The sequence below is a fragment of the Sphingomonas sp. Leaf4 genome (assembly GCF_920939515.1).
In the GTDB taxonomy this organism is placed as follows: Bacteria; Pseudomonadota; Alphaproteobacteria; order Sphingomonadales; family Sphingomonadaceae; genus Sphingomonas.
In genome coordinates this window covers 171,021-227,150 of sequence record NZ_CAKLBB010000005.1, presented here as the reverse complement: position 1 = coordinate 227,150, position 56,130 = coordinate 171,021, and the positions used below count along the sequence as shown (strand labels likewise).

Below are 56,130 nucleotides of genomic sequence, written 5' to 3'. Positions count from 1 at the left end.
CTGCGCCATTTCGGCGATCTCGGCCGGGGTGGCGTCCGGCTTCAGGCGGCGCTGTGCGCGCTCGAACTGCTGCTGCCGCCCGAAGAAGCGTCGGAAGAACCCGTCGCCGAATCACCGTAAAGCGCCGCGGCGCGTTCCTCGAACGCACCGATCATCTTGCGCAGCGCCCGGTCGAACACCTGCCCCGCCAGCATCTCGAACACGCGGTTCTTGAACTGGAAGTCGACGCAGAATTCGACCAGCGTACCGCCCTGCCCGTCGGGCTTGAAGCGCCAATCGTTGTTCAGATATTTGAGCGGTCCGTCGAGATAGTCGACGCGAATATGGTCCGGCCGTTCCTTTTGCACCTTCGAGGTGAAGCTTTCGCGCAGGCCCTTGAAGCCGACGATCATGTCGGCGACCATTTCGGTCTCGCTCGACGAACGCACCCGGATCGCGCTGACCCATGGCAGGAACTCGCCATAGCGCGCGACGTCGGCGACCAGATCGAACATCTGCTCGGGGCTGTAGGGCAGATGGCGGGTTTCGGTATGCTTGGGCATCAGACGCGGACAACGCCCAGCTTCGCGTCGCGGTTCGTGCGCATCCGTTCGAAATCGTCGCCGGCGTGATAGCTCGACCGTGTCAGCGGCGAGGAGGCGACCAGCAGGAACCCCTTGGCCCGCGCGATCGCGGCATAGGCGTCGAATGCCTTGGGGGTCACGAAATCGATCACCTTGGCATGGCGCGGCGTCGGCTGGAGATACTGGCCCATCGTCAGGAAATCGATGTCGGCGGAGCGCATGTCGTCCATCACCTGATGCACCTCCAGCCGCTCTTCGCCGAGCCCCAGCATGATGCCCGACTTGGTGAAGATCGACGGGTCAAGCTTCTTGACGCTCTCCAGCAACCGCAGCGAGGCATAATAGCGCGCGCCCGGCCGGATCGTCGGATAGAGGCGCGGCACGGTTTCGAGATTGTGATTGTAGACGTCGGGACGCGCCGCGACGATCGCCTCAACCGCCGCTTCGTGCTTGTTGCGGAAATCGGGGGTGAGAATTTCGATCGTCGTCGTCGGATTCGCGGCGCGGATCGCCTGAATCACCTTCACGAACTGGCTGGCGCCGCCATCGGGCAGGTCGTCGCGATCGACCGAGGTGATGACGATATGGTTCAGCCCCATCGCCGCCGCCGCCTCGGCGACATGCTGCGGCTCCATCGGGTCGACCTTGCGCGGCATGCCGGTCTTGACGTTGCAGAAGGCACAGGCGCGGGTGCAGGTGTCGCCGAGGATCATGACGGTCGCGTGCTTCTTCGACCAGCATTCGCCGATGTTCGGGCAGGCCGCTTCCTCACAGACCGTCGTCAGGCTTTTCGAGCGCATCAGCGCGCGGGTTTCGGCCACGACCTTGCCGGTCGGGGCTTTCACGCGAATCCAGTCGGGCTTGCGTTCACGCTGCGGGCGGGGGAGCGGCGACATTTCGTTCATGGGGCCCAGATAGCGATCCGCGGGGAAACGAACAACCGCCTGCAACGTTCGCGCGCGCCGTGCGTCTGTGGGCGTGAGGGAAAAACTTAACGTATGATGGAGATTCTTTGATGCACTTCAGCGACCTCAAGGAAGGCTATTTCCGCTTCCGGGGCAACGAGTGGCAGCAGGAGCGCGAGCGCTGGAGCGAACTGGCGACCGGCCAGAGTCCCAAGGTGATGGTGATCGCCTGTTCGGACAGCCGCGTCGATCCCGCGACCATCTTCGGCGCGCGGCCGGGCGAGATTTTCGTGGTGCGCAACGTCGCCAATCTGGTGCCGCCGTTCGAAGATGACGGGGGCCGCCATGGCGTGTCAGCCGCGCTCGAATTCGCGGTGACGAAGCTGGAGGTCGAGGAAATCCTCGTCCTTGGCCACGGGGCGTGCGGCGGCGTCAACGCCTGTCTGACGCAGGCGCTGGCCAATACCAAACCCGGCGAGGGCGGGTTCGTCGCCCACTGGATCGACCTGCTGGACGGAGCGCGCGAGAAGGTGGTCGCCGAACACGGCACCGGTCCTGAGGGGCAGAAGGCGCTGGAACAGGAAGGCGTCAAGGTGTCGCTGACAAACCTGATGACCTTCCCGTTCGTCCGCGAGCGGGTTGAGGCCGGTACGCTCAAGCTGCACGGCGCGGTGTTCGCGATCGACGACGGGCGGCTGCGCGTGCTCGAAGGCGAGAAGTTCGAGAACGCCTGACCGGGCTGCGCCGGGCAGGAAGCTCCCGCCCGGCGCACCTCAACCGGATCAGCCCTCCTTCGGGCCGTCCGCCGTCACGCGGATATTCAGTTCGCGAAGCTGCTTCGGGGTCGCATAGTTCGGCGCACCCATCATCAGATCCTCCGCCTTCTGCGTCATCGGGAAGGTGATGACCTCGCGGATGTTCGGCTCGTCGGCCAGCAGCATCACGATACGGTCGACGCCGGGAGCCGAGCCGCCGTGCGGCGGTGCCCCGAACTTGAAGGCGTTAATCATGCCCGCGAAGTTCGTGTCGACGTCCGCCTGCGTATAGCCGGCGATCTCGAACGCCTTGTACATGATTTCCGGGCGATGGTTGCGGATCGCGCCCGACGACAATTCCACGCCGTTGCAGACGATGTCGTACTGATAGGCGAGAATATCGAGCGGGTTCATCGTCTCCAGCGCTTCCATCTCGCCCTGCGGCATCGAGAAGGGGTTATGACTGAAGTCGACCTTCTTTGCGTCCTCGTCATATTCGAACATCGGGAAATCGACGATCCAGCAGAATTCGAAGCGCTTGTCGTCGATCAGGCCCAGCGTCTCGGCGACGCGAGTGCGGGCAAGCCCGGCGAGCTTGGCCGCCTGCGCTTCCTTGCCGGCGGCAAAGAACACGCCGTCGTCGGGACCGAGGCCCAGCGCCTCGGCGATCTTGGCCATGCCCTCGTCGCCATGGTTCTTGGCGATCGGGCCGCCCCACACGCCATCCTTGCGGGTCGCATAGCCCAGACCGGCGAAGCCTTCGGATTGTGCCCAGGCGTTCATGTCGTCGAAGAACTTGCGGCTCTTGTCGGCGGTCTTCGGGGCCGGGATCGCGCGAACCACGTCGCCGCCTTCCACGATCGAGGCGAAGCGGCCGAAGCCCGAACCGACGAACAGGTCCGACACGTCGGTGATGATGAGCGGGTTGCGCAGGTCGGGCTTGTCGTTGCCGTATTTCAGCATCGATTCGCGGTAGGGGATGCGCTGGAACGGCAACGGCGACACGGTACGGCCCTTGCCTTGCCAGTTGGCATATTCCTCGAACACACCATGCAATACCGGTTCGATCGCGGCGAACACGTCTTCCTGCGTGACGAAGCTCATCTCGAAATCGAGCTGGTAGAATTCACCCGGCGAGCGATCGGCACGGGCATCCTCGTCGCGAAAACAGGGCGCGATCTGGAAATAGCGGTCGAAACCCGCGACCATCAGCAACTGCTTGAACATCTGCGGTGCCTGCGGCAGCGCATAGAACTTGCCCGGATGGACGCGGCTGGGGACCAGATAGTCGCGCGCGCCCTCGGGGCTGCTCGCGGTCAGGATCGGAGTCTGGAATTCGGTGAAACCCTGATCGATCATCCGGCGGCGCAGCGACGCGATGACGTTCGAGCGCAGCAGGATGTTCGCGTGCAGCCGCTCGCGACGCAGGTCGAGGAAGCGATAGCGCAGGCGGATGTCCTCGGGGTATTCGGCCTCGCCCGCCACCGGCATCGGCAGTTCCTGCGCGGCCGATTGCAGCGTGGCGGCGCGGGCGTAGATTTCGATCGCGCCGGTCGCGAGGTTGGGATTCTTCGTCGCGTCCGAGCGCGCCTTGACCGTGCCATCGATCGTCAGCACCGATTCGGTCCGCGCGGAATCGAGCAGCGCGAGTGCCGGGCTGTCGCTGTCAGCCACGATCTGGGTAATGCCATAATGGTCGCGCAGATCGATGAACAGCACGCCGCCATGGTCGCGCTTGCGATGGACCCAGCCCGACAGGCGGACGGTATCGCCCTCGTTCGCGTCCGTAAGCTGGCCGCAGTTATGGGTGCGATAGGCGTGCATGATCGGGAACCTTTGCAATTGGCCTTGCCCCGCGCGTGCGGGGAAGCATCCGATCCGGGATGCGGCGGTAGGATTGATACATGGTCTATCCCCGCGCAGGCGGGGGAGCTCGGTTGTTGCGCGCTTCCCCTTCCAACCCCCTTTTGTCAAGGCGCGCGAGGCTGCTATGCGGGCGGGATGCATATCCATCCGTTGATCGAGGACAGCGCGACCCTCGCCACCCTCTGCGCCCGCCTCGCCCAGTCCGATTTCGTGGCGGTCGACACCGAATTCATGCGCGAGAACAGCTATTGGCCCGAACTCTGCCTGATCCAGATCGCCAATGCGGAAGAAGCCGCCGCGATCGATCCGATGGCGCCGGGGATCGACCTGAAACCGCTGCTCGACCTGATGACCGACAATGACGAGGTGCTGAAGGTCTTCCACGCCGGCGGACAGGACATCGAGATCGTCTATAACCTGACCGGTAAGACCCCCTTTCCGATGTTCGACACGCAGGTGGCGGCGATGGCGCTGGGTCAGGGCGAGCAGGTCGGCTATTCCAACCTCGTTGATGCCTATCTGGGCATCGTCGTCGACAAGGGTGCGCGGTTCACCGACTGGTCGCGGCGGCCGCTCGACGACCGGCAGATCGACTATGCGATCGCCGATGTGACGCATCTTTCGGTGATCTTTCCCAAGATGCTCGCCAAGCTCCGGCGGACGGGTCGCGGGTTATGGCTGGACGAGGAGATGGAGCGGATCGGCAATCCGGCCAATTACTTCAACGATCCCGAAACGGTGTGGCAACGCATCCGCGTCAACAGCCGCAAGCCCGACGTACTCGGCCGGTTGAAGGCGCTGGGCAAGTGGCGCGAACTGGAAGCTCAGGGCAAGGACCTGCCGCGCGGGCGGATCGTCAAGGACGAGACGGTCGCCGATCTGGCGGCCAATCCGCCGCGCAAGCAGGCCGATCTGGCCAAGGTGCGCGGCCTGTCGGCGGCATGGGCGCACAACGACATCGGTGCCAGGATGATGACCGCGCTGGCCGACGCGAAGCCGCTGACCGCCGATGAAATGCCCGGCCGCGACGAGCGCAAGCCGGCGCTGGGCAAGGAAGGCGCGCTGGTTGCCGACTTGTTGAAACTGCTGCTGAAAATCCGGGCGAACGAGATCAAGGTCGCCGCGCGGTTGCTGGCGCGATCGGACGATCTGGAAGCGCTGGCCGCCGGGCAACGCGAAGGGCTGGCGATTCTCGACGGGTGGCGGTTCGAGCAGTTCGGGCGCGACGCGCTGGCGCTGGTCGAGGGTCAGCTCGGGTTCACGGTGCTGGGCGGAAAGTTGAAGATGACACGAGCGGAGGTCGTCGAATGAAGCGGGTTGCCCTGATCGGATTGATGCTGGTGGGTTGTGCGCCAAGTGCCCCGGATGCGCCGCCCCCGCCGCCACGGCGCGTCGCGCCGCCCCAGGTCGTGATGCCGCCGGTGATCCCGCCTCCGCCCGGCGACGAGTCGGCCGAGGTCCAGCCGATGACGCCGTGCCGGATCGCGGCAGCCGCCGGCCTGATCGGCAAACCCCTGACCCCCGCGGTGCAGGCCGAGGCACAGGCAAAGGTCGGCGCGCGGAGCGTGCGAGTGATCGGGCCGGACCATAACGCCATCACCATGGACTATCGCCCCGACCGGCTGAACATCGAGCTTGACCCGAGCCGCAAGATCCTGCGGCTTCGCTGCGGATGATGGCAAAGTTTACAAAGTTTACACTATGGCGCGTTTTGACCGGTTTGCGGGGTGGCCGCTTCTCGTCGTTCCCGCGCAGGCGGGAACCCATACACGCAACGGACGCAACGCTATCACCAGCATCGGCGTGTATCGATCCCCGCCTTCGCAGGGATGACGTTGGGGTTCGGGGGTAAATTCCCTCTGCAAAAACGGAATGTCGATCCGCGCAGGGTAAACTCCCGCCCCTTCCGGGACGGAAATTACAGGGGGCGGACGAGTCAAAGACCGTCCCGACCTTCGCATAGAAGCTGCCCTGTAGGACAGTCAGCGCGTGACCAGCGCCGCTTCCACGCCGAGCGCAGTCGCGAGCGCCTTGTGCCGCTTCTGCACTGCTTCGCCATACAGCGAGGCATCCGCCCCGGTGACGAGCAGTTCGATGCCGCCGGCCCCGCGCCGCAGGGCGGTGCGCTTGAGCGGGGCGGCCACCCCGCCGCTCAGCCGTTGGCCCAGCCGCATCGCAAGGCCCCAGCGGCGCGCGATCGCCAGCGCGTCGGGCGGGGCAAGGCGGCCGAGCGGTTCGGGCGTGTCGCTGCCGCCGCCAAGGCAACAATGCAGCGCCTGCGCGACGATCGCACGGCCGGCGGCGTCGACCGCGACCCAGTTGCCGTGCAACGCGATCTCGACACCGCGTTCGGCACGAAATTCGGGGTTGGCATGCCAGCCCACATCGGCGAGCAGACAGGCGGTATGACGCAGCCGGACCATCGCCGGATCGTCCTGCGGGAACAGCGGCGCGATCCAGCGGTGCAGCAGGTCGCCATGTTCGGCGAAACGGCCCTGCCGCGCGCCTTCGTCATGCGCGGCGACCAGCAGCGGGTCGGTCGCGCGGACCTTGGCGGGCAGCGCGGCATAGAGCAGCCCTTCGCGCAGGCCATAGGCGGAAATGACGGTGGTGGCGCAGCCGAGGTGGCGCACCGCATAGGCGAGCACGGCGGCGGCATGGTCCAGCGTCGGCACCCGCCCGCCCGACAGGTTCGGCACCAGCTTCAGATCGGCGCGCGGCGTCTCGGCGAGCAGCTTGCGCAAGCCGGCGATGCGGGCGGGCGACAACGCATAGCCATGCGCGATCGGCAGCGGATAGCCGGTCAGGTGCATGTCGAGCCGGGCAAGCGCGCGCCACGATCCGCCGACGAGATAGAGCGGCAGCCCCTGCCCCTGCCCGGTCCAGCCGGCCGCCGCGATCATCCGGGCGACGGTACGGTCGAGTTCACCCGCCCCCTTCGCGCGGATCGCGCCGAGACGCAGCACCCCCAGCGGGAAGGAAACACGCTCGCCGAGCTGACCGTCCTTCACCCGGACCAGTTCGAGGCTGCCGCCGCCGAGATCGCCGACGATGCCGTCGGCCTGCGGAATGGCGGAGAGGACACCGTGGCCGGCGGCCTGCGCCTCTTCCTCGCCCGACAGGATTTCGACGGTGAGGCCGGCGGCGTGCGCCAGCGCGATCAGCTCCGCGCCATTGGCGGCATCGCGCACGGCGGCGGTGGCGACGGTGCGGACGCGCGGCACCGCCATCTCGCGCGTCAGCCATGCGAAACGCTCCAGCGCGGCGCGCGCCGCCGCCATCGCGTCGGCATCGATCGCGCCGGTGCCGGCGAGCGCGCGGCCCAGCCCGGCCAATACCTTTTCGTTGAACAGGATCGCCGGGATACGCTCCGGCCCGCCATAGACGACCAGCCGGATCGAGTTCGAACCGATGTCGACGATTGCGCTGTGCGCGATCGAGGTCGGCGTGCTTCCCGGCCAGCCCAACCCCATCAGAGCGTGCCGCCGCGTGCCGCGCGCCATGCGCGGAGCGACAGTTTCTGCGGGCTCATCGCCGCCCCGCTCTCGATCGCGGCGCCGCGGCCCGACAGCGAGGGATTGGTCATGAAGTAACGATGGAGGTTGAACGGCCGGTCGCCCTTCGCCACGCGGCGATAGCTGCCGTCGGCGCGCAATTCCCAAGTCTGTTCGGTGTCGAGCAGGTTGGCGACCATCACCTGATCGAGCACCTGGTCGTGGACGGTCGGGTTGGTGATCGGCAACAGATATTCGACGCGGCGATCGAAGTTGCGCGGCATCCAGTCTGCCGAGGAAACATAGACCAGCGCATCGTCGTTGGGCAGCGCCTGCCCCCCGCCGAAGCAATAGATACGGCTGTGTTCGAGAAAGCGGCCGACGACCGACTTGACGCGGATATTCTCCGACATGCCTGGAACCCCGGGGCGCAGGCAGCAGATGCCGCGCACGATCAGGTCGATCTGCACCCCCGCCGCCGATGCTTCGTAGAGCTTGTCAATCAGCGCGGGGTCGACCAGCGAATTCATCTTGAGCCAGATCGACCCCTGCCCGCCGGCCCGCGCGGTCTGGATCTCGCCCTCGATCAGCGCTTCCAGCCGGTCGCGCAGGTCGCGCGGGGAAATGGCGAGCTGTTGCAGCGCCTGCGGTTCGACATAGCCAGTGATGTAGTTGAACACCTGCGCGGCATCGCGCCCGATCGCCGGATCGGCGGTGAAGAAGCTGAGGTCGGTATAGATGCGCGCGGTGATCGGATGATAGTTGCCGGTGCCGAAATGGCAATAGGTGCGATAACCCTGTTCCTCGCGCCGGACGACCATCGAGATCTTGGCGTGGGTCTTCCATTCGATGAAGCCATAGACGACCTGCACCCCGGCGCGTTCGAGGACCGAGGCGAGGTTGAGATTCTGCTCCTCGTCGAAGCGCGCCTTCAGTTCGACCACCGCCGTCACCGACTTGCCCGCTTCGGCGGCGGCGACCAGCGCGGCAACGATCGCCGATTGCTTGCCGGCGCGGTACAGCGTCTGCTTGATCGCGACGACATCGGGGTCGGCCGCCGCCTGTTTGATGAAGGCGATGACGACGTCGAACGTCTCGTACGGGTGATGGACGACGATGTCCTTGGCGCGGATCGCCGCGAAACAGTCACCGCCATATTCGCGGATGCGTTCGGGAAAGCGTGGGCTGAACGGCGGGAATTTCAGGTCGGGGCGATCCTCGGCGACCAGCATCGACAGGTCGCCGATGGCAAGGAAGCCGCCGGTTTCGGTCATCACCGCGTCGCTGCCGGTCATTTCCTCGCGCAGCAGTTCGATCATCTCGTCGGAGATGCCCGATTCGATCTCCAGCCGGATGACGCGGCCGCGCCGCCGCCGCTTGATGGCGGTGCGGAAATACAGGACGAGGTCCTCGGCTTCCTCTTCCAGTTCGATGTCGCTGTCGCGGATCACCCGGAAGGCGGCGGAGGCGCGCACGGTGTAGCCGGGGAAGAACAGCCCGGAGAAATGGCGCAGGATCGTCTCGATCGCGACATAACGCGCCGCCTTGCCCGGCAGGCGCACGAAGCGTGGCATGGCTGGCGGGAGCAGCACGACCTCGCGCACCTCGACCTCGTCCGATCGGCGGATGAGGTCGAACAGCAGCGCCGAGCCGAGGTTGGGAATGAACGGAAACGGGTGTGCCGGGTCGAGCGCCTGCGGGGTCAGCACCGGGAACACCTGTTCGCGGAAATAGCGTTCCAGCCACACCTCGGCATCGCCGGTGATCGCATCGGCGCCCAGCACGGTGACGTCGGCCGCCGCCAGATCGGTCGCGATGTCGCGCCAGATGCGTTGCTGGCTGTCGACCAGTTGCGCGGCGTCGGCGACGATCGCCTCCAGTTGCTGGGTCGGGGTCAGGCCATCGGGTGATTCGTGGCCGACCTCCTGCGCCTGCTGTCCTTTAAGCCCCGCCACGCGGACCATGAAGAATTCGTCGAGGTTGGTCGCCGAGATCGAGAGGAAGCGGAGGCGTTCGAGCAGCGGATGGGCGGCGTTGCACGCCTCGTCCAGCACGCGGCGGTTGAATGCCAGCCACGACAGCTCGCGGTTGAAATAGCGCGCCTCGGGCACGGCGGCGACGGTCGATCCGGCGGGGGCGTCGGTCAGCAACTCGGTCATGCGGCGGAGTCCGTCAGGAGCGTGGTACGGCCGAGCGCGGTGCGCACGGCGGGAACGGTCAAAAGGCGCGTCGAGCGCAGCATCGCATCTTCCTCCAATGCCTCGACAACGCGAAGCACGGCGAGATGGCTCCGGTCGACGCGGCGGGCGAGCCAGCGCACCAGATCGGGCGCGACTATCAATTCCTTCCTGTCGAAGAGATGTTGCAGCAGCGTTTCGATCAGCAGATCGTCGGGCGCATCAAGCCGGACGACCGGGGTCGCGGCGATACGGGTGCGCAGGTCGGGCAGCTCGATCTTCCACACCGGCGGCGTGGCATCGGCGACGATCAGCAGCGGCCGCCCCTCCGCCTGCGCCTGATTCCACAGGTGGAACAGGTCGATCTCGTTCATCCGTTCGGCATCGTCGGCGATCATCCCGCCGCTGCGCGCGGCGAACATCCGCGCCAGCAACGTGCGGCCCGACTTGCGCGGGCCGATCAGGACCGCCGCCATCACCGGCCACAGCCCCCAATTGTCGAGGAACTGGACCGCTTCGCGGTTGGAGGGACTGACGAGGAACCGGTCTTTCCGCGCGCCGGGCGGCAGGTCGAGCGTGAAGCTCATCTGGGCGGGACCGTTGGCGGGGCCGCTCATCCGCCAGCCGGAGCCGGCGGCGTCGGGGCCGCGCGACGGCGGATGCGTAGCGCGCCGTCGCCGCCCTGCACCTGCCAGCCGCGCGCTTCGAGGGCTGCCGACAGGATCGCGGGATCGCCATCGAAGGTGACGCGCAAGACCGATACACCGCCCAGCGCGAGGCTGGAGGTGATCGCGCTGCGCACGCCCGGAATGGCCCGGAACGCCGCTTCGGTCGATTCGACGGCGGCGGCGGTAGGCGTGTCAGCCTGAACCGACAGGGTGACGAAGGTGTCGGCCGGCGTCGGGGTCGGCACCGGCGCGGCGGGATCGACCGGTACGGGGGCAAGCGGATCGGCCAGCGGGTTCTCGACCGGTGCAGGCGTGCCCGGCGGCGCGGCGTTCAGCGCCATATCCGGGCGCAGCGTGCCATCGCGCAGCGCCTGCTGGTACAGCGAATCGATTCGCCGCACGCCTTCGTCGAGCAGCGCGGGAATCGCATCGGCCTGTTCGACACGCAGTGCGAAGCGGCCGATCAACCGGTTGTCGGGACCATAGCCGGCGGTGAAGGTGCCGACGACCGGCCCACCGGGCCATTGCCGCTCCAGCCGGACCTGCGGGACCAGCACGTCCGACGCGCCATATTGGTTGAGCACGGTGCGCCACCAGCCGCGCCCCCGCCGCGTCACCTGCCCCGCATTCAACAGCAGCGCGTCGCCGCCGGTGCCATTCGGGCGAACATAGTCGACGGTGCTGCCGCCGGTGCGGAAGCGCGCCCATGCCGCTTGCCACGGCGTCGCCCGTTCGAACGCGGTGCCGGTGCCACCGTCCCAGATCAGCGGCACGACGAGCATCGCCGGGCTGCGTTCGGCGACGCCGGCGATGCCGAGGATCGATGCGGCCCGCCCCCGGTCGAACAGGACGCCGAGACGCGCGACATAGCGGTTGGGGCCGATCTGCTCGCTCTCCACCACGATCGCGTCGACCAGCGAATCAAGCGTGCCGTCGGGCAGCGTCTGCGCCGATCCGGTCAGCCGCTGCGACAGCATCTGCCAGCCCCGACGCTGCGCGAGGCGCCAGCCGGTGGTGCGGGCCACGTCTGCGGTGGGGCCGGCGACGTCGACGCGGACGCCGTTCACCTCGAAGGTGCCCGAGCTGTCGACGGCGGCGACTCCGCCCTGCGCCACGACCGCGCCGGTCGCGACCATGCCCAAGAGGGCGGCGGCGAGCAGGCGGTGGCGGGTTTGCAGCGTCATGCGCGCCTTTTGACGAAGCAGGCGTGGAAATCCAAGCGCGATGTGGCTAACCGGCTCCCATGAGCAATGAAGGCGACCGCGGCGGCGGCTATACCTACGCACAGGCAGGGGTTTCGATCGCGGCGGGCAACGCGCTGGTCCGCGCGATCGGACCGCTCGCGAAATCCACCCGGCGGCCCGGCGCGGATGCCGAACTGGGCGGATTCGGCGGGGTGTTCGATCCCAAGGCGGCGGGGTTCAAGGACCCTTTGCTGGTCGCGGCGAACGACGGCGTCGGCACCAAGCTGAAACTGGCGATCGAGCATGATGCCCACGACGGCGTCGGTATCGACTTGGTCGCGATGTGCGCCAACGACCTGATCGTGCAGGGTGCCGAGCCGCTGTTCTTCCTCGACTATTACGCCAGCGGCAAACTGGTCGCGGACACCGCCGAGCGGGTCGTCGCCTCGATTGCCGAGGGGTGCCGGCAGGCGGGCTGCGCGCTGATCGGCGGCGAAACGGCCGAGATGCCCGGCATGTATGCCGATGGCGACTATGACCTCGCCGGCTTCTGCGTCGGCGCGGTCGAGCGCGAACAGTTGCTGACCGGTGACAAGGTGGGCGTGGGCGACGTGATCCTCGGGCTCGCCTCCTCGGGCGTGCATAGCAACGGCTTCTCGCTGGTACGCCGGCTCGCGGCGGACCGGGGGTGGAAGCTCGACCGGCCGGCGCTGTTCGATCAGGACGTGATGCTGATCGACGCGCTGATGGCGCCGACCAAAATCTATGTGAAGCCGCTGCTGCCGCTGCTCCGCGCCGGACGTATTCATGGGTTGGCGCATATCACCGGCGGCGGGTTGCTGGAGAATATCCCGCGCGTGCTTCCGCAAGGCGCGCATGCCGTGGTCGATGCCGATGCGTGGGAACAGCCGCGATTGATGGCGTTCCTCCAGGCGCAGGGCAATATCGAGCCGGAGGAAATGGCACGGACGTTCAACTGCGGTATCGGCATGGTGCTGCTGGTGTCGGCCGACACCGCCGATTCGGTCGCCGCCGATCTGGCCGCAGCAGGTGAGAGCGTGGTGCGGATCGGCACCGTCGAGGCGGGCGAGAAGGGCTGCACCGTCAAGGGCAACGTGGAGACATGGAGCGCGCGGGCGGCATGGAGCGCGACTCATCTTGGCTAAACACCGCGTCGGCATCCTGATTTCGGGACGGGGATCGAACATGGCGGCGCTGGTCGCCGCCGCGCAGGCCCCCGATTGCCCGTATGCGGTCGTGCTGGTCGCGTCGGACAAGCCCGATGCCGCCGGGCTGGCGCATGCCGCCGGGCGGGGCATCGCGACCTTCGCCTGTTCGCCCAAGGGCATCCCGAAGGCCGAGTATGAAGCGGCGATCGACGGCGCGCTGCGCGATGCGGGCGTCGGGACGATCGCGCTGGCCGGCTATATGCGGCTGCTCTCGCCCGGTTTTGTCGCGCGGTGGCGCGACCGGATTGTCAATATCCACCCCTCGCTGCTGCCAAAATACAAGGGGCTCGACACGCACGCGCGGGCGATCGCGGCGGGGGATGCAGAAGCGGGCTGTTCGGTGCATGTCGTCACCGAGGAACTGGATGCCGGGAGCGTATTGGCGCAAGCGCGCGTTCCGATCCTGCCCGGCGACAGCGCGGATACGCTGGCGGCGCGGGTGCTGGCGGAAGAGCATCGGCTCTATCCGCGAACCCTGGCGGAGTATGTGACGCGATGAGTGAATGGCTGGACCGGGTACGCGAAACCGCTTTGCTGCTGCCGGGCGCGGCCGAACAGAGCCACGGCGACGAACGCGCATTCTGTGTCGAGGGCGAGCCGTTCGCGCGGGTGGCGGGCAGCGCGCTGTCGGTACGCACCGCCGATGGCTGGACGCCGGTATCGCTTGAGGGTGACGTCGACTGGCGGCTGGTCGACGACGCCATCGCGCGCGGATGGGAACTGACCGCGCCGCGCGATCTGCTGGAAGCCGGCGGGCGGTGAGCGAGGCCGACGAAGCCCGCGCGCAGCGTCGCCGCTGGATCACGCTGGCCGAAGGCGTGGCGGTGGCGGGCGTGGTGATCGGCGGGTTGACGCTATGGAACAACGTGTCCGAACGGCGCAGCGTCGACGCCGATCGCGCGGCGGCCAGCGCCTCGGCGGCGAAGGCCAAGAACGCGCTGGCGATCGTCGCCACGCCGGCCGGGGGCGGAGACCGGCTGACCCTGAGCGCCGCCGACCGGCGGATCGAGCGGATCGCGGTGCGCTTCCCGCCCGCATTGAAGGTGTCCGAGCGGACTGCGGTGGGCGACGTGGCAATCGACGCCGACTGGGTGCGTGCGCCGCTACTGGCGATCACCGATGGCGGCAAGGATGATCTCGAAGGGCGATTGCCGGTCGAAGTAACCGCGACATGGTTCGATGGCGACAACGAGCGGCAGTCGAGCGCGATCTACGATCTGGTGTTCGCGACCGAGGGACGGATGATCGGCGGGCGATCGTTGCGGTTGAAGGCGCTGGCCCGGCGCGAGGCGGCGAACGGTGGCGTGGCGCGGCGGCTCGATACGTTGTGGGCGGCGGAGCTGGGGCGGTTGGCGGGGTAGCTTCTCCTGCCTCATCGTCATTTCCGCGAAGGCGGGAATCCATAGCCGCTGACGTTTCGGGCTTGAGTCGCTTCGGTGGCGGCTATGGATTCCCGCCTTCGCGGGAATGACGAATGTGGGTGAGGATGATCCCCTACCCCAACACCCTCGCCAGTTCGACGAACTCCGCCACGCTGACCGTCTCTGCTCGTCGCGTCGGGTCAATGCCGATCGCCTCCGCCGCCGCCAGCGCGCCGGGAACGCCTTTCAAGCTCTGGCGAAGCATCTTGCGGCGCTGGCCGAAGGCGGCGGCGGTCAGCGTTTCGAGGGTGCGCAGGCGAACGCCGTCGGGCGCGGGCGTCGGCACGACATGGACGACCGCCGACATGACCTTGGGTGGCGGCGTGAAGGCGCTGCGATGGACCGGCATCGCAATGCGCGCGGCACTGCGCCACTGGGCAAGGACGGCTAGGCGGCCAAAGGCATCGTCGTTCGCTTGCGCGACGATCCGGTCGGCGACCTCGCGCTGGAACATCAGCGTCAGGCTCTGCCACCATGGTTCCCAGTCGGCCGACAGCCAGCCGACGAACAGCGCGGTGCCGACGTTATAGGGCAGGTTGGAGGCGATGTGCGGCTTGCCCGCGAACAGCGTGCGCGCATCGATCTCCAGCGCGTCGCCCTCAATCACGCGCAGGCGATCGGGAAATGCCTCGCCCAGTTCGGCCAGCGCGGGGATGCAGCGGCGGTCGCGCTCGATCGCCGTCACCTTGGCACCCGCCAGCAGCAGCGCGCGGGTGAGGCCGCCGGGGCCGGGACCGACTTCAAGGACTTCGGCATCGTGCAGGTCGCCGGGCACGCGGGCGATCCGGCCGAGCAATTGTTGGTCGAACAGGAAATTCTGTCCCAGCGCCTTGTTAGCCGACAGGCCGTGGCGCTGGATGACCTCGCGCAGCGGCGGCAGGTCGTGGACGGGGGCGATGCTCACCGGGCGGCGGCGCGGCGGGCCGCTGCCTGGCCAGCCATCGCGATCGCGGCGATCATCGCGCCCGGTTCGGCGCGGTCCTCGCCGGCGATGTCGAACGCGGTGCCGTGGTCGGGCGAGGTGCGGACGATCGGCAGGCCGAGCGTGATGTTGACCCCGTCGTCGAAATGCAGCGTCTTGATCGGAATCAGCGCCTGATCGTGGGTCGGGCACAGTGCCGCGTCGTAACGGGCGCGGGCGCGCGGATGGAACATGGTGTCGGCGGCCAATGGCCCGACGATGTCGATCCCATCGCCGCGCAGCCGGGCGATGGCGGGGGCCAGCACGTCGATCTCCTCGCGGCCGATCGCCCCGCCCTCCCCGGCATGCGGGTTGAGCCCGGCGACGGCGAGGCGCGGCGCGGCGATGCCGAAGTCGAGCATCAGCCCGCGCACGGTCGCGCGCGCGCGGGCGACGACCAGTTCGGTGGTGAGCAGGCGCGGCACGTCGGCGATCGCTTCGTGGATGGTCAGCGGCACCACGCGCAGCGTCGGTCCGGCGAGCATCATCACCGCATTCTCGCGCGCCACGCCACAACGTTCGGCGACGAATTCGGTCTGCCCGGGATAGGTGAAGCCAATGCGGTAAAGCTCACCCTTCGACACCGGCCCCGTCACGAGTCCCGCTGCCGCGCCCGACCGGGCAAGACCGGCGGCGAGTTCGAGCGACTGGAGCGTGCAGTCCGCCCCCTCGGTATCGGGGCGGCCAGGGACGATCGATCCGCCATCGGCGACCGACAGGACGGGAAGCGCGCGACCGAACACGGCGGCGGCACGCGCCGGATCGTCGATGCGCTCGACCGGGCCGGACCACACCGCGCCGACCGCGCGCACGTCGCCGACCGCGAAGAAGCACGGCAGGCGGTGGGCGTCGCGTGAGGCCCATGCCTTGGCGATCACCTCCGGCCCGATGCCGGCGGGATCGCCCATGGATACCGCGAGGGGGAGCGTCACGCCCGGCCCCCGATCAACGATATTCGATCACCGCGTCGCGCCGCAGATCGCGCAGCATGCGCTGGGCGCGCAGGTTCACGCGCTCCTGCTGCAACCCGTCCTGAATCTGTTCGGCGCTGGGCACGGTGCCGCCGCGCGGATCGTCGCGACCGCACACGATCAGCACGCGGATGCCGTCCTTGGGCGACCCGAACGGCGGGGTCGCCTGTCCGACGTTCAGCTTCAGGATGATCTCCTGAAGCGCCGGCGGCAGGTTGCGGATCACGACTGAATCATTGTCGACGACCTCGGCCTTTTCGGACTGCGCGACCTTGGTCGCGTCGCCGCAGCCGCGGATGCCCTGCGTCGCGGTGGCGAACGATGCGGCGCGCTGCGTCGCCTGCGCCTGCGTCGTGCCCGGCGGGAACGGCAGGGTGAGCTGGCGCAGCGCCACCTTGGCATCGCGCGGATCGGCCATCAGCACCTGCCGCTTGTCGGCGAGGTAGAGGATCGAATAGCCGCCCGGCACCTCGATCGGTCCGGCGATCTGGCCGACCTGCATCTGCGTCGCGGCGCGCTGCAACTGGTCGGGCAGCATGTTCAGGCGGACCCAGCCAAGATCGCCGCCGACCGCGCGGGTGGTGGCTTCGGAGAAGTTGCGCGCGAAATATTCGAACGGCGCACCCTGGCGAATCTGTTCGACGATCTTGGTCATCGCCGCCTGTACCTCGGCCGCGCGGTCGGGCGTCGCCGAAATATAGATTTCGCGGAGGCTGTATTCCTCGGTGCCCTTCGACGCTTCGAGCCGGGCGCGGATCGCCTCGACCTCTTCCTCACCGACGTTGATGAAGGGTTCGACCTGCTTGCGCAGCAACCGGCTCCACGCCAGCTCACCCTCGATCTGGCGGCGCAGCGAGCGTTCCGACGAGCCGACCGAGCGGAGATAGGCGCGAAGCTGGTCGGGCGTCTGCTGAAACCGCTGCTTAGCGAGGCGATTGAAGCTCTGCTCCAGCTCGGGCGCGGTGACGGTGATGTCCTTCGCCTTCGCCTGCTGGATCTGCAGCGTCTCGTCGATCAACTGGCGCACGACCTGCCCGCGCAGCACCTCGCGGTCCTCCGCGCTCAGCTTGAAATCGTTGATCGCGACGATCAGCGCCATGCGCTGGTCGACGTCGGTGCCGGTCAGCACCGTATCGTTCACGATCGCGGTCGGCTTGCGGATATTGGGGTCGACCTTGCCGAAGATGGTCGGGTTGCCCGGCAGGTTCAGATTGGCGCCGGGTACCTGCTGTCCGTCGCTGACCGTCTGCGCGGCAAGCGCGGTGGCGGCGGCTACGCTCAGGATACCGGCGATCGAACGGCCGAGGCGGGTGGCATTCACGATGTTGTTGGTCACTTGGTCGTACTATCCCATGCGCACGTCGGCGACGTGCCTGCCGAACCATTCGGGCCAAATCATGGCCCGTCGCGGCTGAACGCAGCCTTATCTATCGTCCCAAATTCTTGAACGCCAGCGTCACGAGATAGCTGTTGCCGCTGCGGGCGTCGCCGATCCGCTGATAATCGCGTTTCCACGTCAGTCCGAGGCGGAGGCAATCGTCCTCATATTGCGCGCCGATACGGTGGCGGATCGGGTCATAGCCATCGGATACCGACAACGCATCCTCCGACCGGTCGGTCAGATCGATGGTGGTCGAGGCGAAGGCCGACCAGAACGGACCGAAGGCAACACGGCCGGCGGCGCGGATTTCCTCGCGGTCCTGCAAATCCTCCAGCTCGCTGATGTCGCGGTTGAGGCGGAGATAGCCGACCTGGACATAGGTGCGGCGCGATCCGACCGTCGCGTCGATCTCGTTGCGGCGGATTTTCAACCCGTCCTTGTCGAGCCGGTAGCGGTGGGTGAGCGTCACGAGTTCGCGGAAGCGGACATCGGTGCGCCCGACGAAATCGGAGAAGCGATCGTCGAGCCCGGTGCCGTTGGGCAGGATGCTGGCGCGCTCGGAAGTGCGATAGCTCTGGCCGATCGTCGTCTGCACCGCCACTCCGGGCAGGTCGAGCGCATAATCGAGGCCATAGGTGACACGCGACGAATCCTCGAACCGGTCGTAGCCGGCGAAACGGTTGAGCGCGAAGAGGTTCGAATCTTCCAGATCGACCGCGCGGGCGTCCTCGTTCGGGACGGCGAGATTGGCGATCTTGGGCGAGGCGACGAGCTGGACGCGGGGGCTGATGCGCTGCGTACCCCGGCCGACCGCACCGACGAACGGCCAGCGCATATCGACCGCCAGCGCGGCGATGCCGCGCGGGGTAAAGCCCTCGTCGCCGCGGTAGCTCAGCACGGCGGTATCGATGACGTCGCGCGTGTTATAGGCATCGAGCCGGCCATAGGCGGTGAAGGTCACTTCCTGCCCGAGCGGGGTGTAGCGCGTCAGGTCCCACCGCGCGGCGGCGAAGGCGCGCTGGGTATCCTGCCCCTCCGACCGGCCGATCGCCAGCGTGTTGAGCTGAACCTGCGCGACCCCGCCGAGCAGGCCGTTGAAGCGGCGGCGATAGTCGATTTCGGGGAGCGCCACCGGCTGCATCCCCTGATTATCGCCGACGCGCAGCGTCTGCACCGCCCAGCCGCTGATCGACAACATCGAGTCGCGGTCGATCCGTTCGACCGAGATATTGTTGCGTAGCCGGTCGTCGCGCGAGATGTCGTAGCGGCGCAGGAACGTCTGGTCGGTGGTATAGCGCAGCGATCCCGACACGCTCCAGTTGGGATCGAGCTGGAACCGGCCGGTCGCATCGACATAGCCACGGAACGACTGCTGCGTGCCGGTGGGCGCCGCGCCCAGCACGAGATCGTCGCTGCGCCGGCTGACCGTCGCAAAGCCCTGTACCCGGTACGCGCCGTTGCGGCCCAGCGCGCGATATTCCGCTTCGAGCATCGGCAGTACGGCGGTGAAGACGTGCGGCGTGATCGTCAGGTCGCGATTGCGCGCGAGGTTGAAATAATAGGGCACGGCCACTTCGACGCCGTTCACCCGGTCGAGCCGGATCGACGGCGCGAGCAGCCCCGAATCGCTGTTGCCGCCGATCGAATGCGAAAACGACGGCAGCGGAATCGTCGGCAGGCCGAAGAGCGTGAGGCCCGCGCCGGTGTAGCGGATACGCTTTCGCACCGGATCGTAGCGGACGCGCAGTGCGGTGATCTTCCACGACGGTTCTTTGGGACAACCGGCCGACGTGGTGACGGCGCACGGGGTATAGGCCGCGCTTTCGACCGTCACGACGCCGTTGTCGGAACGGGTGCCGCGTCTGGCGGCGATACGCCCGCCTTCGTCGAGGACGACGAGCATGTTGTCGACCACGCCGTCCTTCAGCGTATCGGTCAGCTCGATCCGGTCGCCATAGGCGATGTCGCCCTGCGGATTGGTGACGGCGATGTTGCCGGTCGCCACCACCTGCCCCGACTTGCGGTTCCACGTCACCCGGTCGGCGCGCAGGCGATTGCCGTCGCGCAGCAGCCGCACTTCGCCGCTGGCGGTGACGATGTCGGCGTTGCTGTCATATTCGAGCAGGTCGGACGAGAAATCGATCTGGTCGGCGCTCGCCGGCGTCGGCAGCGCGCTTTCGGGCGGCGGCGGAGGCGCGGCGCGATCCTGCAGGTCCTGCGCCAGCGCAGGGCCGGCGACCGCCAGCGTCAGGCCAAGGGCCAGCGACCCGAACGCACGCTTCACTAGTCCAGATTCCCCAATGCCGTCGGTGCCCTGATCGCGCCTGTCGCAACGCCTATTGCATCGTCGCCCGGGAACCGCAATCGCCGTCCACCCGCTTTACGTGCCGGGACGGGCGCGCCAAGATGGCCGGCGCGCCGACGCCCGCGTAGTACAAAGGAAATTCATGTCGATCTCGATCCAGTTCGCCCAGCGTAGCGAAACTCCCCCCGCCCTCGTCCTGCCGATCGCGACGGGCGGGCTCGACCGCGTCGCCGCCGCCGGACTGGATGATGCGGTTGCGGCGCTCGTCGCCGGCGCGGCGCGGGCGGGTCGCTTTGATGGCGATGCGGGATCGATCGCCGAGGTCTTCGTACCCGGCATCGAGGGCGGCGACGCGGGTCGGGTGATCCTGCTCGGCATCGGTGACGGCGGCGGCGTGGCGCTGGAAAAGGCGGGCGGCGCGCTGACCGGGCGGTTCCTGCTGTCGGGCCTGACCGAGCTGACCGTCGATTTCGGCGCGCTGGCGACCGCGCCCGACGCGGCGGGCGTCGCGCGGTTCGCGGCGACGGCGGCGCAGCGCGGCTGGCGGCAGGACGGCTATCGCACCAAGCTGCCCGAGCGATCGAAGCCGACGCTGACGACGATTACCATCGTTGGTGCGCCCGACGGGATCGACGACGCGTTCGTCGCCGCCGATGCGATCACGCAGGGGCTGAACCTTACCCGCACGCTCGTCACCGATCCGCCGAACGTCCTCTATCCGGTCAGCTTCGTCGAGAAGTGCCGCGAGCTGGAAGCGCTGGGGGTCGAGCTGACCGTCCTCGACGAACGGCAGATGGCCGAACTGGGCATGGGCGCGCTGCTGGGCGTCAGCCTCGGCTCGGAAAAGGAAGCGCGGCTGCTGGCGATGCGCTGGCACGGCAAGGGCGGCGACACCACCGACGTCGCGCTGGTCGGCAAGGGCGTGACCTTCGACACCGGCGGCATCTCGCTGAAACCCGGACCCGGCATGGAGGACATGAAGTGGGACATGGGCGGTGCCGGCGCCGTGGCGGGCGCGATGAAGGCGATCGCCACGCGCAAGGCGAAGGCGAACGTCGTCGGCGTCGTCGGACTGGTCGAGAACATGCCCGACGGCAAGGCGATGCGCCCCGGTGACGTCGTCACCAGCATGTCGGGCCAGACGATCGAGGTGCTCAACACCGACGCCGAGGGGCGGCTGGTGCTGTGCGACGTGCTGACATGGGTGCAGCGGACGCATTCGCCCAAGACGATCGTCGACCTTGCCACGCTGACCGGAGCGATGATTATCAGCCTTGGCAGCGAGCATGGCGGCATGTTCGCCAACGACGATTCGTTGGCCGACAAGTTGTTGGCGGCGTCGAAGGAGTCGGGCGACCTGTTGTGGCGCTTCCCGCTGTCGCCGGCGTACGACAAGCTGCTCGATTCGCCGATCGCCGACATGAAGAACATCGGCCCGCGCGGCGCGGGATCGATCACCGCCGCGCAGTTCCTCAAGCGGTATATCGAGGACGGCGTACGCTGGGCGCATCTCGACATCGCCGGGATGGTGTGGGCCGACAAGCCGGGCACCCATCACGACAAGGGTGCGACCGGGTTCGGCGTGCGGCTGCTCGACCGGTTCGTGAAGGACAATTTCGAGGAATAGCCGTCATTCCCGCGCAGGCGGGAATCCATTGACGCCGACGTAGCGAATGGATTCGAAACGGCAGCGGCAATGGGTTCCCGCCTGCGCGGGAATGACGAAAAGGCGTCATGAAAGTCGACTTCTACCACCTGACCCGCAGCCCGCTCGACCGGGTGTTGCCACGCATCGCCGCGCGGCTGCACGACGCCGGCGAGCGGTTGCTGCTGCTGTCGGACGATGCCGACCAGCGCCGCGTGATCGACACGCTGCTGTGGACCTATGCACCCGACAGCTTCCTGCCGCATGCCGAGGCGGGAACCGGCAACGACGCCGCGCAGGCGGTGCTGATCGCCGCCGACCCCACCCCCGCCAATGGGGCGCGCAACGTCGCGATCGTCGACGGGCGCTGGCGCGACGCCGCGCTGGGGTTCGACCGTGCGTTCCACTTCTTCGGCGAGGATCACATCGCCGCCGCACGCGCCGCATGGAAGGCACTGGGCGAGCGCGACGGCATCGAGCGGCGCTACTGGCGGCAGGGCGACGGCGGCTGGGAACAGGCGGCGTGAGCCTTGCTTGTCGGGGGTTGCCCGACTAGGGAGCCGCGACCAAAACACCATAACGCAGGAGCCGCGACCACCATGGCCGCCACCCGTACCTTCTCGATCATCAAGCCCGATGCCACCCGCCGCAACCTGACCGGCGCGGTCACCAAGATGCTGGAGGAAGCCGGTCTGCGCGTCGTCGCCTCCAAGCGCATCCAGATGACCCGCGAGCAGGCCGAGGGCTTCTACGGCGTCCACCGCGAGCGTCCGTTCTTCAACGACCTGGTGTCGTTCATGATCTCCGGTCCGGTCGTCGTGCAGGTGCTGGAAGGCGAGAACGCCGTGCAGGCGAACCGCGACATCATGGGCGCGACGAACCCGGCGAACGCCGATGCCGGCACGATCCGCAAGGAACTGGCCGAATCGATCGAAGCCAATTCGGTCCACGGTTCGGATTCGGAAGAGAATGCCAAGATCGAGATCGACTTCTTCTTCAAGCCCGAAGAAATCGTCGGCTGATCCTGCCCGGCCGGTGCCCGGTTGCGGGTGCCGGCCGATTACCGCGTGACGTTTGCTTCATCCGAACCGAAGCGTCGCCCCGGCGAAGGCTGGGGCCTCAGGCGGCCCCTACCGCGCGATCGCGAAGCGGGCGTAGACCGTGGCGCGGGTTTCGATCGGTTTCGGCTTCACGTCGATCGGGATCGGAGGTGGGGGTGCCGGAGGCGCAGGCGGACCGGCGCTGCGGCTCACGCCCAGCGACTGCACGACCACATCGTTGATGCCGGTCTGATCGGTAAGTGCCAGCAAATCGCCCAGCCGGACTCCGGCCCCGGTCGCCAGCGTTTCGGCCCGGTTGCGGGCATCGACGATCGCCGCCGCCGTCGCCCGACGCTTCGCCGCCGCCACATCGGCCAGCTCAAAATTCTGCAGTCGCGCGTCACGTGCGCCGAGCCGTCCGGCAAGACCGATCGCCGTACCGATCCGGTCGATCGCACCGGTCCGCACCATGCCGCTGATTGTAGCAATATAGCCGACGACCGCGCAGTCGCCCTCGCTCAATCGCGGTCGACCATAAGGATTGGTGTCGCATTGCGGTCCGCGAACCTCGCCGATCGCCACGTCGCCCGTAGTCATTTCCGTATCGCGGCCGAGCAATCCGCCCAGGCCGTCGCGGATCGCGCGCTGGGTCGTGGCCAGCGCGCGACTGGCATCGTCAGCGGTTTTGCCCTCGCCGCGCACCGAATAGGCCATCCGCGCGCGATCGGGCCTCGTCTCGACAGTCGCGCTGCCCTGCACCTGAATGTTCGGTGCGCGCTCCGCCTCGGTCTGCGCCAGTGCGGGAACGGCGATCAACGCGGCTGTTCCCAGGATCAACGTCCGCATCATCTCGCTTCCCCCGTTACTGCTGCGTCGCGCCCGCCGTGCCCGGCACCACCGGCGGCGTCTGCTGCGCGGTGGCCGTCACCGGCGGACCCTTGGCGATCACCGCCGCCAGTTCGCCCGCCGCCGGGCAGGTCGCACCACATACCGTGCGCAGCTTCGCCAGCGTCTCGCGCGCCTTGGTCACGGCACCCTTTTGCACCAGTGCCTCGCCCTCGCCCTTCAGCGCGGCGACGTCATTGGGTTCGAGCGTCAGCGCCTCGCGGTACAGGCGGATCGATTTACCGGGCAGCCCCTGCGCGCGGGCGATGTCGGCCAGCGCCACGAACGCCTGCCGGTTGCGCGGATCGATCACCAGCGCGCTTTCGATCAGCCCGGTCGCACCACTCGTGTCGCCAGCGGCCTGCGCCGCGCGCCCCTGTTGCAGCAATGCCATCGAGCGCGGGTCGATCTGCGCATCGGGGCGCTGGCCGCTCAAGGACGTGGAGGCACAGACAAGGGCAAGCGCCGCTGCCACCGAGACCGAGGTAATCCGCATCAACATCTCCGGTTGTCCCGTGCCCTGCGCGTCAGGCCCGGCCCAGTCGCGCGACGAAGAAACCGTCGGTGGAGTCATGGGCGGGGGTCAGGCGCATGCCCGGACCGTGGACGCGCCCGCGCGGCAATGCAAGCGGCAGCGCGCGCCAGTCGGGCCGGCGATCGAGGAACGCTGTGACCTGCCCCGCGCCTTCGTCGTCAAGCAGCGAGCAGACGACATAGGTGATCGTGCCCGCCGGCGCGGTCAGGTCCGCCGCCACGTCGAGCAGCCGCGCCTGCGTGGCCACCACCCGCGCCAGCCGGTCGGGGGTCAGCCGCCAGCGCGCCTCGGGGTTACGCCGCCATGTGCCGGTGCCCGAACAGGGCGCGTCGACCATCACCCAGTCGGCCTGTCCGGCGACATCGGCGAGCATCGCGATTTCCTTGCCCGGATCGATCAGCCGGGGTTCGGCGATCGTCACCCCGGCACGCGCGGCGCGGGGGGCAAGGCGTGACAGGCGCGGACGATCGGTATCGGTGGCGAGGATACGCCCCTGCCCGTTCATCTGCGCGGCGATCGCCAGCGTCTTGCCGCCGCCACCCGCGCACAGGTCGATCGCGAAGCCGCCCGGTTCGGCACAGGTGGCGAGCGACACGATCTGGCTGCCGATGTCCTGCACCTCGCCGCGACCGTCGTTCAGCACGCCGTTCTGATCGATCGCGGCATCCGCGGGCAAGCGAATGGCGTCGGGCAGGTCGGCGGCGGGCTCGCCACCGATCTCGGCCAGCACCGTATCGCGATCGGCGGTCAGCCGGTTGACGCGAATGTCGAGCGGGGCGCGGTCGAGCAACGCGACGAGTTCGGTGTCGCCCAAACCGGCGGCGGCGAACGCCTCGACCAGCCAGCGCGGCGCCGGCCCTGCCTCCGCGCGGGGTTCGCCGGGCTCGATCGGTGCCGGGCCATAAGGTGCGCCGTCGAAGGTCGCCGCCAGCAGCGGATCGGCATCGGCCATCGCGAGGATCGCCGAACGCGCGCTCACCGGCGGTTCGCCAAAGCGGCGCACCGCATCATAGGCGAGCGTGCGGATCGCCCGCCGGTCCTTGGAGCCGGCATAGCGCCGCGCGGCGAAGAAACGCTTCGCCACCTGATCGCCCGCCGCGCCGCCAGCGCGCGCCGCATCGAGAATCGCATCGACCAGATCGATCGCCGCCTGGGTCCGGGCCGCCGGGGTCATGCGCAGTTATCCTGAAAAATCATGCGCGACGCTACCAACATAACCTACATCAATCCAGTCGGACGGCCGCGCTTCGCCTGCTTACCGCGTCGGATAATTGGGTGCCTCACGGGTGATCGTCACGTCATGGACATGGCTCTCGCGCAAGCCCGCATTGGTGATGCGGACGAAACGCGCCCGGTCCTGAAGATCGGTGATGGTATTCGATCCGGTATAGCCCATCGCCGCCTTCACGCCGCCGACCAACTGGTGGATGACGTCCTTGGCCGGGCCCTTGAACGCCACTTGCCCCTCGATCCCTTCGGGCACCAGCTTCAACTGGTCCTTGATGTCCTGCTGGAAATAGCGGTCGGCCGAGCCCTTGGCCATCGCCCCGACCGATCCCATGCCGCGATAGCTCTTGTAGGCGCGGCCTTGGTACAGGAACGTCTCGCCGGGTGCTTCCTCGGTGCCGGCCAGCAGCGATCCGATCATCACCGCCGACGCGCCGGCGGCCAGCGCCTTGGCGACGTCGCCCGACGTGCGGATGCCGCCGTCGGCGATCACCGGCACGCCGGTGCCGGCCGCCGCCTTCGCCGCGTCCATCACCGCGGTCAACTGCGGCACGCCGACGCCCGCCACGACCCGGGTGGTGCAGATCGATCCCGGCCCGATGCCGACCTTGATGCCGTCCGCCCCCGCATCGATCAGCGCGCGGGTCGCCTCGCCGGTTGCCACGTTGCCGGCGATCACCTGAACGTGCGGCGCGATCGCCTTCACCCGGCGCACCGCCTCGGCGACCTGCCGGTTGTGGCCGTGCGCGGTGTCGATGACGATCAGGTCGCATTCGGCGTCGATCAGCGCCTCGGTCCGCTCATAGCCCTTGTCGCCGACGGTCGTGGCGGCGGCGACGCGCAGGCGGCCGGTGCCGTCCTTGGTCGCGTTGGGATAGGTGACGGCCTTTTCGATGTCCTTGACGGTGATGAGACCGACGCAATGATACTTGTCGTCGACGACCAGCAGCTTTTCGATCCGGCGCTGGTGAAGCTGGCGGCGCGCCTCTTCCTGCGAAACGCCGACACGGACCGTCGACAGATTCTCGTGCGTCATCAGTTCGGCGACCGGCTGGTCCGGGTTCTCGGCGAAGCGCACGTCGCGGTTGGTCAGGATGCCGACCAGCTTGCCCGACCCTTCGACCACCGGAATGCCGCTGATCCGGTGGCGCTGCATCAGCGCGCGCGCGGCAGACAGCGGCGCATCGGCGGCGATGGTGATCGGGTTGACGACCATGCCGCTCTCGAACCGCTTGACCGCGCGCACCGCCGCCGTCTGTTCCTCGATCGTCAGGTTGCGGTGAAGCACGCCGATGCCGCCCAGTTGCGCCATGACGATCGCCATGTCCGCCTCGGTCACGGTGTCCATCGCCGACGAGAGGAACGGAATGTTGAGCGTCAGATCGCGCGCGACGCGGGTGCGCGGATCGGCCTGGCTGGGGAGCACGTCCGATTCCTGCGGAACCAGCAGTACGTCGTCGAAGGTGAGGCCGAGGGTGATGTCCATGGGGGTCGCTTCTTTACTTCGTCGGTTGGGCGGGGGCGGCGGGGGTCGGGTAGCGCGCGGGATCAGCCAGCGCGCGGGCGAGCGCGACGTGCAAATCGGCATCCTCGGCCGCGCCGGTCAGGTCGATATGCGCCATGTCGTCGGTCGGCTTGTGATACGGCCCGTCGAGATAGGCGAATAGCCGCTTCATGTCGCTGACCGATCCGGTCGCCATGACGGCGGGGATGCCACGCTGGCCGAACGCCCAGCCGTCCTGCCGCTGGACCATGATGTTCGCTTCGATGTCGGTATCGACCTTGCGGCCGATCGCGCGGGCGGTCTGGTCGACGATGGCGTCGATCGCGGGGTGGTTGCCGCGCCCGACCATCGCCATCGGCATGCCGACGGGCACGATCGCCGAGGTATCGATGTTGAGGTTCACGACAACCTTGAGCGGCGTGTCGGCGATCGCGGCGGCATAGGCGTCCGCGCCGATCAGGCCCTTTTCCTCCGCCGTCGTCGCGACGAAATAGACGCTGCGGGGGCTACGCGGCTGTTTGGCCAGCACCTTGGCCACTTCGATCAGGATCGCGGTGCCGCTGGCGTTGTCGGCGGCACCGTTGCAGATGCGGTCGGCCGCACCTTCGGGGGCGCAGATGCCGATATGGTCCCAGTGCGCCGACAGCAGCACCGCCTCGTTCGGACGCTGGGTGCCCGGAAGCATGCCGACGATATTGGCGGTGGTATAGCGGCGCGCGGTGCCGGTCGCGGCAATATCGATCGTCGCGTCGGAGCGGACCGGGCGGAAGGTCGGGACAATCGCCGCCGTGCGCAGGTCTGCGGCGCTCCGGCCCAGCAAAAGCTGCGCCGCATCGGGCGACACGACGCCGGTGAAGCCGGGCCGCCTGACCGGACCGGCGATCGTCAGTTCCGAAAAGGAATGCGCAACGTCTGCCCATGGCGCCTGCGCCGAGGCGATCAGCAGCACGCCGAGCGCGCCCGCCGCCTGCAATGCCGCATTGCGATCGGCGTTGGGCACCGGCGGCGCATCGGGCGCGGTGCCGCCGATCACTACCGCGACCGCACCGGTCAGGTCGGTGCCCGCCATCTGATCGGGCGCGCCGCGTCCGACGAACACCAGCGGCGCGCGGGTGATGCTGGTCGTGGGAGCAAGGCCAAGTCCCGCGATCTGGTTCGCCCCGAGCGCCACCGGCTTACCGCTGCGCGTCACCGTGCCGGCGATCGTCGCGGCGCGAACGTCGGTCATCGCCACTTCCTGCCGCCAGCGGCCATCGGGCGCGCCGGGCTGCAATCCGGCGGCGGCGAACGCCTGCAACACATAGGCTTCGGCCCGATCACCGCCAGGCGTGCCCGGCTCGCGCCCTTCATACGCATCGCTGGCGAGCACCGCGACATGGTCGCGCAGCATCTGCGGGGTGATCGTTTGGGCGAAGGCGGACGTCGCGGCGAGCAGGCCAGCGGCGAGTCCGAGGATCGGGCGGAGCGACATGCGCCCCACTATCGATCCGAAACGTGACGGGCAAGCGTCAACGCGCAGTTATCGTCGCGAACGGGCGATCAACGCCCGGGCAGTTTCGACATGCAGATCCTCGACCATCCGGTCACGGAACCGCTCCGCCCCGCCGCTGGCCGCCGCGATCAGCGCGTGCGCGTCGGCCAGTTCGGTGTCGGACGGCGCGAAGGCGGCGTTGGCGGGCGCGACCTGATCGGGATGGATCAGCGACTTGCCATCGAAGCCGAGCAGCCGCCCCTCGGCGCATTCGGCGGCGAGGCCGTGCGCGTCGGCGAGCGCGTTGAACACCCCGTCGATCGCCCAGCCGCCCGCCGCCCGCGCCGCCAGCACCACCGCCTGCAACGCATGGGCGAGCGACGATCGCGGCGCGTGCGGCGGCAGGCGCAGCGTCGCCGCCAGATCGTTGGTGCCGACCATCAGCCCGACGACGCCCGGCGTGGCGGCGATCGATGCGGCAGAGAGCACCCCCTTCGGCGTCTCGATCATCGGCAGCAAAGCCCGGCCCCCAAGCGGCGCGAGGCCGGCGGCATCCTCCACCTTGGGCACCACAACCAGCGCCGGATCGATCGTCGCCAGTACCGCGAGGTCGGCGGCGGCATGCACGCCGTCGAGCGGGTTGATCCGCACCCCGACCGGCCGGTCGCCCAGCGTCGCCAATGCTTCGGCAAGGCCGGCGCGCGCGCCATCCTTCTCGTCCTCGCGTACCGCATCCTCCAGATCGAGGATGATCCAGTCCGCAGCGAGGCTCGCCGCCTTGGCGATCATGCGCGGGCGCGACGCGGGAACGAACAGCAACGATCGCGGCGGCAGGGTTCGGGCTTGGTCCATCGCGCCGCTATGCTAGGGTATGGCGGTTGCAGGCAAGCAGGGAGAGACGCGATGATACTGGGCGTGATCGCAGGGCTGGTGCTGCTGGTGCTGCTCTATCTGTTCGCCAGCGTGAAGATCGTCACGCAGGGCTATCAATATACCATCGAACATTTCGGCCGCTTCACCGCCGTCGCCCGGCCGGGGTTCAATTTCTACCCCGCCTTCTTCTACCGCGTCGGTCACAAGATCAACATGATGGAACAGGTCATCGACATTCCGGGGCAGGAGATCATCACCCGCGACAATGCGATGGTGTCTACCGACGGCGTCGTGTTCTTCCAAGTGCTCGATCCCGCCAAGGCGGCCTATGAGGTGTCCGACCTGTATATCGCGCTCCAGCAGATCACGACCACCAACCTGCGCACCGTCATGGGGTCGATGGACCTCGACGAGACGCTGTCGAAGCGCGACGAGATCAACGCGCGGCTGCTGGGCGTCGTCGACCATGCGACCAATCCATGGGGGGTGAAGATCACCCGCGTCGAGATCAAGGACATCCGCCCGCCCGCCGACATCGTCAACGCGATGGGCCGCCAGATGAAGGCCGAGCGCGAGAAGCGCGCCAACATCCTCGAAGCCGAAGGCACCCGCGCGTCGGAGATCCTGCGCGCCGAAGGACAGAAACAGGCGCGCATCCTCGAAGCCGAGGGCCGGCGCGAATCGGCGTTCCGCGATTCCGAAGCGCGCGAACGCGCCGCCGAGGCCGAGGCGATGGCGACGCGCGTGGTCAGCGACGCGATCGAGGCGGGGGGCACGCAGGCGATCAACTATTTCATCGCGCAGAAATATGTCGAGGCGGTCGGCAAATTCGCTACCAGCCCCAATGCCAAGACGATCCTGTTCCCGGTCGAGGCGACGCAGTTGATCGGGACGCTGGGCGGCATCGGCCAACTGGCGAAGGAAGCGCTGGGCGAGATCAAGACCCCCGCACCGACCAAACCGATCGTGCCGCTGACCGCCGAACACGCGGCGGCGGACCCGTACCAGCGGTGATCGACAGCGGCTATCTCTGGCTGATGCTGGCGGTGGCGCTGGGCGTCGCCGAACTGGCGGTGCCGGGCGTGTTCCTCGTGTTCGTAGCACTGGCGGCGGCGATCACCGGACTGCTCGCGCTGTTGTTCCCACCGCTGACGTTGCCCGCCGAACTGGTCGTGTTCGGCGCGTGGAGCGTGGTGACGGTGCTGGTCGGGCGACGCTGGTACGCCGACTATCCGGTCGACAGCGCCGATCCGTTGCTCAACGATCGGGCTGCGCGGCTGATCGGGCAGGAGGTGGTGGTGATCGAACCGATCGCCGGGGGCACCGGCCGGGTGCGCGTCGGCGACAGCGACTGGATCGCGCGCGGCGCCGATCAGGCGATCGGCACCCGCGTTCGCATCGTCGGGGTGTCGGGATCGGTGCTGAACGTCACCGCCGCCGATTGACGTCGCCGGGCGGGCGGACAAGTATCGGCGCGAACGATCTTGTCCGAAGGAAAGCCCATGGACCTCACCCGCCGCGACTGGATCGCGGGTGCCGCCGCCTCGACGCTCGTCACCGCCCTCCCCGCCCGCGCGCAGGCCCCTGCCAAAAGCGCGGCGGACGCATCGGCCGAAGCGACGCTGTCGCGCATCGCCGAGGCGCTGCTCGCCGACAATCCCGAGGGCGCGACCGGGCTGGGCATCGATACCGGCGCGCGGGCGGCACTCAAGTCGCAGCTCGGCGACCGATCGGCGGCGGGGCAGCGCAAGGTCGCCGACCATCTGCGCCAGCATGTCGCGACGCTCAAGGCGATCGACACGACGAAACTGTCGCCCGCCACCCGCACCGACGTCGACGTGGTGCGCACCGCGTTCGAAACCGCGCTAGACGGCTTCGCGCTGCCCTATGGCGACGTCGCGGTCGGCGGCTGGCGCAACACGCCGTATGTCGTGATCCAGAACGTCGGCGCCTATCTCGACGTACCGCGCTTCCTCGACAGCGATCATACTATCGCGACCCGCGCCGATGCCGACGCCTATCTCGCCCGGCTCGACAGCTATGCCACGCAACTGGACGGCGAAACCGAACGGATGCGCGCCGCCTCGGCGATGGGGGTGGTCGCGCCTGACTTCCTGCTCGACAAGACGCTGGTGCAACTTGGCAAGTCGCGTAGCGGCGATCCGGCGGGGTGGGACATCGTGACCTCGCTGGCGCGCCGGACAAAGGACATTCCGGGCGACTGGGCCGCCCGCGCCACCGCGATCGCCCGCGACAAGGTCGGCCCCGCGCTCGACCGACAGATCGCGGCGGTCCGCGCCGATCGGGCGAAGGCCACGTCGGATGCGGGCATGTGGGCGCGGCCGCAGGGTGATCGCTGGTACGCATGGGCCCTGCGCGCCTCGACCACCACGACGATGACCCCGGACAAGGTCCATGCGCAGGGCCGCGACGAACTGGCGCGGTTGCAGGGGCAGATGGACTCGATCCTGCGCAAGCTCGGCTATACGCAAGGATCGGTCGGCGAGCGGATGACCGCGCTCGGCAAGGACCCGCGCTTCGTCTTTCCCGAAGGCGATCCCGGCCGCGCGCAGATCATGGCGCTGGTCCAGAACCGCCTGAGCGATATTCGCGGCCGAATGCCGCGCGCGTTCAACACGCTGGCGCCGGGCAATGTCGAGGTGAAGCGCATCCCGGCGGTCGAGGAAGCCGGCGCACCCGGCGCCTATGGCGGGGCGGGATCGATCGACGGCAAGACGCCCGGGCGCATATGGATCAACCTGCGCACCACCGGCATCTGGACGCGCTATTCGCTGCCGACCTTGGTGTATCACGAAGCGATCCCCGGCCATGTGTGGCAGGGCGAATATACCTTCCGCCTGCCGCTGGTCCGCTCGCTGCTCCAGTTCAACGCCTTTTCCGAAGGCTGGGCGCTGTATGCCGAACAACTGGGCGACGAATTGGGCGTATATGACGGCGATCCCGTCGGACGGCTCGGCTATCTCCAGTCACTAGCGTTCCGCGCCTGCCGGATGGTCGTCGACACCGGCCTCCACGCCAAGCGCTGGACGCGGGCCCAAGCGATCGACTGGTTCGCCACCACCAACGGATCGAGCGTCGACGAGGTATCGGGCGAGGTCGATCGCTATTGCTCGTGGCCGGGGCAGGCGTGCGGCTACAAGGTCGGCCATTCCGAAATCGTCCGCCTGCGCGGGGTTGCCGAGCGGGCACTGGGGCCGCGCTATGACTTCAAGGCGTTCAACGACGCGGTCGTGCAGGGCGGCGGTGTGCCGATGACGGTGCTGGCACGCAACGTCGATGCGTTCGTGAAGGCGCGGCGGGGGTAGCGTCCCCCGCCGCCGGGCGGAACCGTCGATCAACCGGTCGCCGCTTTTGCCCAATCGGGCTTCAGCACGACCTTGGTGCAGACATTCTGTTCGTCGTGGAATTTCCGGTAACCCTCGGGCGCATCCTCCAGCGCCATCCGGTCGGAAATAAGGAAGGTCGTGTCGATCTTGTCCTCCATGATCGCCGCCAACAAGCCGGGCAGATAGCGCTGGACATGCGTCTGCCCGGTCTTGAGCGTCAGCCCCTTTTCCATCAGCGCGCCGAACGGGAATTTGTCGATCATCCCGCCATAGACGCCGGGCACCGAAACGCGGCCCCCCTTGCGACACGCGACGATCGCCTGCCGAAGCGCATGCGGCCGATCGGTGCCAAGGAAGGTCGACGCCTTGATCTGATCGACGATATTGTCCACGAACAACCCGTGACTCTCCAACCCGACGCTGTCGATCACCGCATCGGGTCCGATCCCGCCGGTCATCGTCATCAGCGCGTCGTAGATGTCGGTTTCCTCGAAATTGAGGACTTCTGCCCCCAGTCCCTTGGCCAGCGTCAGCCGGTGCGGGAAATGATCGATCGCGATCACGCGGTGCGCGCCCATCAGCAACGCCGACTGGATCGCGAACAGCCCGACCGGACCACAGCCCCATATCGCGACAATATCGCCGTCCTCGATGTCGGCATTCTCGGCCGCCATCCATCCGGTGGGGAGGATGTCGGACAGGAACAGCACCTTGTCGTCGTCGATCCCGTCGGGGATTACGATCGGCCCGACATCGCTGAACGGCACGCGGACATATTCCGCCTGCCCGCCGGGATAGCCGCCGGTCATGTGGCTGTAGCCGAACAGGCCGGGGGCGACCTGCCCCCACAGTTCCTGCGCAATATCCTGATTGTCGGCCGGGTTGCCGTTGTCGCAGCCCGAATATTGCTGCTTGGAACAATGGTAGCAGCTTCCGCAGGCGATGACGAAGGGCACGACGACGCGCTGCCCCTTCCTCAGCGTGGACCTGGAACCCGTCTCGACCACCTCGCCCATGAATTCATGGCCGAGAATGTCACCCGCCTGCATCGTCGGGATATAGCCGTCGTACAGATGCAAGTCCGACCCGCAGATCGCGGTCGAGGTGATCTTGATGATCGCGTCGCGCGGATTGATGATCTCGGGATCGGGAACGTTGTCGACGCGGACGTCGTGCTTGCCGTGCCAGGTAAGTGCGCGCATGGCGGCCGCTCCTTTACGATTTGGGTTTGCGGTTGGGGGGAGTCGTCGTCGCGATCTCGCCCGTCTCCATCAGTTGCTTGAAACGGCGCAGGTCGCGACGCGCTTGGATCGCCGGTTCCTGCTGCGTCACCTTGGCGACCAGCTTGCCGACGATGCCGCCCGGCGGGTCATAGGCGATGACCGCCGTCACCACCGTGCCGCGTCCGGGCGCAGCCTCGGTGAACGACACCCGCCCGCTGTTGGCCACATCGGCGTTTTCGGCCTTCCAGCCGATCCGCTCGCCCTCGACATCCTCGGTGACGACTGCATCCCATTCATACGGACCGTTGGGTCCCTTCACGACCCAGTGCGACCGCTCCCGGTCGATCACGTCGATCGCTTCGATGTTCAGCATGAAGGTCGCGAGGTTCGCGAAGTCGCGCCAATAGGCATAAAGCTCGCGTGCCGGACGATTGATCGTCACCGCGACGCCCGACACCGACGATTCGCCGTGCGGGGCCGCTTCGCTGCGTTCCGCCTTGTCCTTGGCAGTAAAGGCGGGCGCATCGTCGTGAACGATGTCGCCGGGATAATCGGGTTCGACCATGGCCATGCGCTCCCGCTGGCCGGATACAGGGCATCCGGTGGTTGATGTGGATCAAACTATTGATCGGTAATCATTTTTCGATCACGATGGGACCAACCGTCCGCATCGGCGGGCGTTCCGCCACGCGGCCGATTTACCCGCCGAACGGTAGCGATTTGCAGACGGGACGCGGCGCGCTACACGCCTCCGCCATGTACGGTGCCCTGCTTTCGCTCCACAATTCGCTGACGCGCACGCTTCAGCCGTTCCAGCCGCTCGATCCCGCCCGGGGGGTGCGCATGTATTCGTGCGGGCCAACGGTCTACAATTATGCGCACATCGGCAATCTGCGCGCCTATGTGTTCACCGATACGCTCAGCCGCGTGCTGCGCTGGAAGGGCTATGCCCTGACGCACGTCATCAACATCACCGACGTCGGCCATCTGACCTCCGACGCCGATGCCGGCGACGACAAGATGGAGGCCGCCGCGAAGGCGCGCGCGCAGAGCATCTGGGAGATCGCCGCCCATTATACGCAGGCGTTCAAGACCAACCTGCGCGACCTCAACATCGACGATCCGACCCGCTGGTCGGTCGCGACCGACCACATTGCCGAGATGATCGCCTTCGCCGAAAAGATCGCGCCCGGTCATTGCTACGAACTCGACAGCGGCCTGTATTTCGACAGCGCGACCGTGCCCGACTATGGCGCGCTGGCCGGCGGGCAGGACGATGCCGCCGAGGGCCGGATCGATCCGGTGGCGGGCAAGCGCCATCCGCAGGACTTCGCGATCTGGCGCAAGACCCCGGTCGGTGAGAGCCGCCAGATGGAATGGGACTCGCCCTGGGGCAAGGGCGCGCCGGGCTGGCATCTCGAATGCTCGGTGATGAGCCTCAAATATCTGGGCGCCCCGTTCGACATCCACACCGGCGGCATCGACCACCGCGAGGTGCATCACCCCAACGAAATCGCGCAGAACCAGGCATGGTGCGGCTGCGGCGACAGCGGCGCGGCCTTCTGGCTGCACAACAACTTCCTCGTCGACCGGTCGGGCAAGATGTCGAAGTCGAAGGGTGGCTTCACCACGCTTCGGACGCTGATCGACGCCGGGGTGCATCCGCTCGCCTATCGGCTGATGTGCCTGTCGGCGCAGTATCGCTCCGAACTGGAATTTTCGTCCGACAATCTGCTGGCGGCGCTGACCCGGTTGAAGCGGCTGGTGATGACCGTCGCCGCGCTGAAGACGCGCGCCTCGGGCGAGGGTGATGCGGGCAAGGCCGCCGCCTATCGCGAACGGCTCGACATGGCGGTGTCCGACGATCTGGGCACGCCGCGCGCACTGCCGGTGCTCGACGAGATGCTCGCCGACAAGAAACTGTCGCCCGCCGACCGGATCGCGGCGCTCGCTGATTTCGACGCAGTGCTCGGGCTGCGGCTGGGGTCGCTCGACCGCGCCGAACTGCGCCTGCGCCCGGCCGGCGCGACGATCGATGCCGACACGGTCGAGGTTCGTCTCGCCGCGAGGCGTGAGGCCCGCGCCGCCAAGGATTTCGCGGCGAGCGATGCGATCCGCGACGAACTGACGGCGGCAGGGATCGAGGTGATGGACGGCGATTCCTTGGCATGGGACTGGCAGCCGACGTTGCCGTAACTCGCCCCCCTCCCTGACAAGGGAGGGGCTGGGGGTGGGTAGGCCCGAGGTACGCGCAACCTTCTCCGCGGGCCGGCCCACCCCAACCCCTCCCTTCCAGGGAGGGGCAGGCAAGCAACGCTAACCCCTTGCACGCTCCACCCCTTCCCCGTCATATCCGCCCACGAATCATCGGGGGACGATATGCGGGGACAGGTACTGGGCGTCGATCGGGACGGACGCGAGGGGCGGATCGCCGGCGACGATGGCCAGCGCTACTGGTTCGAACCCGACGACTGGAGCGACCGCATCGGCCCGGCGGTCGGCGCGCATGTGGACTTCGAGAGTTCGAACGGCCGCGCGCTGCGCATCTATCACGTCCCCGGCACGGTCGTACCGCGCCCGGTCGAAGCGCCGCGCCAGCGCCGGCGGGGACGCAAGGACAAGCTGGCCGCCGCGCTGCTCGCCTTTTTCCTCGGCATTTTCGGCATCCATCGCTTCTATCTGCGGCGCACCGCGTCGGCGGTGGCCATGCTGGTGCTGACCTGCACCGTGTTCGGCCTCGCCGTCACCAGCATCTGGGCACTGGTCGATTTCGTCCGCTATCTGGTGATGGATCAGGAAGAGTTTACCGAACGCTACGGTTGATCGATCCGCGCGACCGGCGGGCAAAGCTTTCCTTCATTGCGCGTGGCGGCCGTTTCGCGCATGGGAATTACCCGTTTTCGTAGCATGGATTTCGTCATGGCCAATTGGGCACCCGATAGCTGGACCAACGCGCAAGCGCGCCAGATGCCCACCTATCCCGACCGCGCGGCATTGGACGCCACCACCCAGGCACTGGCGTCCTATCCCCCGCTGGTGTTCGCCGGCGAAGCGCGCAACCTGACCGCCGAACTGGCGCAGGTAGCGCAGGGGAAGGCGTTTCTGCTGCAGGGCGGCGACTGCGCTGAAAGCTTCGCCGAATTCCATCCGAACAACATCCGCGACACCTTCCGCGTCATCCTCCAGATGGCGGTGGTATTGACCTTCGCCTCCAAGCTGCCGACGGTGAAGGTCGGGCGGATGGCGGGGCAGTTCGCCAAGCCGCGCTCGGCCGATACCGAGGTGATCGACGGCGTCGAACTGCCAAGCTATCGCGGCGACAACATCAACGACATCGCCTTTACTCCCGAAGGCCGCATCCCCGATCCGCAGCGCATGATCCGCAGCTATTCGCAGGCGGCGGCGACGCTCAACCTGCTGCGCGCGTTCGCGACTGGCGGCTATGCCAATCTGCATCAGGTGCATCGCTGGACCCACGACTTCATGGGCCGCAGCCCGTGGGCCAAGAAATACGCCGCCGTCGCCGACCGCATCGGCGAGGCGCTCGACTTCATGGCGGCCTGCGGCATCGACGCCGACAGCGTGCCGCAGTTGAAGGCGACCAGCTTCTACACCAGCCACGAAGCGCTGCTGCTGCCCTACGAACAGGCGCTGACCCGGCAGGATTCGCTGACCGGCGACTGGTACGACACCTCGGCGCATTTCCTGTGGATCGGCGACCGCACCCGCTTCGACGGATCGGCGCATGTCGAGTTCCTGCGCGGCATCGGCAACCCGATCGGCATCAAATGCGGGCCGAGCCTCGAACCCGACGCGCTGCTGCGCATGCTCGACACGCTGAACCCCAAGCGTGTGCCGGGGCGGATGACGCTCATCACCCGCTATGGCCACGACAAGATCGAGAGCGGCCTGCCGAAACTCATCCGCGCGGTCCAGCGCGAAGGCCATCCGGTGGTGTGGTCGTGCGACCCAATGCACGGCAACACGATCAAGGCGACGACCGGCTACAAGACGCGGCCGTTCGAGCGCATCCTGGCGGAAGTCCGCGGCTTCTTCGCCGTCCACCGGGCCGAGGGCAGCCATGCCGGCGGCATCCATGCCGAGATGACCGGGCAGAACGTCACCGAATGCACCGGCGGCGCGATCGCGGTGACGGAGCAGGCGCTGGCCGACCGCTACCACACCCACTGCGACCCACGCCTCAACGCCGGGCAGAGCCTCGAACTGGCGTTCCTGCTGGCGGAGATGCTCAACACCGAAATGGCGGAGCGCCGCCGGGTCGCGGCGTAACGCTTACCCTCGTCATGCCGGCGAAGGCCGAGATCCATGGATACGGGCGTTCTCGCAGGAGCCGCGACGTTGCCTGTCCATGGATCCCGGCCTTCGCCGGGATGACGAACGTGGCCCGGTAGCGCCACCACCACCAAGCGTCATTCCCGCGAAAGCGGGAATCCATTGCCGCCAGCGGTCGCGACCCTCCCGTACCGTCAGCGCCTATGGACTCCCGTCTGCGCGGGAGTGACGAATGGGTTTACCGGTCCAAACCCGCCAACACCTTGTCCAGCGTGATCGGATACTCGCGCACCCGCACCCCGGTGGCATTGTACACCGCATTGGCCACCGCCGCGCCGACGCCACAGATGCCGAGTTCCCCGACCCCCTTCGCCTTCATCGGCGACGAATACGGGTCCTCCTCATCCAGAAACACGACCTCCTGATACGGAATATCGGCATGGGTCGGCACATGATATTCGGCCATGTCGTGGTTGATGAACCCACCCAGCCGCGCGTCGACCACCAGCTCCTCGGTCAGCGCCGCGCCGACGCCCATCGTCATCGCCCCCAGTATCTGGCTGCGTGCCGCCTTGGGGTTCAGGATGCGCCCGGCGGCGAACACGCCGGTCATCCGCCGCACGCGGATTTCGCACGTTTCGTCGTCGACGCCGACCTCGACGAAATGCGCACCGAACGTCGCCTGCACGAATTTCTTGGTCAGGTCGCCGAACTCGATCCGGTCCTCGACCTCGATCCCCTCGGCCCCCGCCGCTTCGCCGAGCGACGCCGACCGGTTGCCCGACCACACCCGCCCCTCGGCAAAGCGCGCGGTGGCGGCATCGAAGCCGACCGCCTCGGCGATCCGGTCGCGTAGCCCCACGCAGGCGGCATAGACCCCGGCGGTCGAGCTGTTCGCGCCGAACTGCCCGCCCGACCCGGCCGACACCGGAAAGCCCGACTCCCCCAGCCGTACCGTCACCTGATCCAGCTCGACGCCGAGCATCTCGGCGGCGGTCTGCGCGAGGATGGTGTAGCTGCCGGTGCCGATGTCGGTCATGTCGGTGGTGACGGTGACGCACCCGTCCGCCGCCACCCCGACCCGCGCCGCCGATTTCAGCACGATGTTGCCGCGATACGCCGCCGCCATCCCCATGCCGATCCGCCAGCGGCCATCACGCACCCGCCCCGGCTCGGCCACCCGCCGCTCCCAGCCGAACCGTGCCGCGCCTTCGCGCAGGCACCCGATCAGGTCGCGGTGCGAAAACCGCCGTTCGGGCTTTTCGGGGTCGACCTGCGTATCGTTCAGAATGCGCAGCTCGACCGGATCGACACCCAGCGTTTCGGCCAGCTCGTCCATCGCCGCTTCCAGCGCCATCATCCCCACTGCCTCGCCCGGCGCACGCATCGCGTTGCTCTCGGGCAGATGCAGTTCGGCCAGCCGCTCGACCACCAGCCGGTTCGGCGCGGCATACAACTGCCGGGTCTGTGCGCCCGCCCCTTCGGGGCTGCCGCCGGGCAGGTCGCCCGACCAGCTATCATGGCCGATCGCGGTCAACCGCCCCTCGTGTGTCGCGCCCAGCCGGATACGCTGGATCGTCGCCGATCGATGCGTCGTGTTGTTGAACACCTGCGGGCGCGCCAGCACTACCTTGACCGGCCGCCCGACCGCCCTCGCCGCGACCGCCGCCAGCACCGCATCGGCGCGCACCCACAGTTTACCGCCGAAGCCGCCGCCGACATGATGCGCGACGATCCGCACCTTGTCTCTGGGGATGCCGAGCACCTTCGCCATGTCGCGCGCGGCCCAGTCAACCATCTGGTTCGCGGTCCACAGCGTCAGCGTGTCGCCCTCCCACGCGGCGATCGAGGCATGCGGCTCCATCATCGCATGGGCATGATCGGGGGTGGTGTAGGTCGCATCGACGCGCACCTCGGCCTCTGCAAAGGCGGTGTCGAAATCACCGTGCCGTTTCGCCGAATGCGGCTTGGCGGCATCGTCGCGCGCCTGCGCCAGATCGAAGCTGCCCTCGTCCGCCGCATAGTCGACCCGCACCAGCCGCGCCGCCGCCCGCGCCACCTCGAACCCGTCGGCGACGACCAGCGCCACTGCCTGCCCGAACTGGTCGACCTGCGGCCCGGCCAGCATCGGCGCCTTGTGATCGTCGCCCAGCGCCAGCTCGCCCGCATTCTCATGGGTCACGACATGGCGCACCCCCGGTGCCGCCAGCGCGGCCGACGCATCGATCGCCACGATCCGCCCGCGCGCGATCGTCGCGCCGACGATCACGCCGAACAACTGCCCCGGCACGTCGAACTCTGCGGCATAGGTCGCCCGGCCCGATACCTTAAGCGGCCCCTCAATCCGGTCGGTCGGGCGGCCCAGCACTCGCATCGCGTCGGTCGCGTTCGGGCCTGCGATGTCGGTGAACTTCATGATCCTGCCCCTGTGTTGTCGCGAGCCATCGCGATCTTCGCTCGATCCGCCGCGACGCTCCATAGTGTCAGCAAAAGCATGACGGACGAGGTCCAATAGCCGGCGCTTTGCCCGGACCAGATGAGATAAATGAAATAAAAAACAAGCCCAACGCCGGATATGATCCGGGCCAAACGCATGGCGGGATGAACAAGCAGAAAATTGATGCTCATTTCAAAATCCTTACATCACGGCTGACCGTTCCGGCGATTGCATTAAACACAATGTTTACTACGAATAGTGGAAATTCAGAAACTGGCCGATCGGCGTGATAAACTTCATGGTCCTGACTTCCTATTTCCGGCCGAACAGCCGTTCAATGTCGCCATGCGCCAGCTTGATCCACGTCGGGCGGCCGTGGTTGCACTGGCCGGAATGCGGGGTCACTTCCATTTCGCGCAGCAGTGCGTTCATCTCCGCCACCGACAACACCCGCCCGGCACGAACCGATCCGTGGCAGGCCATCGTCGCCGCGACGTGATCGATCCGTTCCCTGAGCGACAGCGCGGCATCGTGCGCGCGGATCTCGTCGGCCAGATCGGTGACGAGGCCGACGACATCGCCCTGCCCCAGCACCGCCGGCGTGGCGCGTACCAGCATCGCGCGCGGCCCGAACCGTTCCAGCTCCAGCCCGAACTCGGCCAGCTCGGCCCCACGTTCTTCCAGCGCGTCGCACGCCACCTCGTCCAGCTCGACCACTTCGGGGATCAGCAGCGCCTGGGTCTTGACCCCGCCGGTCGCCAGCCCCTTGCGCATCCGTTCCAGCACCAACCGTTCGTGCGCGGCATGCTGGTCGACCAGCACCAGCCCGTCCTCGGCTTCGGCGACGATATAGGTCCGCGCGACCTGTCCGCGCGCCGCGCCCAGCGGGAATTGGGTGGAGGCCGGCACCGGTTCGACCGCCGGCTCGGCGCGTGCCTGTGGTGGCGGCGCGAAGAACGTCGCGCGGCGTTCGTGAAACGCGAAGCCCGGCGATGGCGCGGCCTCGGCCAGCGGCGGCAGCGGCGCGGGCGCGACGATCTGCTCTCTGGTCCATGCCGTCATCGCCACGTCGGCCGGCCGCTGCGCTGCGCGGAACCCTGCCTCGTCGAGCGCGCGGCGCAGGCCCCCGACGATCAGCCCACGCGCGGCGGCGGGATCGCGAAACCGCACCTCGGTCTTGGCCGGATGGACGTTCACGTCGATCAGATCGGGATCGACGTCGAGGAACAGCGCCACCACCGCATGACGATCGCGCGCCAGCATCTCGGCATAGGCGCCGCGCACCGCTCCCGACAGCAACCGGTCGCGCACCGGCCGGCCGTTGACGAACAGATACTGGTGATCGGCCACCCCCCGGTGGAACGTCGGCAGCCCGGCGACCCCGCCCAGCCGCATCCCCTCGCGCGCCCAGTCCAGCCCGACTGAATTGGCGGCCAGCGCCCGGTCGATCAGGCCCGCGACCCGCTCGGGCCGCGACTCAGCCCCCTGCACGCTCAACACCCGCCGCCCGTCATGATCGAGCGAGAAGGCGATGTCACTGCGCGCCATGGCGAGGCGTTTCACCTGATCGACGCAGGCGCCAAATTCGGCGCGCGCCGATCGCAGGAACTTGCGCCGCGCCGGCACCCGCGCGAACAGCCCCTCGACGCGGATGCGCGTGCCCGGCGGCACGGCGGCGGGCCGGTCCTCGACCACCTCGCCATTGTCCACCGTGCGCAACCAACCTTCCGCGCCCGCCGGCCGGCTCTCGATCGCGAGTCGCGCCACGCTGGCGATCGAGGGCAGCGCCTCGCCCCGGAATCCCAGCGTCGTCACCGCCTCGATCCGGTCGTCGGGCAGCTTCGATGTGGCATGGCGTTCGAGCGAAAGTGCCATTTCGGGAGGGGTCATGCCGCACCCGTCGTCGCTCACCTCGATCAGATCGATGCCGCCACCGGCGATTTTCACGGCGATCCGGCTGGCCCCGGCGTCGATCGCGTTCTCGACCAGTTCTTTCAACGCGGAAGCAGGGCGTTCCACCACTTCGCCCGCCGCGATACGGTTGACGAGATGCTCGGGGAGACGGCGTATTGACATGGAGATCGCTCTAGCCCAAGCGGCCTCATCCCGCGACCTGGAACTGCCATCGTGCAACCGATCGGATAACCGATCGGACGGGTCGAGGTACAAGCTGCGAACCGCCGCGTCGGGACACGCGGGCAACGACGGAAGTATCGATGGCCTTCTTCTCGCGTTTCTTCAAGTTCATGTCGCACGATATGGCGATCGATCTCGGCACCGCCAACACGGTGGTGTATCTGCGCGGTCGCGGCGTCGTGCTGAACGAGCCGTCGGTCGTGGCGGTCGAGACGCTGAACGGTGTCAAGCGGGTCAAGGCGGTCGGTGACGACGCCAAGCTGATGATGGGCAAGACCCCCGGCTCGATCGAGGCGATCCGTCCGCTTCGCGACGGCGTCATCGCCGACATTGACGTCGCCGAACAGATGATCAAGCACTTCATCCAGAAGGTGCATGGCCAACGCCGCTTCATCCGCTGGCCGCAGATCGTGATCTGCGTACCGTCGGGCTCGACCAGCGTCGAGCGCCGCGCGATCCGCGACGCCGCGTCGAACGCCGGCGCATCGCAGGTCTGGCTGATCGAGGAGCCGATGGCCGCCGCGATCGGGGCCGACATGCCCGTCACCGAGCCGATCGGGTCGATGGTCGTCGACATCGGCGGCGGCACCACCGAAGTCGCCGTGTTGTCGCTGCGCGGCCTCGCCTATTCCACCTCGGTGCGCGTCGGCGGCGACAAGATGGACGAGGCGATCGTCAGCTATGTCCGCCGCAACCACAACCTGCTGATCGGCGAAGCCACCGCCGAGCGGATCAAGCAGGAAGTCGGCACCGCCAAGCCGCCCGCCGACGGCATCGGCACGCTCATCTACATCAAGGGCCGCGACCTCGTGAACGGGGTGCCCAAGGAAATCCAGATCAACCAGGGCCAGATCGCCGAGGCGCTGTCCGAACCCGTCGCCGCGATCGTCGAGGGCGTGCGGATCGCGCTCGAGAATACCGCGCCCGAACTGGCCGCCGACATCGTCGATCAGGGCATCGTCCTCACCGGCGGCGGCGCGCTGCTCCAAGGCATCGACGAGGTGCTGCGCGACGAAACCGGCCTGCCGGTGACGGTCGCCGAGGACCCGCTGACCTGCGTCGCGCTTGGCACCGGCCGCGCGCTCGAGGATCCGATCTACAAAGGCGTGTTGCTCGCCGTCTAAGCGTAAGGACCGGGGGCAATGGCGCCGCCACGCAATCTGCGGCCGGGATTTTCACGTCGGGCGCAATATACCGTGTTCGCCGCCTATGTCATGGCGGCGACCGGCGCGCTGCTCGGCGCGATCCTGCTGACGATCTCGATCATCGATCCGCGCGCCTTCGCCTCGCTGCGCGGCGCGCTGCGCGAGGCGACGACACCGATCTCCGCCGTGCTCGACTGGGGGGTCGATGGCCTCGCCTCGATCCCGCGCGGCATCGGCGATCATTTCGGCACGGTCAGCGAGAACCGCGCGCTGAAGGCGCGGGAGGAAGCCACCCGCCGCTATCTGGTGCAGGCACGCCTGCTCAACCGCGAGAACCAGCGGCTGCGTGCCCTGCTTGCCCTGCGCGACCGTTCGCCGATGCCGGTCGCCACCGCGCGGCTGGTCAACAGCTCGGCCGGCAGCACGCGACGTTATGCGACGCTGAACGCCGGATCGCGTCAGGGCGTGCTGCGCGGCCAGCCGGTGCGCGGCCCCAACGGGCTGATCGGCCGCATCGTCGAAACCAGCCCCAACACCGCCAGCGTCCTGCTGGTGATCGATCCTGAAAGCATCGTGCCGGTGCTGCGCACCCGGGACGGGCTGTCGGCGATCGTCGCAGGGCAAGGCAACGGCATGGTCGAGGTCCGCTCGGCCGGCATCGTCAACGTGCCGTTACTGGCCGGCGACCTGTTTGTGACCTCGGGCACCGGCGGCATCTATCCGCCGGGCGTGCCGGTGGCGCGCGTGGTCAAGAGCGCGCGCGACGTGGCCCCGGCCCGCGCGCTTGCCAACCCCGAAGGGCTCGACTTCGCGCTGGTCGAACGCACCTATCTTCCCGCGCCGGTGCCCCGCCCGACGCCGAGCGCCACGCCGACGCCGCGGCCCGCCGCCGAATGAAGCTGCTAGGGCCTGTCGACGACGGCACCGACCGCATCATCGCCAGGCGTGCCGTGCTGAGCATCCTCGCCGGATCGCTCGTCACGCTGATCCCGGTGGTGGCCAAGGTGCCGTTCCTGCCGCCGTTCGGGCTGATGATGCTGCTCGGCTGGCGGCTGCTGCGCCCGCACACCCTGCCCATCTGGGCGGCGGCACCACTCGGCTTGTTCGACGATCTGGTGAGCGGTCAGCCGCTGGGCAGCGCGATGCTGTTGTGGCAATTGTGCATGCTGATGCTCGACTTCGTCGATACCCGCATGATGACGCGCGACTTCTGGCAGGACTGGCTCCTCGCCGGCGGGTCGATCGCGCTGTCGCTCGTGCTCGGCCGCGCCTTCGCCACCAGCCTGGGCGCGCATGTCGATACCGCATTGTTGTTTCAGATCATCGTTTCCGTGGCGTTGTTTCCACTGGCGACGCGGCTATGTACGGCGCTGGGTGGCCGTGAGGATGAATGAGCAGGATCGTCACCGAAGCCCAACAGGCATTCAGCTTCTCCCGGCGGGCGATGGTGCTGGGCGGCGCGCAGGCGGCGGTCGGTCTGGTCCTCGCCGGGCGGATGACATGGCTCTCCGTCGCCGAGAACGAGCGCTATAACCTTCTTGCCGAAAGCAACCGCGTCAACCTGACGATGATCCCGCCGCGGCGCGGGTGGATCATCGACCGGCATGGCGCGCCGATCGCCAACAACCGCACCGACTTTCGCGTCGACCTGATCCCCGACCGGATCGAGGACCGTGACCGCGTGCTGGGCGAACTGCGCCAGTTGCTCGCGCTGACGCCCGAAGACATGGCGCGCATCCAGACCGATCTGGAACGCGCACGGCGGTCGCAACCGGTGCAGGTGGCCGAGAACCTCGACTGGGAACGCTTCGCGGCGGTCAGCGTCCGCCTGCCCGAACTGCCCGGGGTTCAACCCACGCGCGGCTTCTCGCGCAACTATCCGGCCGGCGCCTCGGTGGCGCATCTCACCGGCTATGTCGGTGCCGCCACCCGCGAGCAGTATAAGGAAACCCGCGACCCGTTGATGAACACGCCGGGCTTCAAGCTGGGCAAGGACGGGCTGGAAAAGGCGCTTGAGCCCCGGCTGCGTGGCGTCGCCGGGGCCAAGCGGGTCGAAGTCACCGCGCGTGGTCAGGTGGTGCGCGAACTCGAAACCCGCCCCGACCGGCAGGGGCAGAACGCCCGGCTGACGATCGACCTCGGGCTACAGGAATATGCCGCCCGCCGCCTCGGCCCCAATTCGGGGTCGGCGGTGGTGATGGATGCGATCACCGGCGACGTGCTGGCGATGGTTTCGATGCCGGCCTATGACCCCAACAGCTTCTCCGACGGCATCGGCCGCCTCGAATGGAAAATGCTGTCGGATGACGATCATATTCCGTTGATGAATAAGACCTTGCAAGGTCTTTATCCCCCCGGTTCTACGGTCAAGCCGATGCACGCGCTGGCGATATTGCAAGCCGGGATCGACCCGCATCGCCGCGTCAACTGTTCGGGCGTGTTGCAGGTCGGCACCGGCCGCTTCCATTGTCACAAGCGCGGCGGCCATGGCCCGCTCGACATGGTCGGCGCCGTCGCGCAAAGCTGCGACATCTATTTCTACACCATGGCCCGCGAACTCGGCTACGACCGGTTCGCCCCGGTCGTCCGATCGATGGGACTGGGGCAGGAATTCGAGCTTCCCTTCCAGTCGCAACGCTATGGCACGGTGCCAGATAGCGCGTGGAAGTTGCGCAAATACAAGCAAAAATGGACCGTGGCGGACTCGGTCAACGCCTCGATCGGTCAGGGCTATGTCCTTACCAATCCGCTGCAACTGGCGGTGATGGCGGCGCGCATCGCACAGGGGCGCCACGTCGTTCCCCGGCTGTTGCTCGACACCCCGCACCGCCCGGCGCAATCGATGAACATCGATCCAGAGATGCTGGCGACAGTCCACAAGGCGACATGGGCGGTCATCAACGGCGGCGGCACCGGCGGCCGCTCGCGGTTTCAGGGGCTGCCCGGCATCGAACTGGCGGGCAAGACCGGCACCGCGCAGGTCCGCCGCATCACCATGGCCGAACGCCGCACCGGCGTGCTCGGCGACGGCGCGCTGCCGTTCCGCATGCGCGACCACTCGCTCTTCATCGGTTATGCCCCTGCCGACAAGCCGCGCTATGCCGTCTCGGTCGTCCTCGAACACTCGGGGCACATCTACACCGCCGCACCGATCGCCAGCGACATCCTGTCATGGCTGTTCGACCGGGAAAAGGCGATGAAGCGCCTCGAACCGCTCGAGCGCGAATGGGGCGGCGATGTGAAGACCCGCATGGACAGCCAGTGGCGCGCGTTTCAGGCGGCACAGGCCGCCCCGGTCCTCACCGTCCCCGCCACCCCGGCGGATGTCGAGGGGGCCACCACCAACGTCGTCGACAGCGCGGTGAACCAGAGCCAGCCTGACACCGCCGTCGCCCAATCGAACGTGACCGAACGGACCGAATGAAACGCATCAACCAGACGACGTCGCACGGCCTCGGCTTCGTCCCCGCCCCGCTCGCGCAATTGCCGTGGCGGGTGCTGTTCCTGCTGCTGGCGATCAGCGGCTTCGGCATCGTCGTCCTGTTCTCCGCCGCCGGCGGCAGCCCGTCGCCATGGGCCGAACGACAGGGGATGGCGTTCTTCATCTTCCTCGCCGGCGCGATCGCGCTGTCGCGGGTCCGGGTGTCGTTCTGGCAGAATATGGCGCTCCCCGCCTATGCCGTCATCACCGTCAGCCTGATCCTCGTCGAACTGCTGGGAGCAGTGAAGGGCGGGTCGCAGCGCTGGCTCGATCTGGGCATCATCCGGGTGCAGCCGTCCGAATTCATGAAGCCGGTGATGGTGCTGGCACTGGCGCGCTTCTACGACCTGTTGCCTGCCGGTGAAATCCGCCGTTTCGCGGCGGTCTGGCCCGCCGCGATCATGCTGGGGCTGCCCGCCGGGCTGGTGATGCTGCAACCCGATCTTGGCACCGCGCTGATGATTACCAGCGGCGGCCTGACCGTCATGTTCCTTGCCGGTCTGCCGATCCGGCTGTTCGTCGGCGGCGCACTGGCCGTCGCGATCGCGGCCCCCCTCGCCTTCCAGTTCCTGCTGCATGACTATCAGCGCAATCGCGTGCTGATCTTCCTCGATCCCGAAAGCGATCCGCTGGGCACCGGCTATCACATCAGCCAGTCGAAGATCGCGATCGGTTCGGGCGGCATCTTCGGCAAGGGGTTCCTGAACGGCACCCAGAGCCATCTCGACTATCTCCCCGAAGGCCATACCGACTTCGTGTTCGCGACGATGGCGGAGGAATGGGGACTGATGGGCGGCATCTTCCTGATCGCGGCGTTCATCCTGCTGGTGCGCTGGGGCGTGAACGTCGGCGTGCGCGCCGAGGGCCGCTTCGCCAAGCTGGTCGCCGGCGGCCTTGCCACCACCATCTTCTTCTATGTCGCGATCAACCTGATGATGGTCATGGGCTTGGCGCCGGTCGTCGGCATCCCGCTGCCGCTCGTCAGCTATGGCGGATCGGCGCAGATGACGGTGCTGGGCTGCATCGGCATCCTGATGGCGATCGACCGCCAGAACCGCGACCGGGTGCGCTTCTGACGCTAATTTCCGGCATGCCGAAAAATAGGGTTTGCATCGGGGACAAGGTTCGCTAAAGGCCGCGCTCCAACGGCGGAACGGCTCCAAACCGGCCCGCCCCATCGCCCAGGCGACGGACGCATAGCTCAGTTGGTAGAGCAGCTGACTCTTAATCAGCGGGTCCTTGGTTCGAGCCCAAGTGCGTCCACCACCTGTCCAGCGCATGGACGCATAGCTCAGTTGGTAGAGCAGCTGACTCTTAATCAGCGGGTCCTTGGTTCGAGCCCAAGTGCGTCCACCACTGCCGCCCCAGGCGCGGCTATCCTGCACCGCTTCATCGTGACAGAAGAGCGTCGTATACGCTCTTTGACGGGTCTGGCAGCATTCTCCGTCAAGCGTTCATCCCGGCGAAGGCTGGAATCTTCCGGTGATGGCGCGCGACAGAAACCGCATAATGTGCGGGGGCGACATCTCCACGAAGCGGGATTCAACGGCAACGACCCGACGCAAACTTCGGCAGCGTTCCGTGTAAACTTTGGGGGGATACCCCGCCCGCTCAATGGCGGCGGGCGTTCACTTCCAGCAGATGCTCGAAATCGGCCATCTCCAGCGTCTCGATGAACTCGCAGCCGGCTTCGTAATCGGTAGCGCGCATCACCCGCACTGCACGCGGTGCGGCCAGCCCCGGCAGCGTCAGCCACAGCGTGGCGCCCTTGGCCAGCGCCGAATAGGTTTGCAGGCGAACGCCATGGATCGAGATGTCGACGACCTTGCATAAGGTTCGGTCGAGGCCGCCGCGCCCCAGCTTGGCATCCAGCGAAACCGGCGCGCGCGGGCTGCGACGGCGTCCGTCGAGCTGGGCCGGTTCATATTCGGCAGCGAACATGCTTCCCATTCCTCCTGAGGGAGGAGCCTAACGCACCGTGGTAAACAAACCCTTGTCCACCACGGCGCGTCAATACGAGTATATTATTTCTTGGTGCCGAGCGACAGGCCACCGAAGCGCTTGTTGAAGCGAGCCACCTGGCCGCCCGCATCCAGCATCTGGCCGCGACCACCGGTCCACGCCGGGTGCGCCAGCGGATCGATGTCGAGCGTCATCAGATCGCCTTCCTTGCCCCACGTCGAGCGCGTCTCGAACACGGTCCCGTCGGTCATTTGCACCTTGATGGTGTGATACTCGGGGTGGGTATCTTTCTTCATGCGCTTGTCTCCGAAAATGGCTGGTTCCGACCAGCCCTGTAAGCGAAGGCGCGCCCGTACACGGACGCGCCTTCCTTGGCAACCATCGCTGCTGTATCTCAGGCCTTGGGCGGGTCGGCGATCATCGCGGTGAACTCGCATTCGGCGGCAAGCTCGCCATCGATGCGCGCCTTGCCGGCGAACTTGCACACCCGCGCGCGCTTCTGGAGGAACTCGGCCTCCAGCGTCAGCAGCACGCCCGGCTCCACCGGCTTGCGGAACTTCACGCCATCGATCGACATGAAATACACCAGCTTGCCAGAGCCAGCGAGGCCGAGGCTCTCGACCGCGAGGATGCCGGCGGCCTGCGCCAGCGCCTCGACGATCAGTACGCCCGGCATGATCGGCCGTCCGGGGAAATGGCCCTGGAAAAAGCCTTCGTTGATCGTCACCGCCTTGATCGCCTTGATCGACCGGTCGGGGATCAACTCCGCCACCCGGTCGACCAGCAGCATGGGGTAGCGATGCGGGATCGCCGCCATCACCCGGGTGATGTCGAACGGTCCGATCGACGTCGCTTCCCCCTCCACGATCAGCGGCCCGTCGGGGCCGGACGGGTGCCGGCGGCAGGTGCCGGGGCGGCCGGGGCGGCCTGTGCCGGCGCGGTCACGCTGACGTTCGGCAGCGCGGCGTTGAGCGCGGTCAGCACCGCATCGGTGATCTCGACGGCGGGCGCATTGTAGAAGGTGCTGCCCTTCGACACGGCGAGAGTCGCGCCACGCTGCTGCGCGACGGTCTGGATCACCTGCACCAGCCGCTGGCCGATCTGCTGCTGCACATATTGCGCGTTGCGCTGAAGCTGCTGCTCCTGCGGCTGAAGCTGTTGCTGGATCTGCTGCTGCTTCTGCTGGAAGGTACGGATGCGACCCTGCAGCGCGGCGTCCGGGTTGCCGTTGGCGGCCTGCACGGCGGTACGCAGCGCGGCTTCCTCGGTCTGGAGCGGGCCGACCGCGTTACGCGCCTGCGTCTCGAGCTGGGTCTGCTGCGCCTGCAACTGCGTGTTGGCGGCGCGGCAGGCGGTGCAGTCGCGCAGGATGCGGTCCGAATCGACGACCGCGATCTTGGCATCGGGCAGCGCCTGCGCGAATGCCGGGGCGGCGGCGGTGAGGGCGAGAGCGGCGACCGCCGCGTGGGTGAGCGTACGCATCAGAATTGGGTTCCTACGTTGAAGGTGATGAGTTTCTTGTCGTCGCCGGGCTGGCTGAGCAGCGCCTTCGCCACGTCGATGCGCAGCGGCCCGAACGGCGAATTCCAGTTCACGCCGATGCCGACCGACAGGCGCGGACGCGCCGAATCGCCGAGGAAGCGTTCGAGGAACGGCGTGGTGGTCGATGTGGCGATCGTGTTCGTCTCGCCGCCGACGCAGGTGCCGCCGACCGTCGAGGAGAAGCCGGTGACGCACGTCGTCTGACGGAACGCCGTCGAACCCGTCGCGTCGGTGAACTGGTTGTTGTAGATCTGCAGGCCATCGGTCGTCTTGCTGAGCGTCGTCGACGGCAGCAGCGAGGGCGACCCGTCGGCGTTGGTGCGCAGCGATCCGTCGGCGTTGGTCGCCTGCTGGAATGCGATGGTCGGCAGCGGGCGGGTCACGCCGAACAGCGCGCCGGCCTGAATGAAGATCGACGGCCTGAGGCCCAGCTCGGCGATGCCCGACCCCAGCGGCGGTTCGAGTTCGATCTTGCCGAGATAATAGCCCTTGCCGCCCAGCGGATCGTCGATGACCTGCTGGCGATCGGTGACGAGCGTCTGGTCGCCGCCGGCGACCGACCCGGTATATTGCAGCCGCTGGACACGCGGACCGACGCCGCGAATGTCGAAACCGCGAAACTGCGGTTCGCCGAGATAGAAACGGTCGACGATCCGTACCGCGTCGATCCCCTCGCCCGAACTCTTCTGCAACGCATGGATATAGCCGCCCTCGACCCCCGCCGAGAGGATGAAGCCGCCCACGTTCCAGTATTTGTCGAAGTCGCCGCGCACGCGGGCATAGCGCACGTCGCCGCCGAGCCCCGCGAAATCGAGCCCCGTCACCAGCCGCTGGCCGCGCGACGGGCGGATGCGGTTGTTGAGGTTGTCGAAGATCAGGTTGAGGCCGACCATGCTGGTCAGCCGGTTGCCGATCGCCTCGCACAGATAGCGCCCGGCCTTGGTCGGATCGCACTCGCCGTTGGTGTAGAAGGTGTTCTCGTCCAGCCCGACATTGTCCTGGCTGAGCTGATACCGGCCCGACAGCGTCCAGAATTCGGTGAGCGGCACGCTCGCGACGATCTGCCCGCCGGTCGAGGTGTTGGTATAGGTCGTGTTGCGGTCCGACCCGAGATAGTTGAACGAGTTGAAGTCGCGCCGGAACAGCGTACCGCCGAGCGCGATGTTCTTGTCGAACAGATAGGGTTCGGTAAAGCCCAGCTCGACCGACTTCTGGTAGGTCGAATAATTGACGCTGGCCTGAAGATCCTGCCCCTTGCCGCGGAAGTTGCGCTGGCGGATCGACGCCTGGATGATGAAGCGTTCGAGGCTGGAGAAACCGGCCGACAGCGTCAGTTCGCCGGTCGATTTCTCTTCCACGTTCGCCGCCAGCACGATGCGGTCGGGCGCCGAGCCTTCCTTGCGCTCGATCTCGAACTTGTCCTGGAAATAGCCGAGCGAGTTAATCCGGTCCTGCGACCGCTTGATGAGGAAGGCGTTGAACGCATCGCCCTCGGCCACGCGGAACTCGCGGCGGATGACACGGTCCTGCGTCTGCGTGTTGCCGGTGATGTCGATCTTCTCGACATAGGTCCGGTTCGCTTCGGCGAGGAAGAACTCGATGCCCATGACGTGGTTTTCACGATCGGGCTTGAACTCGGGCCGCACGTCGGTGAACGCATAGCCGAACAGGCCGGCATATTCGCTCAACTGGTCGACGGTGTCCTCGACCTGCTTGGCGTTGTACCAGTCGCCCTTCTTCATCGGCAGCGTCTTGGTCAGCGTCGCATTGTCGAAATCGCGGATCGCGCTCTCGACGCTCACGTCGCCGAATTTGTAGCGCTGCCCTTCCTCCACCACATAGGTGATGATGAAGTCTTCCTTGTCCGGCGTCAGTTCGGCCACCGCCGAAATGACGCGGAAGTCGGCATAGCCGTTGGTCAGGTAGAACTGGCGCAGCTTCTGCTGGTCATAGGCCAGCCGGTCCTGGTCATAGCTGGTGTTCGAGCTGAAGATGCGCCACGGCCGCGACTCCTTGGTCGCCATCTCGCTGCGCAGCGCGCTGTCGCCGAACACCTCGTTGCCGAGGATGTTGATCTGGCGGACCTTGGACTTGGCCCCTTCCGAAATCTCGAAGATCACGTCGACGCGGTTCTGGTCGAGCATGACCATTTTCGGCTGCACGTTGGCGGCGAAGCGGCCCTGCCGGCGATACAGCTCGACGATCCGGGCGACGTCGGCGCGGACGGCGGTGCGCGTGAAGATCTGCCGCGGGGCGAGCTTGATCTCCTTGGTGATCTTGTCGTCCTTCAGCCGCTTGTTGCCTTCCAGCACCACGCGGTTGATGATCGGATTCTCGCGCACCCGGACGATGACGTCGCCGGTTTCGGCACCTTCGATCGCGACGTCAGCCAGCAGGTCGGACGCATACAGGTCCTTGATCGCCTGATCGAGCGTCTCGGCGGTATAGGCCGCGCCGACGCGCAGCTTGGTGTACGACAGCACCGTGTCGGGCTCGATCCGCTGCGAACCCTCGACGCGGAGCGACCGGATGGTGCGGACCGGCGCGGGGGCGACTGCCGGAGCGGCCGGTGCGGGCGCGGCGACCGGCGGGGCCGGCACCGGCTGGCGCGCCTGGGCGAACGCCGCGGTGCTCGACAGCATCGTGCCGGCCAGCAGCGCGATACCGCCCGCGCCATGAATAGAAAACTTGCTTGCGCTCACCAAACCCACCCCAACCGGAGGAACTTTCCTACAGGACGCATCGCGCCCTGCCCTATGCGGGTCAACCGATCAAGCCGGCCAACCCACGCCACACGCCGAACGCCCCCAGATCGTTCATCGTCACGAACACCATCAATGCCAGCAGCAGCGCCAATCCGCCGCGAAACGCCCATTCCATCGTTTGCGGGCGCACCGGGCCACGCTTCACGCCCTCGATCGCATAGAACATCAAATGTCCGCCATCCAGCATCGGAACTGGCAACAGGTTGATGAATCCCAGATTAATCGACACGAAGGCGATGAAGGTAATCAGCGCTGGCAGCCCCAGCGACAATTGCTCGCCCGATGCCTTGGCGATGCGCAGCGGCCCGCCCATCTCGCTCGCCGGAATCCTGCCGGTCACGATCCGTACCAGCCCGTCGACGGTGCTGCGCAGGATGTTGCCGGTCATCACCACGCCTTCGACCGGTGCCTGCCACAAGGGCACTGGCGCGAAGACCGGTTGTGGCGGCCCGATTCCCAATCGACCGATGCGGTGGATATTGCCGAACCGGTCGCGTTCGGTGACGGCGCCGATCGTCGCGTCGGTGCTGCGCGCGATGCCGCCGCGTTCATAGTCGATACGGACCGGCTCGTTCGCGCGGATCAGCGTGAAGAGCAGCATATCGCGATAGGTATCGACCGACCGACCGCCGAGCGCGATGACGGTATCGCCCGGCAACAATCCGGCGCGCTCGGCCGGGCTGCCGGCGACGATCGATCCGACCTGCGCCGGGGTCCGGTCGATACCGTAGGTCGCGGCGAGGCCGCCGAGGATCGCCACCGCCAGCACGAAATTGATCGCAGGGCCAGCGGCGACGATGATCGCGCGCTGCCACAGCGGCTTGGCCTGAAACGTCCGCGCCCGTTCTTTCGCCGGCAATTGCAGCCATGCCGCATCGGGCTGCGACGCCGGGTTCATGTCGCCGGCGAAGCGGACATAGCCGCCAAGCGGCAGCCAGCCGAATTTCCAGCGCGTGCCCCGCCGGTCGGTGAACCCCGCGACTTCGTGACCGAAGCCGATCGAGAACGCCTCCACCCCGACGCCGAACCAGCGCCCGGCGAGATAATGGCCAAGCTCATGCACGAAGACGAGCGGACCCAGCACCAGCAGGAACGCGAGGACCGTCATCAGCACGCCCGGAGAGTCGATCAAGCCGCGTAATCCTTTACCCGCTCCCGCGCCAGCGCACGCGCCTCGGCATCGATCGCGAACACCGCATCGAGCGTCGACGGACCCGGCGGGTCGAAGCGGTCAAGGACATCGCCGACGATTGCGGCAATTTCGAGGAAGCCGATCCGCCGGTCGAGAAACGCGGCGACCGCGATTTCATTGGCGGCGTTGAGGATCGCCGGCCGCCCGCCACCCGCCGCCAGCGCGGCCCGCGCCAGCGCCAGCGCCGGAAACCGTTCCATATCGGGCGCTTCGAAATCTAGCCGGCCGATCGTCGCCAGATCGAGCGGGGTACAGGGCGTCACCATCCGGTCGGGCCATGCCAGCGCGTGTGCGATCGGCACGCGCATGTCGGGCGATCCGAGCTGCGCCAGCGTCGACCCGTCGACATAATCGACCATCGAATGGATCACCGACTGGCGGTGGACCAGCACGTCGAGTTGCTCGACCGACACCGGAAAGAGGTGGAACGCCTCGACCAGTTCCAGCCCCTTGTTCATCATCGTCGCCGAATCGACCGAGATCTTGGCGCCCATCGACCAGTTGGGATGCGCCACCGCCTGTTCGGGGGTGATGCCGCGCATCTCCGCCAGCGATCGTTCGCGAAACGGGCCGCCACTGGCGGTCAGGACGATGCGGCGGATGCGCTCGGGCGGGCAATCGTCGAGGCACTGGAAGATCGCGTTATGCTCGCTGTCGACCGGCAACAGCTTCGTGCCGGCCTGACGGGCCGCCGCCATCATGACCTCGCCAGCCGATACCAGTGCTTCCTTGTTGGCCAGCGCCACCGCGCCGCCGCGTGCCAGCGCGGCCATCACCGGCTCCAGCCCGGCGGTGCCGACGATCGCCGCCATCGTCCAGTCGACCGGCCGTGCCGCCGCTTCCGCCACGGCACGCGCCCCGCCCGCCGTCTCGATTCCGCTGCCGTCCAACGCATCGCGCAAGGCAGGCAGGCAGCCCTCGTCGCCGACCACCGCCAGTCGCGCGCCGACCCGCCGTGCGGCGGCGGCCAGCTTCGCCACGTCGCGGTGCGCGGTCAGCGCCTCGATGGCATAGTCGTCCGGGTTGCGTTCGATCAGGTCGAGCGTGGAGGTGCCGACCGATCCGGTCGCACCCAAAATCGTAACGCGCTTCATACCAACCGACCTGCCAACAACACCATCAACGCCGCGGCCGGCGCCACCGGGACCAGCCCGTCGAGCCGGTCCATCACCCCGCCATGCCCCGGCAGGACGTTGCCCGAATCCTTGACCCCGGCCTTCCGCTTGAGCTGGCTTTCATACAGGTCGCCCATCTGCGCCAGCACCGCCAGCAGCGGCGTGGCCGCCACAAGATGGAACGGCAGACCGACCTCATAGAGCACGCTCGCGAACACGCTGGCCGCGATCACCCCGCCGATCAGGCCCGCCCATGTCTTGTTCGGGCTGATCGTCGGCGCAAGCTTCGGTCCGCCGATCGACCGCCCGGCGAAATAGGCACCGATGTCGCATGCCCACACCAGCGCCATCGCCCAGAACGCCAGCAACAGCCCGTCGGGCCGGTCGCGCAGCAGCACGATCGCGAGCGCGGGCAATCCGCAATAGACGATG

General features: G+C 67.5%; 52 protein-coding genes and 2 tRNA genes (2 of these 54 running past the window's edge). 24 read left to right on the top strand and 30 right to left on the bottom strand.

Annotated features, from left to right (window positions below):
* Nucleotides 1–120 carry the end of a CinA family protein gene (locus tag LRA89_RS09340; RefSeq protein WP_230769927.1) on the top strand. The gene continues 420 nt to the left of window position 1, outside the view, so the window shows 120 of its 540 coding nt (coding positions 421–540); its start codon lies beyond the left edge, outside the window; the stop codon is at nt 118–120.
* Here LRA89_RS09340 and LRA89_RS09335 read toward each other — a convergent pair.
* On the bottom strand, nt 42–542 hold the full coding sequence (locus LRA89_RS09335) for a type II toxin-antitoxin system RatA family toxin (RefSeq protein WP_230769926.1): 501 nt from the start codon (nt 540–542) through the stop codon (nt 42–44). The two genes, LRA89_RS09340 and LRA89_RS09335, sit on opposite strands and share 79 nt — an antisense overlap.
* Nucleotides 542–1,468 (bottom strand): lipoyl synthase, encoded by a 927-nt coding sequence (gene lipA / locus LRA89_RS09330; RefSeq protein WP_056494864.1) that lies wholly within the window; start codon nt 1,466–1,468, stop codon nt 542–544. The genes LRA89_RS09335 and lipA overlap by 1 nt, the downstream gene beginning before the upstream one ends.
* 107 nt (nt 1,469–1,575) lie before the next feature.
* Here lipA and LRA89_RS09325 point away from each other — a divergent pair, with 107 nt between their 5' ends.
* On the top strand, nt 1,576–2,202 hold the full coding sequence (locus LRA89_RS09325; protein ID WP_156351315.1) for a carbonic anhydrase: 627 nt from the start codon (nt 1,576–1,578) through the stop codon (nt 2,200–2,202).
* A 48-nt stretch (nt 2,203–2,250) separates the two neighbouring features.
* Here LRA89_RS09325 and aspS read toward each other — a convergent pair whose 3' ends face one another.
* The gene (gene aspS, locus LRA89_RS09320; protein WP_230769925.1) at nt 2,251–4,047 is read right to left on the bottom strand and encodes an aspartate--tRNA ligase; all 1,797 of its coding nucleotides are present in this window, start codon (nt 4,045–4,047) and stop codon (nt 2,251–2,253) included.
* 177 nt (nt 4,048–4,224) lie between these two features.
* Here aspS and rnd point away from each other — a divergent pair, with 177 nt between their 5' ends.
* On the top strand, nt 4,225–5,400 hold the full coding sequence (rnd, locus tag LRA89_RS09315; RefSeq protein ID WP_230769924.1) for a ribonuclease D: 1,176 nt from the start codon (nt 4,225–4,227) through the stop codon (nt 5,398–5,400).
* The gene (locus LRA89_RS09310; protein ID WP_230769923.1) at nt 5,397–5,765 is read left to right on the top strand and encodes an I78 family peptidase inhibitor; all 369 of its coding nucleotides are present in this window, start codon (nt 5,397–5,399) and stop codon (nt 5,763–5,765) included. The genes rnd and LRA89_RS09310 overlap by 4 nt, the downstream gene beginning before the upstream one ends.
* 306 nt (nt 5,766–6,071) lie before the next feature.
* Here LRA89_RS09310 and LRA89_RS09305 read toward each other — a convergent pair whose 3' ends face one another.
* The 4 genes from LRA89_RS09305 to LRA89_RS09290 are packed head-to-tail and all read right to left on the bottom strand — an operon-like array spanning nt 6,072 to nt 11,612.
* Nucleotides 6,072–7,562: a Ppx/GppA family phosphatase gene (locus tag LRA89_RS09305; RefSeq protein ID WP_230770017.1), complete on the bottom strand. Its 1,491-nt coding sequence runs from the start codon at nt 7,560–7,562 to the stop codon at nt 6,072–6,074.
* A complete protein-coding gene (locus tag LRA89_RS09300) occupies nt 7,562–9,742 on the bottom strand; it encodes an RNA degradosome polyphosphate kinase (protein ID WP_230769922.1) in 2,181 nt (726 codons plus the stop codon). The genes LRA89_RS09305 and LRA89_RS09300 overlap by 1 nt, the downstream gene beginning before the upstream one ends.
* Nucleotides 9,739–10,377, bottom strand: a complete 639-nt coding sequence (locus LRA89_RS09295; RefSeq protein ID WP_055756253.1) for a hypothetical protein — start codon at nt 10,375–10,377, stop codon at nt 9,739–9,741. Before LRA89_RS09295 ends, LRA89_RS09300 begins: the two co-directional genes overlap by 4 nt.
* Nucleotides 10,374–11,612: a heavy-metal-associated domain-containing protein gene (locus tag LRA89_RS09290; protein ID WP_230769921.1), complete on the bottom strand. Its 1,239-nt coding sequence runs from the start codon at nt 11,610–11,612 to the stop codon at nt 10,374–10,376. Before LRA89_RS09290 ends, LRA89_RS09295 begins: the two co-directional genes overlap by 4 nt.
* Nucleotides 11,613–11,671: 59 nt before the next feature.
* Between LRA89_RS09290 and purM the strand changes: the two genes are divergently transcribed.
* The 4 genes from purM to LRA89_RS09270 are packed head-to-tail and all read left to right on the top strand — an operon-like array spanning nt 11,672 to nt 14,202.
* Nucleotides 11,672–12,778 (top strand): phosphoribosylformylglycinamidine cyclo-ligase, encoded by a 1,107-nt coding sequence (gene purM / locus LRA89_RS09285; protein ID WP_230769920.1) that lies wholly within the window; start codon nt 11,672–11,674, stop codon nt 12,776–12,778.
* A gap of 40 nt (nt 12,779–12,818) precedes the next feature.
* The gene (gene purN / locus LRA89_RS09280) at nt 12,819–13,340 is read left to right on the top strand and encodes a phosphoribosylglycinamide formyltransferase (RefSeq protein WP_230770016.1); all 522 of its coding nucleotides are present in this window, start codon (nt 12,819–12,821) and stop codon (nt 13,338–13,340) included.
* Nucleotides 13,337–13,603: an MmcQ/YjbR family DNA-binding protein gene (locus LRA89_RS09275; protein WP_230769919.1), complete on the top strand. Its 267-nt coding sequence runs from the start codon at nt 13,337–13,339 to the stop codon at nt 13,601–13,603. The genes purN and LRA89_RS09275 overlap by 4 nt, the downstream gene beginning before the upstream one ends.
* Entirely contained in the window at nt 13,600–14,202 is a 603-nt protein-coding gene (locus LRA89_RS09270; protein ID WP_230769918.1) for a hypothetical protein, read from the top strand. Before LRA89_RS09275 ends, LRA89_RS09270 begins: the two co-directional genes overlap by 4 nt.
* Before the next feature lie 133 nt (nt 14,203–14,335).
* On the opposite strand, the gene rsmA is transcribed toward LRA89_RS09270, so the two are convergent.
* From rsmA to LRA89_RS09250, 4 genes are all read right to left on the bottom strand, one after another.
* Complete coding sequence (rsmA, locus tag LRA89_RS09265) at nt 14,336–15,166, bottom strand: 16S rRNA (adenine(1518)-N(6)/adenine(1519)-N(6))-dimethyltransferase RsmA (RefSeq protein ID WP_443024955.1); 831 nt, start codon at nt 15,164–15,166, stop codon at nt 14,336–14,338.
* Complete coding sequence (gene pdxA, locus LRA89_RS09260; RefSeq protein ID WP_268934907.1) at nt 15,163–16,155, bottom strand: 4-hydroxythreonine-4-phosphate dehydrogenase PdxA; 993 nt, start codon at nt 16,153–16,155, stop codon at nt 15,163–15,165. The genes rsmA and pdxA overlap by 4 nt, the downstream gene beginning before the upstream one ends.
* A 13-nt stretch (nt 16,156–16,168) precedes the next feature.
* Nucleotides 16,169–17,530 carry a peptidylprolyl isomerase gene (locus LRA89_RS09255; RefSeq protein WP_230769917.1) on the bottom strand — a complete coding sequence of 454 codons (1,362 nt, stop codon included), beginning with the start codon at nt 17,528–17,530 and terminating at the stop codon, nt 16,169–16,171.
* Between the two features lie 91 nt (nt 17,531–17,621).
* Nucleotides 17,622–19,859 (bottom strand): LPS-assembly protein LptD, encoded by a 2,238-nt coding sequence (locus tag LRA89_RS09250; protein ID WP_230769916.1) that lies wholly within the window; start codon nt 19,857–19,859, stop codon nt 17,622–17,624.
* Nucleotides 19,860–20,028: 169 nt separating this feature from the next.
* Here LRA89_RS09250 and LRA89_RS09245 point away from each other — a divergent pair, with 169 nt between their 5' ends.
* The 3 genes from LRA89_RS09245 to ndk all read left to right on the top strand — a co-directional run bounded on the left by LRA89_RS09245 (nt 20,029) and on the right by ndk (nt 22,547).
* The gene (locus tag LRA89_RS09245; RefSeq protein WP_443024956.1) at nt 20,029–21,507 is read left to right on the top strand and encodes a leucyl aminopeptidase; all 1,479 of its coding nucleotides are present in this window, start codon (nt 20,029–20,031) and stop codon (nt 21,505–21,507) included.
* A 107-nt stretch (nt 21,508–21,614) separates the two neighbouring features.
* A complete protein-coding gene (locus LRA89_RS09240) occupies nt 21,615–22,052 on the top strand; it encodes a DNA polymerase III subunit chi (protein ID WP_230769914.1) in 438 nt (145 codons plus the stop codon).
* Between the two features lie 72 nt (nt 22,053–22,124).
* Nucleotides 22,125–22,547, top strand: a complete 423-nt coding sequence (gene ndk, locus LRA89_RS09235; protein ID WP_055756278.1) for a nucleoside-diphosphate kinase — start codon at nt 22,125–22,127, stop codon at nt 22,545–22,547.
* A gap of 108 nt (nt 22,548–22,655) precedes the next feature.
* Here ndk and LRA89_RS09230 read toward each other — a convergent pair whose 3' ends face one another.
* The 6 genes from LRA89_RS09230 to LRA89_RS09205 all read right to left on the bottom strand — a co-directional run bounded on the left by LRA89_RS09230 (nt 22,656) and on the right by LRA89_RS09205 (nt 29,039).
* Nucleotides 22,656–23,411, bottom strand: a complete 756-nt coding sequence (locus LRA89_RS09230) for an SIMPL domain-containing protein (protein ID WP_162236470.1) — start codon at nt 23,409–23,411, stop codon at nt 22,656–22,658.
* A gap of 16 nt (nt 23,412–23,427) precedes the next feature.
* Nucleotides 23,428–23,946, bottom strand: coding sequence for a tetratricopeptide repeat protein (locus LRA89_RS09225; protein WP_230769913.1), 519 nt, complete (start codon nt 23,944–23,946; stop codon nt 23,428–23,430).
* 31 nt (nt 23,947–23,977) lie between these two features.
* Entirely contained in the window at nt 23,978–25,159 is a 1,182-nt protein-coding gene (locus LRA89_RS09220) for an RsmB/NOP family class I SAM-dependent RNA methyltransferase (protein ID WP_230769912.1), read from the bottom strand.
* 81 nt (nt 25,160–25,240) lie between these two features.
* Nucleotides 25,241–26,698: an IMP dehydrogenase gene (gene guaB / locus LRA89_RS09215; protein WP_230769911.1), complete on the bottom strand. Its 1,458-nt coding sequence runs from the start codon at nt 26,696–26,698 to the stop codon at nt 25,241–25,243.
* Nucleotides 26,699–26,711: 13 nt separating this feature from the next.
* Nucleotides 26,712–28,187 (bottom strand): M20/M25/M40 family metallo-hydrolase, encoded by a 1,476-nt coding sequence (locus tag LRA89_RS09210; RefSeq protein ID WP_230769910.1) that lies wholly within the window; start codon nt 28,185–28,187, stop codon nt 26,712–26,714.
* 48 nt (nt 28,188–28,235) lie between these two features.
* On the bottom strand, nt 28,236–29,039 hold the full coding sequence (locus tag LRA89_RS09205; RefSeq protein ID WP_230769909.1) for an HpcH/HpaI aldolase/citrate lyase family protein: 804 nt from the start codon (nt 29,037–29,039) through the stop codon (nt 28,236–28,238).
* A gap of 51 nt (nt 29,040–29,090) precedes the next feature.
* Between LRA89_RS09205 and LRA89_RS09200 the strand changes: the two genes are divergently transcribed.
* Genes LRA89_RS09200 through LRA89_RS09190 form a run of 3 tightly spaced genes read left to right on the top strand, consistent with a single transcriptional unit; the run spans nt 29,091 to nt 32,386 of the window.
* Nucleotides 29,091–30,074, top strand: coding sequence for an SPFH domain-containing protein (locus LRA89_RS09200; protein WP_230769908.1), 984 nt, complete (start codon nt 29,091–29,093; stop codon nt 30,072–30,074).
* Nucleotides 30,071–30,505 (top strand): NfeD family protein, encoded by a 435-nt coding sequence (locus LRA89_RS09195; RefSeq protein ID WP_443024954.1) that lies wholly within the window; start codon nt 30,071–30,073, stop codon nt 30,503–30,505. Before LRA89_RS09200 ends, LRA89_RS09195 begins: the two co-directional genes overlap by 4 nt.
* A 57-nt stretch (nt 30,506–30,562) precedes the next feature.
* Nucleotides 30,563–32,386 (top strand): DUF885 domain-containing protein, encoded by a 1,824-nt coding sequence (locus LRA89_RS09190; protein ID WP_230769907.1) that lies wholly within the window; start codon nt 30,563–30,565, stop codon nt 32,384–32,386.
* A 29-nt stretch (nt 32,387–32,415) separates the two neighbouring features.
* On the opposite strand, the gene LRA89_RS09185 is transcribed toward LRA89_RS09190, so the two are convergent.
* Nucleotides 32,416–33,609 carry a zinc-dependent alcohol dehydrogenase gene (locus tag LRA89_RS09185; protein WP_230769906.1) on the bottom strand — a complete coding sequence of 398 codons (1,194 nt, stop codon included), beginning with the start codon at nt 33,607–33,609 and terminating at the stop codon, nt 32,416–32,418.
* Between the two features lie 13 nt (nt 33,610–33,622).
* A complete protein-coding gene (locus LRA89_RS09180; RefSeq protein ID WP_230769905.1) occupies nt 33,623–34,201 on the bottom strand; it encodes an SRPBCC family protein in 579 nt (192 codons plus the stop codon).
* A gap of 185 nt (nt 34,202–34,386) precedes the next feature.
* On the opposite strand from LRA89_RS09180, the gene cysS reads away from it, so the two are divergent.
* The 3 genes from cysS to LRA89_RS09165 all read left to right on the top strand — a co-directional run bounded on the left by cysS (nt 34,387) and on the right by LRA89_RS09165 (nt 37,920).
* Nucleotides 34,387–35,826, top strand: coding sequence for a cysteine--tRNA ligase (gene cysS, locus LRA89_RS09175; RefSeq protein WP_230770012.1), 1,440 nt, complete (start codon nt 34,387–34,389; stop codon nt 35,824–35,826).
* 183 nt (nt 35,827–36,009) lie between these two features.
* Nucleotides 36,010–36,453 carry a TM2 domain-containing protein gene (locus LRA89_RS09170; protein ID WP_230769904.1) on the top strand — a complete coding sequence of 148 codons (444 nt, stop codon included), beginning with the start codon at nt 36,010–36,012 and terminating at the stop codon, nt 36,451–36,453.
* Between the two features lie 96 nt (nt 36,454–36,549).
* Entirely contained in the window at nt 36,550–37,920 is a 1,371-nt protein-coding gene (locus LRA89_RS09165) for a class II 3-deoxy-7-phosphoheptulonate synthase (protein ID WP_414887844.1), read from the top strand.
* Between the two features lie 241 nt (nt 37,921–38,161).
* Here LRA89_RS09165 and paoC read toward each other — a convergent pair whose 3' ends face one another.
* The 3 genes from paoC to mutL form a co-directional block, all read right to left on the bottom strand.
* Nucleotides 38,162–40,339: an aldehyde oxidoreductase molybdenum-binding subunit PaoC gene (gene paoC / locus LRA89_RS09160; RefSeq protein ID WP_230769903.1), complete on the bottom strand. Its 2,178-nt coding sequence runs from the start codon at nt 40,337–40,339 to the stop codon at nt 38,162–38,164.
* Nucleotides 40,336–40,551 (bottom strand): hypothetical protein, encoded by a 216-nt coding sequence (locus LRA89_RS09155; RefSeq protein ID WP_230769902.1) that lies wholly within the window; start codon nt 40,549–40,551, stop codon nt 40,336–40,338. Before LRA89_RS09155 ends, paoC begins: the two co-directional genes overlap by 4 nt.
* A 121-nt stretch (nt 40,552–40,672) precedes the next feature.
* On the bottom strand, nt 40,673–42,436 hold the full coding sequence (gene mutL / locus LRA89_RS09150; protein ID WP_230769901.1) for a DNA mismatch repair endonuclease MutL: 1,764 nt from the start codon (nt 42,434–42,436) through the stop codon (nt 40,673–40,675).
* A 140-nt stretch (nt 42,437–42,576) separates the two neighbouring features.
* Here mutL and LRA89_RS09145 point away from each other — a divergent pair, with 140 nt between their 5' ends.
* From LRA89_RS09145 to LRA89_RS09115, 7 genes are all read left to right on the top strand, one after another.
* On the top strand, nt 42,577–43,620 hold the full coding sequence (locus LRA89_RS09145) for a rod shape-determining protein (RefSeq protein WP_055756311.1): 1,044 nt from the start codon (nt 42,577–42,579) through the stop codon (nt 43,618–43,620).
* An 18-nt stretch (nt 43,621–43,638) separates the two neighbouring features.
* Complete coding sequence (mreC, locus tag LRA89_RS09140; protein ID WP_230769900.1) at nt 43,639–44,538, top strand: rod shape-determining protein MreC; 900 nt, start codon at nt 43,639–43,641, stop codon at nt 44,536–44,538.
* A complete protein-coding gene (mreD, locus tag LRA89_RS09135) occupies nt 44,535–45,035 on the top strand; it encodes a rod shape-determining protein MreD (protein WP_055756315.1) in 501 nt (166 codons plus the stop codon). The genes mreC and mreD overlap by 4 nt, the downstream gene beginning before the upstream one ends.
* A complete protein-coding gene (gene mrdA / locus LRA89_RS09130) occupies nt 45,032–47,065 on the top strand; it encodes a penicillin-binding protein 2 (RefSeq protein WP_230769899.1) in 2,034 nt (677 codons plus the stop codon). Before mreD ends, mrdA begins: the two co-directional genes overlap by 4 nt.
* A complete protein-coding gene (rodA, locus tag LRA89_RS09125; RefSeq protein ID WP_230769898.1) occupies nt 47,062–48,198 on the top strand; it encodes a rod shape-determining protein RodA in 1,137 nt (378 codons plus the stop codon). Before mrdA ends, rodA begins: the two co-directional genes overlap by 4 nt.
* A gap of 114 nt (nt 48,199–48,312) precedes the next feature.
* Nucleotides 48,313–48,388 (top strand) — tRNA-Lys (locus LRA89_RS09120).
* 14 nt (nt 48,389–48,402) lie between these two features.
* Nucleotides 48,403–48,478 (top strand) — tRNA-Lys (locus LRA89_RS09115).
* 255 nt (nt 48,479–48,733) lie between these two features.
* On the opposite strand, the gene LRA89_RS09110 is transcribed toward LRA89_RS09115, so the two are convergent.
* From LRA89_RS09110 to LRA89_RS09075, 8 genes are all read right to left on the bottom strand, one after another.
* Nucleotides 48,734–49,063, bottom strand: coding sequence for a PilZ domain-containing protein (locus LRA89_RS09110; protein ID WP_055756320.1), 330 nt, complete (start codon nt 49,061–49,063; stop codon nt 48,734–48,736).
* Between the two features lie 83 nt (nt 49,064–49,146).
* Nucleotides 49,147–49,380: a 50S ribosomal protein L31 gene (gene rpmE, locus LRA89_RS09105; RefSeq protein WP_055756321.1), complete on the bottom strand. Its 234-nt coding sequence runs from the start codon at nt 49,378–49,380 to the stop codon at nt 49,147–49,149.
* A gap of 98 nt (nt 49,381–49,478) precedes the next feature.
* The gene (fabZ, locus tag LRA89_RS09100; protein WP_414886797.1) at nt 49,479–49,949 is read right to left on the bottom strand and encodes a 3-hydroxyacyl-ACP dehydratase FabZ; all 471 of its coding nucleotides are present in this window, start codon (nt 49,947–49,949) and stop codon (nt 49,479–49,481) included.
* Between the two features lie 2 nt (nt 49,950–49,951).
* The gene (locus LRA89_RS09095) at nt 49,952–50,566 is read right to left on the bottom strand and encodes an OmpH family outer membrane protein (protein WP_230769897.1); all 615 of its coding nucleotides are present in this window, start codon (nt 50,564–50,566) and stop codon (nt 49,952–49,954) included.
* Nucleotides 50,566–53,328, bottom strand: coding sequence for an outer membrane protein assembly factor BamA (bamA, locus tag LRA89_RS09090; protein WP_055757296.1), 2,763 nt, complete (start codon nt 53,326–53,328; stop codon nt 50,566–50,568). The genes LRA89_RS09095 and bamA overlap by 1 nt, the downstream gene beginning before the upstream one ends.
* 61 nt (nt 53,329–53,389) lie before the next feature.
* Nucleotides 53,390–54,523: a M50 family metallopeptidase gene (locus tag LRA89_RS09085; RefSeq protein WP_230769896.1), complete on the bottom strand. Its 1,134-nt coding sequence runs from the start codon at nt 54,521–54,523 to the stop codon at nt 53,390–53,392.
* On the bottom strand, nt 54,520–55,677 hold the full coding sequence (locus LRA89_RS09080) for a 1-deoxy-D-xylulose-5-phosphate reductoisomerase (protein ID WP_056494771.1): 1,158 nt from the start codon (nt 55,675–55,677) through the stop codon (nt 54,520–54,522). Before LRA89_RS09080 ends, LRA89_RS09085 begins: the two co-directional genes overlap by 4 nt.
* Nucleotides 55,674–56,130 carry the 3' portion of a phosphatidate cytidylyltransferase gene (locus tag LRA89_RS09075; RefSeq protein ID WP_230769895.1) on the bottom strand. 338 nt of this gene lie beyond the right edge of the window, so 457 of the gene's 795 nt are visible here — the last part of the coding sequence; its start codon lies beyond the right edge, outside the window; it ends in the stop codon at nt 55,674–55,676. Before LRA89_RS09075 ends, LRA89_RS09080 begins: the two co-directional genes overlap by 4 nt.

What these genes read in the sequence shown, in the direction of transcription:
- LRA89_RS09335 (WP_230769926.1), bottom strand. Translation starts at nt 542, where the DNA reads ATGCCCAAGCATACCGAAACCCGCCATCTGCCCTACAGCCCCGAGCAG.
- lipA (WP_056494864.1), bottom strand. Translation starts at nt 1,468, where the DNA reads ATGAACGAAATGTCGCCGCTCCCCCGCCCGCAGCGTGAACGCAAGCCC.
- aspS (WP_230769925.1), bottom strand. Translation starts at nt 4,047, where the DNA reads ATGCACGCCTATCGCACCCATAACTGCGGCCAGCTTACGGACGCGAAC.
- rnd (WP_230769924.1), top strand. Translation starts at nt 4,225, where the DNA reads ATGCATATCCATCCGTTGATCGAGGACAGCGCGACCCTCGCCACCCTC.
- LRA89_RS09310 (WP_230769923.1), top strand. Translation starts at nt 5,397, where the DNA reads ATGAAGCGGGTTGCCCTGATCGGATTGATGCTGGTGGGTTGTGCGCCA.
- LRA89_RS09305 (WP_230770017.1), bottom strand. Translation starts at nt 7,562, where the DNA reads ATGGGGTTGGGCTGGCCGGGAAGCACGCCGACCTCGATCGCGCACAGC.
- LRA89_RS09300 (WP_230769922.1), bottom strand. Translation starts at nt 9,742, where the DNA reads ATGACCGAGTTGCTGACCGACGCCCCCGCCGGATCGACCGTCGCCGCC.
- LRA89_RS09295 (WP_055756253.1), bottom strand. Translation starts at nt 10,377, where the DNA reads ATGAGCGGCCCCGCCAACGGTCCCGCCCAGATGAGCTTCACGCTCGAC.
- LRA89_RS09290 (WP_230769921.1), bottom strand. Translation starts at nt 11,612, where the DNA reads ATGACGCTGCAAACCCGCCACCGCCTGCTCGCCGCCGCCCTCTTGGGC.
- purM (WP_230769920.1), top strand. Translation starts at nt 11,672, where the DNA reads ATGAGCAATGAAGGCGACCGCGGCGGCGGCTATACCTACGCACAGGCA.
- purN (WP_230770016.1), top strand. Translation starts at nt 12,819, where the DNA reads ATGGCGGCGCTGGTCGCCGCCGCGCAGGCCCCCGATTGCCCGTATGCG.
- LRA89_RS09275 (WP_230769919.1), top strand. Translation starts at nt 13,337, where the DNA reads ATGAGTGAATGGCTGGACCGGGTACGCGAAACCGCTTTGCTGCTGCCG.
- LRA89_RS09240 (WP_230769914.1), top strand. Translation starts at nt 21,615, where the DNA reads ATGAAAGTCGACTTCTACCACCTGACCCGCAGCCCGCTCGACCGGGTG.
- ndk (WP_055756278.1), top strand. Translation starts at nt 22,125, where the DNA reads ATGGCCGCCACCCGTACCTTCTCGATCATCAAGCCCGATGCCACCCGC.
- LRA89_RS09230 (WP_162236470.1), bottom strand. Translation starts at nt 23,411, where the DNA reads ATGCGGACGTTGATCCTGGGAACAGCCGCGTTGATCGCCGTTCCCGCA.
- LRA89_RS09225 (WP_230769913.1), bottom strand. Translation starts at nt 23,946, where the DNA reads ATGCGGATTACCTCGGTCTCGGTGGCAGCGGCGCTTGCCCTTGTCTGT.
- LRA89_RS09220 (WP_230769912.1), bottom strand. Translation starts at nt 25,159, where the DNA reads ATGACCCCGGCGGCCCGGACCCAGGCGGCGATCGATCTGGTCGATGCG.
- guaB (WP_230769911.1), bottom strand. Translation starts at nt 26,698, where the DNA reads ATGGACATCACCCTCGGCCTCACCTTCGACGACGTACTGCTGGTTCCG.
- LRA89_RS09210 (WP_230769910.1), bottom strand. Translation starts at nt 28,187, where the DNA reads ATGTCGCTCCGCCCGATCCTCGGACTCGCCGCTGGCCTGCTCGCCGCG.
- LRA89_RS09205 (WP_230769909.1), bottom strand. Translation starts at nt 29,039, where the DNA reads ATGGACCAAGCCCGAACCCTGCCGCCGCGATCGTTGCTGTTCGTTCCC.
- LRA89_RS09200 (WP_230769908.1), top strand. Translation starts at nt 29,091, where the DNA reads ATGATACTGGGCGTGATCGCAGGGCTGGTGCTGCTGGTGCTGCTCTAT.
- LRA89_RS09190 (WP_230769907.1), top strand. Translation starts at nt 30,563, where the DNA reads ATGGACCTCACCCGCCGCGACTGGATCGCGGGTGCCGCCGCCTCGACG.
- LRA89_RS09185 (WP_230769906.1), bottom strand. Translation starts at nt 33,609, where the DNA reads ATGCGCGCACTTACCTGGCACGGCAAGCACGACGTCCGCGTCGACAAC.
- LRA89_RS09180 (WP_230769905.1), bottom strand. Translation starts at nt 34,201, where the DNA reads ATGGCCATGGTCGAACCCGATTATCCCGGCGACATCGTTCACGACGAT.
- cysS (WP_230770012.1), top strand. Translation starts at nt 34,387, where the DNA reads ATGTACGGTGCCCTGCTTTCGCTCCACAATTCGCTGACGCGCACGCTT.
- LRA89_RS09170 (WP_230769904.1), top strand. Translation starts at nt 36,010, where the DNA reads ATGCGGGGACAGGTACTGGGCGTCGATCGGGACGGACGCGAGGGGCGG.
- LRA89_RS09165 (WP_414887844.1), top strand. Translation starts at nt 36,550, where the DNA reads ATGGCCAATTGGGCACCCGATAGCTGGACCAACGCGCAAGCGCGCCAG.
- paoC (WP_230769903.1), bottom strand. Translation starts at nt 40,339, where the DNA reads ATGAAGTTCACCGACATCGCAGGCCCGAACGCGACCGACGCGATGCGA.
- LRA89_RS09155 (WP_230769902.1), bottom strand. Translation starts at nt 40,551, where the DNA reads ATGAGCATCAATTTTCTGCTTGTTCATCCCGCCATGCGTTTGGCCCGG.
- mutL (WP_230769901.1), bottom strand. Translation starts at nt 42,436, where the DNA reads ATGTCAATACGCCGTCTCCCCGAGCATCTCGTCAACCGTATCGCGGCG.
- LRA89_RS09145 (WP_055756311.1), top strand. Translation starts at nt 42,577, where the DNA reads ATGGCCTTCTTCTCGCGTTTCTTCAAGTTCATGTCGCACGATATGGCG.
- mreC (WP_230769900.1), top strand. Translation starts at nt 43,639, where the DNA reads ATGGCGCCGCCACGCAATCTGCGGCCGGGATTTTCACGTCGGGCGCAA.
- mreD (WP_055756315.1), top strand. Translation starts at nt 44,535, where the DNA reads ATGAAGCTGCTAGGGCCTGTCGACGACGGCACCGACCGCATCATCGCC.
- mrdA (WP_230769899.1), top strand. Translation starts at nt 45,032, where the DNA reads ATGAGCAGGATCGTCACCGAAGCCCAACAGGCATTCAGCTTCTCCCGG.
- rodA (WP_230769898.1), top strand. Translation starts at nt 47,062, where the DNA reads ATGAAACGCATCAACCAGACGACGTCGCACGGCCTCGGCTTCGTCCCC.
- LRA89_RS09110 (WP_055756320.1), bottom strand. Translation starts at nt 49,063, where the DNA reads ATGTTCGCTGCCGAATATGAACCGGCCCAGCTCGACGGACGCCGTCGC.
- rpmE (WP_055756321.1), bottom strand. Translation starts at nt 49,380, where the DNA reads ATGAAGAAAGATACCCACCCCGAGTATCACACCATCAAGGTGCAAATG.
- LRA89_RS09095 (WP_230769897.1), bottom strand. Translation starts at nt 50,566, where the DNA reads ATGCGTACGCTCACCCACGCGGCGGTCGCCGCTCTCGCCCTCACCGCC.
- LRA89_RS09080 (WP_056494771.1), bottom strand. Translation starts at nt 55,677, where the DNA reads ATGAAGCGCGTTACGATTTTGGGTGCGACCGGATCGGTCGGCACCTCC.